Source organism: Intrasporangium oryzae NRRL B-24470, from assembly GCF_000576595.1.
Taxonomy (GTDB): Bacteria; Actinomycetota; Actinomycetes; order Actinomycetales; family Dermatophilaceae; genus Intrasporangium_C; species Intrasporangium_C oryzae.
Window position 1 is genome coordinate 56,192 of the sequence record NZ_AWSA01000015.1, and the last position, 42,443, is coordinate 98,634.

At 72.3% G+C, this 42,443-nt stretch carries 34 protein-coding genes and 1 pseudogene (1 of these 35 cut by a window edge); 22 read left to right on the forward strand and 13 right to left on the reverse strand.

Annotated elements, in window-relative coordinates; genetic code table 11:
• Nucleotides 1–161: the 5' portion of a saccharopine dehydrogenase NADP-binding domain-containing protein gene (locus N865_RS08795; protein ID WP_034804284.1), read on the reverse strand. The gene continues 898 nt to the left of window position 1, outside the view; the window shows 161 of its 1,059 coding nt (coding positions 1–161); its start codon is at nt 159–161; its stop codon lies off the left edge, out of view.
• Between the two features lie 70 nt (nt 162–231).
• Here N865_RS08795 and N865_RS08800 point away from each other — a divergent pair, with 70 nt between their 5' ends.
• The 6 genes from N865_RS08800 to N865_RS23720 all read left to right on the forward strand — a co-directional run bounded on the left by N865_RS08800 (nt 232) and on the right by N865_RS23720 (nt 9,667).
• A complete protein-coding gene (locus N865_RS08800) occupies nt 232–1,209 on the forward strand; it encodes a helix-turn-helix domain-containing protein (RefSeq protein WP_034804286.1) in 978 nt (325 codons plus the stop codon).
• 216 nt (nt 1,210–1,425) lie between these two features.
• Nucleotides 1,426–2,595, forward strand: coding sequence for a TIR domain-containing protein (locus tag N865_RS21705; RefSeq protein ID WP_084328078.1), 1,170 nt, complete (start codon nt 1,426–1,428; stop codon nt 2,593–2,595).
• 21 nt (nt 2,596–2,616) lie between these two features.
• Entirely contained in the window at nt 2,617–5,370 is a 2,754-nt protein-coding gene (locus N865_RS08810) for a RyR domain-containing protein (RefSeq protein WP_034804288.1), read from the forward strand.
• A 31-nt stretch (nt 5,371–5,401) separates the two neighbouring features.
• Entirely contained in the window at nt 5,402–5,932 is a 531-nt protein-coding gene (locus N865_RS08815; protein WP_084328084.1) for a hypothetical protein, read from the forward strand.
• 267 nt (nt 5,933–6,199) lie between these two features.
• Nucleotides 6,200–7,891, forward strand: a complete 1,692-nt coding sequence (locus N865_RS08820; RefSeq protein WP_051510376.1) for a ribonuclease J — start codon at nt 6,200–6,202, stop codon at nt 7,889–7,891.
• 171 nt (nt 7,892–8,062) lie between these two features.
• Complete coding sequence (locus N865_RS23720) at nt 8,063–9,667, forward strand: DUF4389 domain-containing protein (protein WP_157557631.1); 1,605 nt, start codon at nt 8,063–8,065, stop codon at nt 9,665–9,667.
• 164 nt (nt 9,668–9,831) lie between these two features.
• On the opposite strand, the gene N865_RS08830 is transcribed toward N865_RS23720, so the two are convergent.
• Entirely contained in the window at nt 9,832–10,611 is a 780-nt protein-coding gene (locus tag N865_RS08830) for a TIGR01458 family HAD-type hydrolase (protein ID WP_034804300.1), read from the reverse strand.
• Between the two features lie 149 nt (nt 10,612–10,760).
• Nucleotides 10,761–11,636: a helix-turn-helix transcriptional regulator gene (locus tag N865_RS08835; protein ID WP_034804303.1), complete on the reverse strand. Its 876-nt coding sequence runs from the start codon at nt 11,634–11,636 to the stop codon at nt 10,761–10,763.
• A 177-nt stretch (nt 11,637–11,813) separates the two neighbouring features.
• Between N865_RS08835 and N865_RS08840 the strand changes: the two genes are divergently transcribed.
• Genes N865_RS08840 through N865_RS08855 form a run of 4 tightly spaced genes read left to right on the forward strand, consistent with a single transcriptional unit; the run spans nt 11,814 to nt 15,181 of the window.
• Entirely contained in the window at nt 11,814–12,806 is a 993-nt protein-coding gene (locus tag N865_RS08840) for an MFS transporter (protein ID WP_051510378.1), read from the forward strand.
• Nucleotides 12,807–12,857: 51 nt separating this feature from the next.
• The gene (locus N865_RS08845) at nt 12,858–13,709 is read left to right on the forward strand and encodes an aldo/keto reductase (RefSeq protein WP_034804308.1); all 852 of its coding nucleotides are present in this window, start codon (nt 12,858–12,860) and stop codon (nt 13,707–13,709) included.
• A gap of 31 nt (nt 13,710–13,740) precedes the next feature.
• Nucleotides 13,741–14,115: a DUF2255 family protein gene (locus N865_RS08850; protein ID WP_034804311.1), complete on the forward strand. Its 375-nt coding sequence runs from the start codon at nt 13,741–13,743 to the stop codon at nt 14,113–14,115.
• Between the two features lie 49 nt (nt 14,116–14,164).
• On the forward strand, nt 14,165–15,181 hold the full coding sequence (locus N865_RS08855) for a zinc-dependent alcohol dehydrogenase family protein (RefSeq protein WP_034804314.1): 1,017 nt from the start codon (nt 14,165–14,167) through the stop codon (nt 15,179–15,181).
• Nucleotides 15,182–15,363: 182 nt separating this feature from the next.
• On the opposite strand, the gene N865_RS08860 is transcribed toward N865_RS08855, so the two are convergent.
• Nucleotides 15,364–16,251 (reverse strand): restriction endonuclease, encoded by an 888-nt coding sequence (locus N865_RS08860; RefSeq protein WP_034804317.1) that lies wholly within the window; start codon nt 16,249–16,251, stop codon nt 15,364–15,366.
• A 269-nt stretch (nt 16,252–16,520) separates the two neighbouring features.
• Here N865_RS08860 and N865_RS22695 point away from each other — a divergent pair, with 269 nt between their 5' ends.
• The 6 genes and pseudogenes from N865_RS22695 (at nt 16,521) to N865_RS08880 (ending at nt 22,337) form a co-directional block, all read left to right on the forward strand.
• A complete protein-coding gene (locus N865_RS22695; RefSeq protein ID WP_157557632.1) occupies nt 16,521–16,697 on the forward strand; it encodes a hypothetical protein in 177 nt (58 codons plus the stop codon).
• Between the two features lie 102 nt (nt 16,698–16,799).
• Nucleotides 16,800–17,075, forward strand: a pseudogene (locus tag N865_RS23915) (DNA glycosylase AlkZ-like family protein); the annotation flags it as partial.
• 140 nt (nt 17,076–17,215) lie between these two features.
• Nucleotides 17,216–17,884, forward strand: coding sequence for a DNA glycosylase AlkZ-like family protein (locus N865_RS23835; protein ID WP_322786055.1), 669 nt, complete (start codon nt 17,216–17,218; stop codon nt 17,882–17,884).
• On the forward strand, nt 17,877–18,491 hold the full coding sequence (locus N865_RS08870; RefSeq protein ID WP_051510380.1) for a GNAT family N-acetyltransferase: 615 nt from the start codon (nt 17,877–17,879) through the stop codon (nt 18,489–18,491). Before N865_RS23835 ends, N865_RS08870 begins: the two co-directional genes overlap by 8 nt.
• A gap of 125 nt (nt 18,492–18,616) precedes the next feature.
• Nucleotides 18,617–21,292, forward strand: coding sequence for a phosphoenolpyruvate carboxylase (gene ppc / locus N865_RS08875; protein WP_034804320.1), 2,676 nt, complete (start codon nt 18,617–18,619; stop codon nt 21,290–21,292).
• Nucleotides 21,293–21,374: 82 nt separating this feature from the next.
• Nucleotides 21,375–22,337 carry a VHS/ENTH/ANTH domain-containing protein gene (locus tag N865_RS08880; RefSeq protein WP_034804322.1) on the forward strand — a complete coding sequence of 321 codons (963 nt, stop codon included), beginning with the start codon at nt 21,375–21,377 and terminating at the stop codon, nt 22,335–22,337.
• Here the strand turns inward: N865_RS08880 and N865_RS08885 are convergent.
• Nucleotides 22,320–23,372, reverse strand: coding sequence for an SMP-30/gluconolactonase/LRE family protein (locus N865_RS08885; protein WP_051510381.1), 1,053 nt, complete (start codon nt 23,370–23,372; stop codon nt 22,320–22,322). The two genes, N865_RS08880 and N865_RS08885, sit on opposite strands and share 18 nt — an antisense overlap.
• Nucleotides 23,373–23,492: 120 nt before the next feature.
• On the opposite strand from N865_RS08885, the gene N865_RS21710 reads away from it, so the two are divergent.
• The 6 genes from N865_RS21710 (at nt 23,493) to N865_RS08915 (ending at nt 27,239) form a co-directional block, all read left to right on the forward strand.
• Nucleotides 23,493–23,978 carry a MarR family winged helix-turn-helix transcriptional regulator gene (locus N865_RS21710; RefSeq protein WP_051510382.1) on the forward strand — a complete coding sequence of 162 codons (486 nt, stop codon included), beginning with the start codon at nt 23,493–23,495 and terminating at the stop codon, nt 23,976–23,978.
• Between the two features lie 80 nt (nt 23,979–24,058).
• Nucleotides 24,059–24,655 (forward strand): sulfite oxidase-like oxidoreductase, encoded by a 597-nt coding sequence (locus N865_RS08895; RefSeq protein WP_034804325.1) that lies wholly within the window; start codon nt 24,059–24,061, stop codon nt 24,653–24,655.
• Complete coding sequence (locus tag N865_RS08900) at nt 24,625–25,386, forward strand: ferredoxin reductase (protein ID WP_034804328.1); 762 nt, start codon at nt 24,625–24,627, stop codon at nt 25,384–25,386. The genes N865_RS08895 and N865_RS08900 overlap by 31 nt, the downstream gene beginning before the upstream one ends.
• Before the next feature lie 13 nt (nt 25,387–25,399).
• A complete protein-coding gene (locus N865_RS08905; protein ID WP_051510383.1) occupies nt 25,400–25,720 on the forward strand; it encodes a DUF6510 family protein in 321 nt (106 codons plus the stop codon).
• A gap of 174 nt (nt 25,721–25,894) precedes the next feature.
• Entirely contained in the window at nt 25,895–26,467 is a 573-nt protein-coding gene (locus N865_RS08910) for an RNA polymerase sigma factor (protein ID WP_034804331.1), read from the forward strand.
• Between the two features lie 244 nt (nt 26,468–26,711).
• A complete protein-coding gene (locus N865_RS08915; protein ID WP_157557633.1) occupies nt 26,712–27,239 on the forward strand; it encodes a hypothetical protein in 528 nt (175 codons plus the stop codon).
• A 99-nt stretch (nt 27,240–27,338) separates the two neighbouring features.
• On the opposite strand, the gene N865_RS08920 is transcribed toward N865_RS08915, so the two are convergent.
• The 8 genes from N865_RS08920 to N865_RS23020 all read right to left on the reverse strand — a co-directional run.
• On the reverse strand, nt 27,339–32,885 hold the full coding sequence (locus N865_RS08920; protein WP_034804337.1) for an ATP-binding protein: 5,547 nt from the start codon (nt 32,883–32,885) through the stop codon (nt 27,339–27,341).
• A 445-nt stretch (nt 32,886–33,330) separates the two neighbouring features.
• Nucleotides 33,331–33,678 carry an STAS domain-containing protein gene (locus N865_RS08925; protein ID WP_034804340.1) on the reverse strand — a complete coding sequence of 116 codons (348 nt, stop codon included), beginning with the start codon at nt 33,676–33,678 and terminating at the stop codon, nt 33,331–33,333.
• Nucleotides 33,675–35,843 carry a SpoIIE family protein phosphatase gene (locus N865_RS08930; protein WP_084328081.1) on the reverse strand — a complete coding sequence of 723 codons (2,169 nt, stop codon included), beginning with the start codon at nt 35,841–35,843 and terminating at the stop codon, nt 33,675–33,677. The genes N865_RS08925 and N865_RS08930 overlap by 4 nt, the downstream gene beginning before the upstream one ends.
• A gap of 161 nt (nt 35,844–36,004) precedes the next feature.
• On the reverse strand, nt 36,005–36,424 hold the full coding sequence (locus tag N865_RS08935; protein WP_157557634.1) for a VOC family protein: 420 nt from the start codon (nt 36,422–36,424) through the stop codon (nt 36,005–36,007).
• Between the two features lie 54 nt (nt 36,425–36,478).
• A complete protein-coding gene (locus N865_RS08940) occupies nt 36,479–37,699 on the reverse strand; it encodes a VWA domain-containing protein (RefSeq protein WP_034804342.1) in 1,221 nt (406 codons plus the stop codon).
• A complete protein-coding gene (locus N865_RS08945) occupies nt 37,696–40,104 on the reverse strand; it encodes a DUF5682 family protein (RefSeq protein WP_245603714.1) in 2,409 nt (802 codons plus the stop codon). The genes N865_RS08940 and N865_RS08945 overlap by 4 nt, the downstream gene beginning before the upstream one ends.
• Before the next feature lie 3 nt (nt 40,105–40,107).
• On the reverse strand, nt 40,108–41,205 hold the full coding sequence (locus tag N865_RS08950) for an ATP-binding protein (RefSeq protein WP_034804344.1): 1,098 nt from the start codon (nt 41,203–41,205) through the stop codon (nt 40,108–40,110).
• Nucleotides 41,202–42,443: DUF5691 domain-containing protein (locus tag N865_RS23020; protein ID WP_051510384.1), on the reverse strand; the 1,242-nt coding region annotated here is incomplete at its 5' end. The genes N865_RS08950 and N865_RS23020, both read right to left, overlap by 4 nt.

A 42,443-nucleotide genomic window follows, 5' to 3' on the forward strand; every position in this document is an offset into this window, starting at 1 on the left:
GGGCGGACCTCGAGACCGGAGTGGCGAGCCGCCAGCGCACGCAGCCGCTCGGGGTCGCGCCCCGACAGCCGCGGCACGAGTCCGCGGTCGAGCAGCTCGGCCACCACGAAGCGGCCGGTGTGTCCGTATGCGCCGTATACGACGATCGTGTCCTTTGTCATGACTCAATCGTCGACGAGCGAGGCGCGTCGGACGAGTATCCGGAACGACACCATGCGTACAGTTTCGGACATGCGCACGATCGCCATCCCCGTGACCGAGGGAATGCTCCACTTCGAGCTCGGCATCGCCCTCGAGGTGCTCGGCTCGCCGCCCCAGGACGTCCGCCGCGAGGACTGGTACGACGTGACCCTCTGCGGGCCGCGGCCCGTCGTGGTCGGGCCGTTCCGGCTCCAGCCCGACGCCGGCCTGGACCGGCTGGCCACGGCCCGGACGGTCGTCGTCCCGGGGTGGGCCGACGTCGACGTGCCCCCTCCCCCCGAGCTCGTCGAGGCGCTGAGGGCCGCCCACACCAACGGGGCCCGCCTCCTGTCCCTGTGCACGGGTGCCTTCGTGCTCGCCGCAGCCGGCCTCCTCGACGGCCGGCGGGCGACGACGCACTGGGTCCACACCGACGTCCTCGCCCGGCGGTACCCGGACGTCCGGGTCGACCCCGACGTGCTCTACGTCGAGGACGGCGACGTGCTGACCTCGGCCGGCAAGGCGGCCGCGCTCGACCTGTGCCTCCACCTCATTCGGCTCGACCACGGGTCCGCGGTGGCCAACGCGGCCGCCCGGCGGCTCGTCGTCGCTCCCCACCGCGAGGGCGGGCAGGCCCAGTTCATCCGGGCCGCCGTGCCGCCCCGTGACGACCATCCGCTGCAGACGGTCCTCCCGTGGGCCATGCAGCGCCTCGACCAGCCCCTGACCGTGGAGGACCTGGCCCGCCGGGCCAGCGTGACCACACGCACCCTGAGCCGGCACTTCGTGGCCGCCACCGGGACCTCGCCGTCGAAGTGGCTGCACGCCCAGCGCATCCGGAGGGCGCAGGAGCTGCTCGAGACGTCGTCCGACAGCGTCGAGGCGATCGCGGCGGCCACCGGCATGGGAACCGCGACAACCCTCCGTCGCCACTTCAAGCGCACCATCGGGGTCCCGCCCGACGTCTACCGGCGCACCTTCAACCGGGTCGGAGAGGCGGCCGGCGACCCGGTCCCCACCCACGGCTGACGCGATCGCGACGCGGCCCAGCGGCATACGACCGCGGGCGGCCCCACCCGCGCCCGCACGTCCGGGCAAACAGGGTCATAGGACCCTCGTGCGTCACGGAAGGCGAGGGTAGAAGGGGGGTGTGAGGTCCTGCGAGTGCTCGTGCGCCGGCGCCGTCGGCGTCGCTGGAGGGCATGGCGCCTCGACCCCGCCCGACCATCGCCCGGAGGGGTCTGCATGAGTCACGACGTGTTCATCTGCCACTCGTCCCTCGACCGCGCGGTCGCCAACGCGGTCTGTGCCACCTTGGAGGCGAAGCGGATCCGCTGCTGGATCGCTCCCCGCGACGTCGTGCCCGGCCGGGAGTGGGCCGCGTCGATCATCGAGGCGATCCACGGCAGCAAGCTCGTGATCCTGGTCTTCTCCGCCCACTCCAACGAGTCTCAGCACGTCCACAAGGAGATCGAGCGGGCCGTGAACGCGGGCCTGCCGGTCCTGCCGTTCCGGATGGAGGACGTCACTCCGTCTCCGGCGCTGGAGTACTTCATCTCCGACGCCCACTGGCTCGACGCGCTCACGCCGCCGCTCGAGAAGCACCTCGACTACCTCGCGGAGACGGTCCAGCTGCTGCTCGACCGCCAGGCTCCGCTCCCGGACGCGGAGAAGCCCGCCCCGCCCCCGCCCCCGCCCCCCGGCCGCCGCAGGACCGCGCTCTGGGCCGGCCTCGCCGCGCTCGCCGTGGTGCTCGCGGTCGTGGTCGGGGTGTTCGTCATCCGCGGAGGCGGGGGCGCGGGCCAGGCGGGGACACCTCCGGCGACGACCTCGAAGACGGTCACGAGCCAAGCGGCGTCGAAGCCCTTCACCGACGAGTTCACCAAGACGGTCGACCCGAGCTGGACCTGGCTCAACGAGAAGCCGGGGGCGTGGAAGGTGACCGCCCCGGGCCGGCTCGAGATCGTCGGACAGCAGCCACCGCCGTACCGGAACGTGCTCCTCCGGACCGCCCCGACGGGGTCCTACTCGATCCGCCTCGACCTCGCCCTCCCTGCGGCCGGCGCGGGCTTCGCCGGGCTCGTCCTCATGGGCGACGACCCCAGCACCCGGCTGCAGTTCGGGTGGACGGAGAAGGCCCTGCTCACCATGACGTACCACAACGGGAACATCGAGGACGACCAGGAGATGCTGACCGCAGACCTGCCCGTCAAACCGGGGCACGACGCGCAGCTGCTCTTCGAGCTGAAGAACGGCTCCTACGTCACGAAGATCTACTACCCCGCGTACGACACCTACTACGACATGGGACAGGGCCGGCTCGACCCGAGCTTCACCAAGGTCGGGCTGCTCGTCTACTCGAAGGCCGGGGCCACGGTCACCGGGAGCTTCGACCGGTTCGAGATCTACTTCTAGCGGAAACGGGTGAGTGCGGCCATGCGACAGGTGCACGACGAACAGCAGACTCGACCCCAGAGCGTCGTCGTTGCCGGCGACGTCGTCGTCGAGCACCGGATCTACGAGGGCCGGCGGGCCAGGCCGCACACCCACGCCGAGCAGGGCACCCGCATCGAGCAGGAGACCGGCGGCGCCACGCTCCTCGCCGGGATCCTCGCGCGGTTGGGGTCCGCAACGCCCCACCCCTTCACGGTCGAGCTCGCCATGGGCGACACGCCCGAGGGCCGGCTCGTCGGGTCCTACTCGCTCCTGACCCCGTGCCCCGCCGCGGGCGGAGGGACGGGCCCCGTGTGGCGGATGACCCGCGACCTCGGCTACGGGGACAGCCCTGAGCCCAACACGCGGTATGCCGCCCCGCCCGCTCGGAGGTCAGCGCCGGCTTCCGTCGTGGTCCTCGACGACGGCGCCCTCGGCTTCCGGCACTCCACCAACAGTGCGGCCTGGCCCGAGGAGCTGCGCGACGACGCCTCGCCCGGTCCGGACTGGGTCGTCCTCAAGACGTGCACCCCGCTGGCCCAGGGCGACCTCTGGCACCGCGTCAGCCGGGGGCTCGCCGACCGCCTCGTCGTCGTGGTCGCCGCCGCCGACCTGCGCCAGGGAGAGGTCGGCATCACCGAGGGGTTGTCGTGGGAGCACACCGCGCAGGACCTCGTGCAGGAGCTGACCCTCAACCGGAGCATCTCAGACCTGACGAGAGCCCGACACCTCGTCGTCACCCTCGGCACGGACGGGGCGCTGTGGCTGAGCAGGAGCCTCGACGGCTCGGTCGCGTGCCGGCTCGTCTTCGACCCCGGGAGCCTGGAGGGAGCGTGGGCGCGCCGCATCCACGGCCTCGTCTGGGGCGGCATGTCGTGCCTCGTCGCCGGGATCGTCGCGGAGCTGACGGCCGATGATGCCGGCGACCGCGGGCCCGACATCGGTGCCGGCATCGTGCGCGGGCTCTCCGCCGCGCGCCGGCTCATCGCGCTCGGCCACGGACCGGCCACCGGCACCGATGCGGAGTTGGCGACGGAGGCCGGTGCGAGGCCGGTGTTCCCTCCTGAGCCGGTCATCGCGGACCTGCTGGACCCCGCGTTCCACTACCGGGTCGCCGACGTCCCGACGGCCCTGGCCTCGGCCGGCACGTCCCGGTCCTGGACCATCGTCGCCGGCGACCACAGGGCCGTCGGGGACCGCCCGCTGTACGGCCTGGCCCGGCGGGTGGCCCTGTTCGGGCCGAGAGCCCTCGTCGACGAGATGCCGTATGCCGTCTTCGGCAAGCTGACCGCGGTCGACCGGGTCGAGATCGAGAGCCTGCGCGGCCTCGAGCGCCTCATCAGGGGCTACGAGCTGGACCCGCACCCGGCCAAGCCCCTGTCGATCGCCGTCTTCGGTCCGCCCGGATCCGGAAAGTCCTTCGGCGTCAAGCAGATCGCCAAGACCGTGCTCGGTGACAAGGTGCCCGTCCTCGAGTTCAACCTCTCGCAGTTCAGCGACCCCAAGGAGCTCATCGGGGCCTTCCACCAGGTGCGCGACAAGGTCCTCGGCGGGATCACGCCCGTGGTGTTCTGGGACGAGTTCGACTCGCGCGAGTACCTGTGGCTCCAGTACCTGCTCGCGCCCATGCAGGACGGCGCGTTCCAGGAGGGGCAGATCACGCACCCGATCGGCGCGTGCGTCTTCGTGTTCGCCGGCGGCACGAGCCACGACTTCGCCAACTTCTCCCCGCGCGAGGAGTGGTCGAGGACCGCGTCCGGAGCCGGCGGTGTCGGTGGAGGCGGCGGCAGCGCATCGCGGACGGGCCTCACGAGGCACGAGAAGTTCAGGCTCGCGAAGGGGCCCGACTTCGTCAGCCGGCTGAGCGGCTACCTCAACGTCGCCGGCCCCAACCGTCGCCAGAAGTACGACCCCGTGCTCGGCGCCTGGGTCGACGACGACGCCCCCACCGACATCTCCTTCCCGGTTCGTCGCGCCCTGCTCATGCGGGCGACCGGCGGCTTCGTCGGGGCAGCGGAGAACGACGAGATGGACATCGACGGCGGCCTGCTCAGCGCCTTCCTCGAGATCGGCCGGTACGAGCACGGGGCGAGGTCCCTCGAGACGATCATGCGGCTCACCCGGAGCGCCGGGCAGCCGGGCATCCGACGCTCGGCACTGCCGCCCGAGGACCAGCAGTCGCTGCACGTCGATGCCCGCGAGTTCATGGACCTCGTCGATCTCGACCTGCCGTTCACGATGCACAGCGAGGAGCTCGCCCCGGCGGTTCACGGCTTCTACCGCGAGGCGGTCGAGGGCCAGCCGGTCCCGCACGACGTCGAGTTCGAGGCCCTGCCCGAGGGCGTGCAGGCCGACAACGTGGCCGCGGCGGCCCGCATCCCCCGGGTGCTCGCCCTCGTCGGGCTCGTCATCGTCGGCGCCGACCACCCGTCGAACCTCGACGACGACACCGTGGCGCGGCTCATCGACGACAACCTCGAGCTCCTCGCGGAGGCCGAGCACGATGGCTGGATGGAGCAGAAGTACCGAGACGGGTGGTCCCAGGGCGCCCGGGACGACGCGGCGAAGACGCACCCCTGCTTGATCCGCTACGCCATCCTCGACGAGAAGGACAAGGACAAGGACCGCAACGCCGTCCGCCATTACCCGGACATCGTGCGGCTCTCCGGCCACAAGATCGTCGAAGCCGGTGATGCGACGAGGACGCCCGCCCAGCGGGCCCGCGCTGACAAGGGCCGGCTCGAGCGCGTGCAGTGAGGCGGAGCACGCGGCTGTGGGCAGGCCCCTCGTGACCTCCGAGCGCGTGCTCCGGGTCGGCGTGACCGGCCACCGCTCGTTCACGGGGGTCGACGCGGCGGCGGCGTGCCTGAGGAAGGGTCTTCGTCGCCTGCTCGCGCTCACGCGCAGCGTCGGAGGCGAGGGCGACGGCGCCGGGACCCGGATCGAGCTCGTCTCGTCCCTCGCCGAGGGCGCAGACCGCCTCGTCGCCCGTGAGGTGCTGGCCCTGCCGGGCACGACGCTGTCCGTGGTGCTTCCAGTCCCCGTCGAGGACTACGAGGGGGACTTCGAGACGGAGGAGTCGCGCTCCGAGTTCGAGCGGTTGCTGGCCCGGGCCGACGCTGTGGAGGTGATGCCGCCCGCTGCGTCGCGGGACACGGCATACGTGGCTCAGGGACGCTGGGTCGTCGACCACAGCGACGTCCTCGTCGCGGTCTGGGACGGCCGGCCGGCACGCGGGCCGGGCGGCACAGGCAAGATCGTCGCCTACGCCGCGGCCAACGGCGTGCCGTTGCTGTGGGTCGAGGTGGAGCGGACCTGACCCTGCGTGTGACCCCGTCGCGGGGTGCTGCGCTCGAGCACAGGCCGACCCGCTCGGTCGGGCCACGCGCCAGCCGGCATGCCGCTGGGCCAGACTGGGCTGCAGGACCCCCCGAACCACCGAAGGACATGCCATGTCGAGCGTTGCCCAGCCCAGCCCACAGTCCAGCCCACAGTCCAGCCCACAGTCAAGCCCGCAGTCCAACCCACAGTCCAAACCGCAGTCCAAACCCCAGTCGAGCCCCCACGTCGAACGGGAGGGCGGGCGATGAGCCGCCGCGGTCAGCGCCGCAAGCCGGGCCTGCCCGCCCTGCCGCCCGACGGGCTGCGGGTCGTGCCGCTCGGCGGTCTCGGCGAGATCGGGCGCAACATGACCGTCTTCGAGCACGCCGGTCGCCTGCTCGTCGTCGACTGCGGCGTCCTCTTCCCGGAGGAGCACCAGCCCGGCGTCGACGTCATCCTCCCCGACTTCAGCTGGATCCGGGACCGCCTCGACCAGGTCGACGCGATCGTGCTCACGCACGGGCACGAGGACCACATCGGCGGCGTCCCCTACCTGCTCCGGGAGCGGCCCGACATCCCGCTCGTCGGCTCCCGGCTCACCCTTGCGTTCATCGAGGCCAAGCTGAAGGAGCACCGGATCACCCCGAGGCTGGTCGAGGTCCGCGAGGGCGACCGGCGCACGCTCGGCCCGTTCGACTGCGAGTTCGTCGCCGTCAACCACTCCATCCCCGACGGCCTCGCGGTGGCCATCCGCACGCAGGCCGGGCTCGTCCTGCACACCGGCGACTTCAAGATGGACCAGTTCCCCCTCGACGGACGGGTGACCGACCTTCGTGCCTTCGCCCGGCTCGGCGAGGAGGGCGTGGACCTCTTCCTCGTCGACTCCACCAACGCCGAGGTCCCCGGGTTCATGATCTCCGAGGGCGACCTCTCCCCCGCCATCGAGACGGTGTTCCGGACCACGCCGGGACGGGTGATCGTCTCGAGCTTCGCCAGCCACGTCCACCGGATCCAGCAGGTGCTCGACGCGGCCCACCAGCACGGCCGCAAGGTCGCGTTCGTCGGCCGGTCGATGGTCCGCAACATGGGCATCGCCCGCGACCTCGGCTACCTCACCATCCCCGACGGTCTCGTCGTCGAGGACCTCAAGAAGCTCGAGCGCCTCCCCGCGAACCAGATCGCCATCGTCGCCACCGGATCGCAGGGCGAGCCCCTCGCGGCCCTCGCGCGGATGGCCAACCGTGACCATCCGATCCGGGTGACCGAGGGCGACACCGTCCTCATGGCCAGCTCACTCATCCCCGGCAACGAGAACGCGATCTACCGCGTCATCAACGAGCTGACGCGATGGGGCGCGAACGTCGTCCACAAGGGCAACGCCAAGGTCCACGTCTCGGGGCACGCGAGCGCCGGCGAGCTCGCCTACTGCTACAACATCATCCGGCCACGCCACGTCATGCCCGTCCACGGCGAGTGGCGTCACCTGCGCGCCAACGCCGACATCGCCATCCGGACCGGGCTCGACCCCGAGCGGGCCGTCATCGCCGAGGACGGCTCCGTCATCGACCTCGTGAAGGGCCGCGCGACGATCACCGGGAGCGTCCCGGCCGGGCTCGTCTTCGTCGACGGCGCGACCGTCGGCGGCGCCACCGAGGAGCACCTGCACGTGCGCCGCACCCTCGCCGAGGAGGGCGTCCTCACCATCGTGTGCCTCGTCGACCCCGACACCGGCAGGCTGACCGAACCCCCCGACTACCTCGCCCACGGTTTCGAGCACGGCGCCATGGACTTCGAGGCCGCGACCCCCGCGATCCAGAAGGCGCTGACGAAGGCGTCGAAGGAGGGGATCGACGACATCGAGCAGGTCGAGGAGCTCGTCCGCAACGCCGCGTCGACCTGGGCCCACCGCACCCACCGCCGCAGCCCGCTCATCATCCCCGTCATCGTCGACGCCTGACCGCGCGACCCCCTGGGACCCCGCCCAGCGGCATACGGCACGGTCGTATGCCGCTTGGCGTGGACCGGCGCGAAGACGGCCTCCCCGGGCACCGGGCCGAAAGTCCCTGTCGTGGCGTACGGCGGGGCGTACGGTCGAGGGAGAGGTCTGCCAGGACGAAGGGGGTCCGCCATGAGGTCTCGTCACGTGGTCGCACTCGTCATCGGGTGCCTGATCGCCCTCCCGGGGATCGGGATGCTCATCGGGGGCGCCGTCCTCGGGGCGGTCTACACCTTCGGCAGAGATGACGCGGGGTACTTCACCACGACCCAGAACTTCCAGACGAACACGGTGGCGGTCACGGTCGAGGACGTCCTCGTCAACATCGACCCCGTCTCGCAACGCTGGGTGACCGACCGCCTCGGCATCGACGCGAGGATCCGCGTGACGCCCACCGACCCGCAGAAGGCGATCTTCATCGGGATCGCCCCGGGGCAGTCCGTCGACGCCTACCTCGCCGGCACGGCCCACGACCAGGTCACGCGCGTGGTCCAGGGGGTGCCGCGGTACGACCGGACGGTCGGCGGCTCGACCATCGCCCCGCCGACCGACCAGACCTTCTGGGTCGCGAAGGACTCCGGCACGGGGACGCGCGAGGTCACCTGGCAGCTCGCCTCGGGGCGTTGGGCCCTCGTGCTGATGAACGCCGACGGCTCCCCCGGTGTGGCGGCCTCGGCGCAGCTCTCCGCGCACGCCGACTTCCTGCTGCCGCTCGCCTGGACCCTCATCGGGATCGGCCTGCTGCTCACCCTGCTTGCGGCCCTGCTCATCACGTATGCCGTGCGGCACCGTGAGCCGGGCGGCCCCGGTGGCGTCGGGCCCGGCTATCCCGCCCCGGCCGTCGTCGGGACCGACGTGACGGGCGCTGCGGCCCCGGTCGGCGCGGCCCCCTTCGTCATGTCCCCCGGGACCCCGGTGGTCATGACGGCCCGGCTCGACCCCGTCCTGTCCCGCGGGCTGTGGCTCGTCAAGTGGTTCCTCGCGATCCCGCACTTCATCGTGCTGGGCTTCCTGTGGGCCGCCTTCGGGGTGATCACGTTCATCGCGTGGTTCGCGATCCTCTTCACCGGCGAGTACCCACGCGGGCTCTTCGACTTCAACGTGGGCGTGATGCGCTGGTCCTGGCGCGTCTCGTACTACTGCGGCCCCGGCGGCCTCGGGACCGACCGCTACCCGGCCTTCAGCCTCGACCCGCAGCCCGACGACGTCGTCACGTTCGACGTGGTCTACCCGGGTCCGCTGTCGCGAGGGCTGATCTTCGTCAAGTGGCTCCTCGCCTTCCCGCACCTGATCATCACCGGTCTGCTCGTCGGCAACGGCTGGCGCTGGACGAACGAGTCCGTGCAGAACGGCTGGGACACCCAGTGGGGCGGCTTCGGCATCCTCGGCATCCTCGTCGTCATCGCGGGGATCATCCTGCTCTTCTCCGGGGAGTACCCGCGGGGCCTCTTCGACCTCGTCATCGGCCTCAACCGGTGGGTCTACCGGGTCGCCGCCTACGTCATGCTGATGACCGACGAGTACCCGCCCTTCCGGCTCGACGGGGGCGAGACGGAGCGGCCGGCGGTGCCGCCGGGCCCACCCCCGCAGGGACCGGCCACGCAGCTGCCGCCACCGCAGGGTCCGCCGGTTCAGGCCCCGCCGCCACCGCCCGCGATGTCGACACCGGGCTCCGTCTCCCAGCCACCGGCGGCCCCGGCCACGGGAGAGGCACCCGTCCCGCCACCACCCGGATGAGAGGAGCCGCGAACAGCCGGGCAGGGCGACGGTCGCGATCCCTCCGGGCCGGCCCAACGGCATACGACGGTTGGAGCTCCGAAGGGACTGCGCTGCAAGAAGACTCGACGTTCACGGGATGACGTGGTCATCCCGTGGCGGCGTTCCCCCGCTCCCGGGTGGCGTCAGCGACTGGTCCACCACCTGGGCAGGTCGGCGATGGAGTCGAGGACGGCCGCGGACGTGACGTCACCCCGGAGGTCGGCCGGTGCGAACTTCCCGGTGCGAACGAGGACGCCCGTCAGACCGGCCCGCTGGGCGCCCTCGACGTCCGTCCGGATGTCGTCACCGACCATGACGACCTCGTCCGCGGCCAGGTCCAGGGCCTCCACCGCGGTGGCGTAGAAGGCCGGGTCCGGCTTCCCGAGGACCACGGCGGTCGCGCCGGCGGCATACTCCAGCGCCCGCACGTAGGCACCCGCGTCGAGCCGGAGCCCGTCCTCGGCACGCCAGTAGCGGGTCAGCCCGAGCGCGACCAGCGGTGGGCGAGGCTCGGCCATCAGCAGCCGGAACGCCCGGTTGAGCGTGGCGAAGTCCCACCCCGCGCCGAGGTCACCGACGACCACCGCCTCCGCGCCCTCCTCGGCCTCCTCCGGGAGGGAGTCCAGGTGGGCGAACTCCGCTGCCGTGACGCGGGGCACGAACAGGGCCGGACGACCGATGTGGTGCTGTCGCAGCCAGGCCGCCGCGGCGACGGGCGGGGTCAGGATCTGGTGGGGGGTGGCCGGAATGCCGAGGCTGCCCAGCTTGTCGGCGATCGCCTCGCGTGGGCGGGACGTGGTGTTGGTCAGGTAGAGGTGCGGGATGCCCTGGTGGTCCAGCCAGCTCACGGTCGCGGCCGCACCGGCGACCGGCGCGTCGCCGACGTAGACCACGCCGTCGAGATCGAGCAGGACTCCGCGCACGTCTCCATGATGCCGCCGGGCAGTGCAAACCGAGAGAGCAGAGGCTGCCGTTCGGTCCCGAGGCCGCTGTTCGGCACAGAGGCTGCGCTTCGGTACAGGAGCGGCGGGGGCCACGGCCGTCCTTGCACCAAAGCGCAGCGCGTCGGCGGCTACGACGGCGAGCTGAGCTCCTCGGCCAGCGTGGTCGCCCCCCAGCTCGCGAGCAGGGCGAGCGAGTCCTTCGTCGGGGTGTCGGGTTCGGCGGTGTACACGAGCATGGTCAGCCCCGGCGCCGACGTGACGTCGAGCGCCTCATAGGTGAGGTCCAGGTTGCCGACGACGGGATGGTGGAGGCGCTTGCGCCCGGTGCGGTGGAAGAGCACGTCGTGCGCCGCCCATCGGGTCCGGAAGTCCTCGCTCCGCGTCGACAGCTCACCGACGAGGTCCGTCAGCCCCCGGTCGAAGGGGTTGCGCCCGGCCTCGGCCCGCAGCACCGCGACCATGTCGCTGGCCGTCCGGTCCCAGTCGCCGTAGAACTCGCGCGCCCGAGGGTCGAGGAAGGTGAACCGGGCCGTGTTGGGACGCTTCACCGACCCGTCGAAGAGCGGCCAGTAGAGGGCGCGGCCGAGCTGGTTGGCCGCCACCACGTCGGCGCGCCCGTTGCGGATCCACGCCGGCGCTGCGGTCATCGCGTCGAGGACCCGCTGCACGGACGGGCTGACACGGCCGGGCGCGGTGCGACGCCGCCGCGGGTCACGGCTGCCGGCCGCCCGCGCGAGGTCGTACAGATGGGCCCGCTCGGCCTCATCGAGCTGCAGGGCGCGGGCGAGCGCGTCCAGCACCTCGTCCGAGGCGCTGCTCAGCTCGCCCCGCTCGAGCCGGGTGTAGTAGTCGACGCTCACGCCGGCGAGCAGCGCCACCTCCTCACGCCGCAGGCCCGGGACCCGCCGCTTGGTACCGAAGGCGGGCAGCCCCGCCTGCTCGGGGGTGATCCGGGCCCGGCGACTGCTGAGGAACTCTCGGACCTCGCTGCGGTTGGCATTCACCCCTCGAGAGTAAGGACGTTGGGGCGCCCGCAGGGAGGCCCTGCCAGTACCTGTCACGACAGGGCCTGCCCCACCCGGCAGAACGCTGGTGAAGTGGAGGTTGGAACGACCGACCACCTCCCGGAGCCACTGGGACAGCCCCAGCACCGGCCCACCTCGTCACCTCGAGAAGGCACCGTGACCGACACCCGAACGAACCGGGACCTCGCCGCCCCCGCCCACCCCACGGCGATCCTCGCCATCATCCTCGTCAGCTACTTCATGATCCTGCTCGACAACTCGATCATCTTCACGGGCCTGCCGACGATCGGGGCAGCGATGGACCTGTCCCCGGTCGGCCTCTCCTGGGTCCAGGACGCCTACACGCTCGTCTTCGGCGGCCTGCTCCTGCTCGGCGCCCGGCTCGGTGACCTCCTGGGGCGTCGGCGGGTGTTCGTCGCCGGGCTCGCCGTCTTCGCGCTCGCGTCGCTCCTCGTGGCCTGCGCGCCCAACGGGGCGTTCCTCATCGCGGCGCGGGCCCTCCAGGGCGTGCTCGGCTACAGCGCGTTGCAGGCCGGAGTGGCCTTCTTCCCGATGACCGTCGTCAACTTCGTTGTCGCCGTCGCCATCCCCCGCCTGACGCGCCGCCTCGGCAACGCCACCCTCCTCGCGGCCGGTGTCCTCCTGACCCTCCTCGGGATGGCGTGGCTCAGCCGCGTCGGAGCCAGCAGCGACTACCTCACGGCGGTGGCCGCACCGATGATGCTCATCGGCGCCGGTCAGGGCCTGGCCTTCGCGCCGCTGACGTCGGCGGGGATCAGCGGGGTCCGGCCCGACGACGCCGGCGCCGCGTCGGGCCTCGTGAACACGGCCCACCAGCTCGGGAGCGCGCTCGGCCTCGGCATCCTCGTCGCCGTCGCCGCCACGGTCTCCGGCTCGACCGACACGGTCGCCGGCCTCGCCGCCCACGTCTCGACCGCCCTCACCGCCGGTTCGGTGCTCCTCGCCCTGGCGCTCGTCGTCACCGTCGCGCTCGTGCTTCCCTCCGGGGTCACCGAGCACCGCCTGGCCCGGAGCGCCGACAACGGGTACGCCAAGGGCAAGGAACCTGCAGACGAGTGGGCGCCTGGCTCGGCGGACGAGACCACCCGTCAGTCGGCGAGAACCGCCGCCCTGGCAGACACCCACTGACCGCGGGGCGCCAACCGTGCCCGCGCACCCGGAACTCTCGAAGGAGCACCCATGAAGACCACCACCCTCAACAACGACGTGACGATGCCCGTGCTCGGGTTCGGCGTCTTCCAGGTCCCCGACGCCGCCGAGTGCGAGCGCGCCGTCAGCGACGCGCTCGAGGTCGGGTACCGGCTCATCGACACGGCTTCGGCCTACCTCAACGAGGAGGCCGTCGGGCGCGCCATCGCGTCGTCCGGTATCCCCCGCGACGAGCTCTTCGTCACCACCAAGCTGTGGATCCAGGACGCCGGCCAGGAACCCGCGAAGGCCGCGTTCCAGCGCTCCCTCGACCGGCTCGGGCTCGACCACCTCGATCTCTACCTGATCCACCAGCCCTTCGGCGACTACTACGGCGCGTGGCGGGCGATGGAGGAGCTGTATGCCGCCGGGCTGGTGCGGGCGATCGGCGTGAGCAACTTCTACCCCGACCGGCTCGTCGACCTCATCGCGCACAGCGAGGTCACCCCGGCGGTCAACCAGGTCGAGACGCACGTCTTCTTCCAGCGCGTGGCTGACCAGGAGCTCATGCGCGCCCACGGCGTCCAGATCGAGGCTTGGGGACCGTTCGCCGAGGGTCGCAACGGCCTCTTCACCAACCCCGCCCTGACCGCCATCGGGCAGGCGCACGGCAAGACCGTCGCCCAGGTCGTGCTGCGGTGGCTCCTCCAGCGCGACGTCGTCGCCATCCCCAAGTCCGTCCGCAAGGACCGGATGGCCGAGAACGTCGACGTCTTCGACTTCGTCCTCAGCGACGAGCAGATGCAGGAGATCGCAGCCCTGGACACGGGGACCAGCCTGTTCTTCGACCACCGCGACCCCGACGCGGTCGCGCGCCTCACCTCGACCCGCCTCGACATCTGATCCGTCGGGCGACCCCAGAAAGGAGACCGCCATGAACGCCTGGACCACCGACACCGCACGCACCGTGACGGCGCCTGAGGAGGTGCACGTCGCCGTCCGGCGGGCCGACGGCACCCTGCGCCGCCCCCGGATCATCTGGATCGTCCGGGACGGTGACCGGGTCTTCGTCCGCTCCACCAACGGCCGAGGCGCGGACTGGTTCCGCTCAGCCACGGCGAGCGGCGCCGGACAGATCATCGCCCGCGAGACGGCATACGACGTGCTCTTCACCGAGGTCCACGAGGAGTCGGACCTCGCCGCCGCGGACGTCGGCTACCGCACCAAGTACGGCCACTACGCGTCGATCGTCGACCACCTCGAGGAGGACGGCCCGCGCGCGGCAACCCTCGAGGTGCACCCTGCCTGATCCCACGCGCGTAGACCACCAGCCGAACCACAACAGACAGGAACAGCCCATGCTCGGCACGATCATCCACGGCCCCCGAGACATCCGCCTCGAGGAGCGACCCGACCCGACGATCGTCCTGCCCACCGATGCCATCGTGCGCACCGTCGCGGCCTGCGTGTGCGGCTCGGACCTGTGGCGCTACCGCGGCATCGCCGACGTGCCTCGACCGACGCCGATCGGGCACGAGTACGTCGGGATCGTCGAGGCCGTCGGGTCCGACGTGACCTCCGTGGCGCCCGGTCAGTTCGTCGTCGGCGGCTTCCTCACGAGTGACAACACGTGCCCGGTGTGCAAGACGGGGGCCCACGCCAACTGCCAGAACGGCACCGGCTACGACGGCTGCCAGGCCGAGCTGATCCGGGTCCAGAACGCCGACGGCACCCTGCTCGCCACCCCCGAGCAGCCAGACGAGGAGCTGGTGCCCAGCCTGCTCGCCCTCTCCGACGTGATGTGCACCGGGTGGCACGCCGCCGTGAGCGCCGACGTCCGGCCAGGGAGCACGGTCGTCGTGGTGGGCGACGGCGCGGTCGGGCTCTCGGGCGTCCTCGCGGCCTCCCAGCTCGGCGCCGAGCGGATCATCTCCATGAGTCGCCACGCCGACCGGCAGGCCATTGCCCGCGAGTTCGGTGCCACAGACATCGTGGCGGAGCGGGGCGACGCGGGCATCGAGGCGATCCGGGAGCTCACGGGCGGCATCGGCGCCGACTCGGTCCTCGAGTGTGTCGGCACCGCGGAGTCCGTCGACCAGGCGTTGAGGTCGGCCCGCCCAGGCGGCATGGTCGGCTGGGTGGGCGTCCCGCACGTAACCGACCTTCCACAGGAGCACATGTTCTGGAGGAACGTCGGTCTGCGCGGCGGCCCAGCCCCGGTACGGGCCTACCTGCCCGACCTGCTCCAGCGGGTCTGGGACGGGCACATCGAGCCCGGCAAGGTCTTCGACATCACCCTTCCGCTCGCCGAGGTCGCCGAGGCGTATGCCGCGATGGACGAGCGGCGCGCCATCAAGGCCCTCCTGCTGCCCTGACCTCGCGGGCGCCGGCCTCGCCGGCCGTTCGTGGCACCGGCTGCGCTTTGACGCAGGAGCTGCGCGGGCCCCGGCGGTCCGTGCCACGAAGCGCAGCCAGTCGTCACGCCCGCGGCAGGACCTCTTGTCGGACGGGCGAGAACGGTCGCGTTCCTTCGCGACTCGGCTGCTCAACGACTCGCCTAGAGGGCGTCGAAGCAGTCATGATCGACCTTCTTCAGGACCAACGTAGTCGCCGTCTGCACCCCTACATCGTGGTGGACGAGAAGCCCCGCCAACTGGCGGCCGTCAACCAGCGCGATCCTCGCTCCCGATATCGCGGCCCACTCCCTCGCTTCTCGCGTGTAGGCGCTCGTCGTGATGAAGACCCCCCTATCCGCACCAAGTCCCCGGAGCGCCCCCGCAAAGCCTTGGAGCTCGGGACGGCCCACATTGTTCCCGTCCGCGTACCTCTTGGCTTGGACACATACACGGTCAAGCCCTAGCGGATCCAGCGAGATCACACCGTCGATCCCACCATCGCCGCTGCGACCGGAGTGCTCGATGTTGCCGCTCTCCCCGTATCCCATTGCCTGCAACAGTTCGAGAACGAGCCGTTCGAAAGAGGTTGGATCGATGCTCCTCACCAGTTCCAGCAGCTCAACCTCCAGTGCCCGGGTGTGAGCTCGCGCCGCGTCCTCCGCGACCTCTATTGGTGTCGAGTTCGGGACTGCTGCGAGCACCGTCGCGCCGGCTTGTGGAAGATCGGGAGTCTCAGATGTCCCCTTGGGCCCATGCCACGCAGCTAGCGTCTCGCACCCGCCCTCAAGCTCAGCCAGGCCCGCCTCGGTGATGCTGTACCTACCCCGATCTCGCTTGATGAAGAGAGCCTTGACCAACGGATCGGCAGCGTGCCAAACCCGATGCTCGATCAATGGCTGGCCCTTCGAGATCACGATGGTTCGGTCGGCAGCTTCCAGCCCGATGAGATCGCTTACCTTTTCGGCGAGTTCAGCTTTGGACAGGACGACTCCATCCTGAAGGCACGCTAGAACAGCGCGTCTGAGGTCGCCGCTTGCAGGAACTCCCATGTGTCGCAACCTTGCTGCCCGGGCCGCTGTTGATCAGGAGAGTACTAAACGAGCCCGACCCCACACTGGGGACAACGCCTGCGCCTGAACGTGGCTCCCGGCTGGTCGTCGTTGCGCTTTCGGCCGACGAGGCTGGCGCATCGGGCCATGATGTCGTCATGGGTAGAGACACGGAGGACCGGGCCAGCCCCCAAGGGTCGTTTAGGCGGCCTTCCTACCGGCAACGTGCCAACGATCGGTGGCCGCTCGTCCTGGTCCCGATGGCAGCGATGGGCGTGGTGCGAGTCGTCGTCTCGGGCCTCGAGGGCTGGGAGCTCGTCCTGCTGACGCTCAACACCGCCTACGGCGCCACGATCAGCGCGATCCTGATGACCCTGCTCGTGGCGTTGGTGCCGGCACGGCCGCGACGGATCGCACCCGCGGCGACCCCGGACGGGTCGGCGTGATCGGGACGGGGCCACGTCCCCGGGGTGGTGCTGGGCACCCGCGCGCCGCACGGTGAGTCGCGGCGGGACTTCTTGTCGGACGGCGGCGTTAGGGTCGGCGGCATGGCCGTCCCCCGACTGAGCAAGGACGAGGCCCGCCGGATCGCGATCCACGCGCAGCTGCTCGACGCGCCCCGACCGACGGACCTCGTCGCCGTCGTCGAGCGGCTCACGCTCCTGCAGATCGACCCGACCGCTGCCATCGCACCGAACGCCGACCTGGTCCTGTGGAGCCGGCTCGGGTCCACCTACGACCCCGTCGACCTCGTGAAGGCCGTCGAGCACGACCGGTCACTCGTCGAGACCGTCGCCTACATCCGCAGCCCGCGAGACCTGCCCGCGGTGATCGCCGAGACGCGCGACGCCGAGCCATACGAGCTCATGGCCGCGTGGCTGAAGACCAACGAGCCGTTCCGCCGCGACATCCTCGCGCGACTCGCCGAAGAGGGCCCGCTGCTCTCCCGCGACATCCCCGACACGTGCGTCGAGCCGTGGCCGTCCTCGGGGTGGACCAACAACGCAACATCACCAAGATGCTCGAGGCCCTCGCGCTGCGCGGGCACGTCGCGATCTCCGGGCGCAGGGGTCGGCAGCGCTACTGGGACATCCCCGAGCGCGTCTACCCTGCCGACCTGCCCACGGTCGACCTCGAGACCGCCACGAGGCACCGGCACGAGCGCCGGCTCGCTGCGCTCGGCATCAGCCGCTCCCGCGGTCCCCAGATCCCCGGTGAGCCGCCCTACGTCGGCGAGGCTGGCGAGGAGGTCGAGGTCGAGGGCACGGCGGGCACCTGGCGCGTCCACCCGGCATACGTCGGGCTGCCTTTCGAGGGCCGGACCGCGCTGCTCTCGCCGTTCGACCGCCTCATCCACGACCGCGTCCGGGCCGAGCAGCTCTTCGGGTTCGAGTACATCCTCGAGATGTACAAGCCCAAGGCGCAGCGGCGCTGGGGGTACTTCGCCCTCCCCGTCCTCCACGACGACCGGCTCGTCGGCAAGCTCGACGCCACCGCCGACCGCAAGGCCGGCCGACTCGTCGTCAACGCCATCCACGAGGACGTGCCCTTCACGGGGGGCATGACCGCCGCCGTGCGCGCCGAGATCGACGACCTCGCCACGTGGCTCGGCCTCGAGGTGAGCGATGTCTGAGACCCCGGCCACGAGCCGACACAGGGACACCGCCATAGAGGTGCGCCCCGCGACCGCGTCGCGCTTCGACGACGTCGCGACCATGCTCGGGCCGAAGAACCCTGACTCCACGGTGTGCTGGTGCCTCAGCCATCGCCTCGACTCGAGGACCAGCCGTTCGCTCCTCGGAGCCGCCCGGGGCGCCTACGTCCGCGAGCTGTGCGGACGGGACGTAGCCCCGGGCGTCCTGGCCTACGACGGAGACGAGGTCGTCGGATGGGCTGCCGTCGCGCCGAGGTCGGAGCTGCCGTTCGCCCGGTCCACCAAGATCCCGCACGTCGACGACCTTCCCGTGTGGTCGGCGTGGTGCATCCGCGTCCGGCCCGGGCACCGCGGCCGCGGGATCTCGCATGCCCTCCTCGAGGGCGCCGTCGCCTACGCGCGCTCGCAGGGTGCGCCTGCCATCGAGGGGTACCCGGTCGACAACGAAGGACGGAAGGTCGACACCACCATGGCGTATGTCGGCACCCGTGCCCTCTTCGAGCGGGCCGGCTTCACGAAGGCGGCCGACACGACATCGGTCTCCGGCGGATTCCCACGCGTGGTCATGCGGCTGAGCCTCTTGTGACCGGTCATTCCGCCGACCCAGCCGATACCGCTGACCGGCGGCATGAGCTCTCCGGTGTCCATGGTCGGTCCCGGCGGTTGGACAAAGCCTCCAGGTGCACCGTGCCTCGCCCGTAGGGTTGACGCGTGACCTCGAACGACGCCGACGCCGTCCTCAATGCCGACATCCAGCTGCTGACGGGCCTGCTCTACGAGACCGTCGAGCGCCACGACGACGCCTCGCTCGTTGCGCTGATGCGCGACGTCGAGCGCTGGGCCTCGGCGGCCCACACCGTCGCGTCTCCGGACGACGAACGGATCACCCGCCTGCTGGGGGCGGTGGACCCCCGGAGCACGGCCAAGCTCGCGCGGGCGTTCACGGTCTACTTCCACCTCGTCAACGTCGCCGAGCAGGTGCACCGCCTCGACGAGTCCGCGGTCCACGGCGGAGCCTCGCTCGCCGAGACGCTCGCGGCGATCCGGGCTGCAGACCTCGACAAGGACGACCTCGTCCGCACGATCGCGGAGATCGAGGTCCGCCCGGTCTTCACCGCCCACCCGACCGAGGCGACGCGACGCTCCGTCCTGACCAAGATCCGCCAGATCGCCGACCTGCTCGAGAAGCGGGCCGACCCGCGCGCCCAGCCCGGCGACCGCGAACGCGTCGAACGACGGCTGGCCGAGGTGCTCGAGCGGCTGTGGCAGACCGACGAGCTGCGCACCGACCGGCCGCGACCGATCGAGGAGGCGCGTTCGACCCTGTTCTACCTCGAGGAGCTGGCCGATCGGGTGCTGCCCGAGGTCGTCGACGAGCTCGCGGTCGGCCTGCGCGACCTCGGGGTCGACCTCTCCCCGACAGCGGTCCCCGTCCGTCTCGGCACCTGGGTCGGCGGCGACCGCGACGGCAACCCCCTCGTCACCGCATCCGTGACCGAGGAGGCGATCCGCCTCCAGACGGACGCGGCGCTGCGCCTGCTCCGCGAACGGCTCGAGTCCCTGCACGTCGAGCTGTCCGCCTCGACCCGAGTCGTCGCGGCCAGCGACGAGCTCCTCGAGCTGATCGGGACGGGTCCGACCGAGCCCTATCGTGCCGCCGTCCAGCGCATCCTCGACCGCCTCGAGGCCACGCGGGCTCGGCTCGTCGACGACCGACGGGTCCCCCAGTCGTATGCCGGCGTCGACGAGCTGCTCGCCGACCTCCACGTCATCCACCGCTCCCTCGAGGCCAACCACGGCGAGCTGACGGCCCGAGGGACGTTCGCGCGGTTCATGCGGATGGTCGCACTCGTCGGCTTCCACCTCGCGGTGCTCGACATCCGCGAGCACTCCGGACACCACCACGCGGCGCTCGGCCAGCTCTACGACCGCATCGGCCAGGAGCCGGCATACGGCACCCTCTCCTCCCCGGAGCGTGCGGAGCTGCTCGCCGACGAGCTCGCCGGGCCGCGGCCCCTGCTCGGGCCCACGACCCAGCTGACCGGCGACCCCGCGAGGACCCTCGAGACCTTCCACACGGTTCGCCGGGCGCTCGACCGCGACCCCGGCGTCATCGAGTCGTACATCGTGTCGATGAGCGAGGACGTCGACGACGTCCTCGCCGCGGCCGTGCTGGCGCGCCAGGCAGGGCTCGTCGACCTTCAGGCGGGCGTGGCTCGGATCGGGTTCGTGCCGCTGCTCGAGACGCCGTCGTCGCTCGCCATCGCCGGTGACTTCCTCGACCGCCTGCTGAGCTGCGAGCCCTACCGCGAGCTGGTCCGCCTACGCGGCGACCGCCAGGAGGTCATGCTCGGCTACTCCGACTCGGCCAAGCTCGGCGGCATCACCGTCTCCCGCTGGGGGCTGCACCGGGCGCAGCGCGACCTCGTGGAGGTGGCCCGGCGCCACGACGTCAACCTCGTGATGTTCCACGGCCGCGGCGGCAGCGTCGGGCGTGGCGGCGGGCCGAGCCACGAGGCGATCGTCGCGCAGCCCGCGGGGACCGTGAGCGGCTGCATCAAGATCACGGAGCAGGGCGAGGTCATCTCCGACAAGTACCTCGTCCCCGCGCTGGCCCACCGCAACATGGAGCTCTCGCTGGCCGCGACGCTCCGGGCGGCGACCCTGCGCCGCGAGGCGAAGGGCACGAGTGACGTGCGCCGCCGGTGGGACGACCTCATGAACGTCATCGCGGAGACCTCCCACGAGGCCTACCTGGGCCTCGTCAGCGACGAGGCGTTCCCTGCCTACTTCCGCCAGTCCACGCCGGTGGACGAGCTCGCCGACCTCAACATCGGCTCCCGACCGGCGCGCCGGGGCGGAGGCGCCCGTCTCGAGGACCTGCGGGCCATCCCCTGGGTCTTCGGCTGGACGCAGTCGCGCCAGCTCATCCCCGGCTGGTTCGGCGTCGGGTCCGGGCTCGCCGCGGCCGTCGCCGCCGGCTATGGCGACCAGCTCGACGAGGCGATGCGGCGGTGGCGCTTCCTCCGCTCGTTCCTGTCGAACGTCGAGATGACCCTGAGCAAGACCGACCTCGGCATCGGCCGACGCTACGTCGATCAGCTCGTCGACCCGGAGCTGCGACGGTTCTTCGACGTCATCACCGCCGAGCACGACCTGACCGTCCGGCAGCTGCTCGCGGTCACCGGCAAGGACGCGCTGCTCTCCAACGAGCCGGTCCTCCAGCGCACCTTCGCGGTGCGCCACGGCCGGCTCCATGCCCTGCACGAGCTGCAGATCTCGCTGCTGCACCGGACCCGCTCGGGGCAGTCGGGAGACCCTGAGCTGCAGCGCGCCCTGCTCCTCACGATGAACGGCATCGCCGCCGGCCTGCGCAACACCGGATGACGCCGGAGGCGGGGGCGCCCGGATGAAGGATCACCTACCCGGGGTGAGGACCGCAGTGCCCTGCAGCCGATAGACCGGGCCCATGAGACGCGCCGCCCTGTCCCTCACCGCCGTCGTCGGCCTCGTCGTGCTCGCTGCCTGCGGTGGAGGAGGCTCGGTCACCCTGCCGACGGCACGACCGACCATCACCTCGCCGACGGTCACGCTCCCCTCGGTCACCCTGCCGACGGTCACGGCTCCCACCGCGACCGCCCCGACGGCGACGGCACTCCCGCCGGCCACGACCCCCGCTGAGACCACGACTAGCGCCGTCACGACCCCGCCGCCCGAGACCAAGACCCAGACCCAGACGCAGACCCGGACGCAGACCCAGACGCAGACCCAGACGGTGACCGCGACGGCCACGGCGACCCTCACCCAGACCGTGACCGAGACACCGAGCGCGACGACGACCACCCCAGAGTCCTCGACCACCTCGACCACCGCGACCGCCGTCCCGACGGAGCCCGAGGCCAGCGGGGAGGGCGGCACGACGTGGTGGCCGTGGGTGCTTGCCGCCCTCGTGGCCATCGGCCTGGCCGTCTGGCTGATCCTCCGGCGACGCGCCGCACAGCAGGTCGTCGAGGCCTGGGAACGGCGCTTCGCCCGCGCCCGGAGCGAAGCCTCCTGGGTCGAGGACTCGCTCGTCACGCAGGTCCTGGCCCCACCCACGACCGCGGAGGCGGCCGGCGTCTGGGAGGCGGCCCAGCCGCGGCTGCTCGCCATCGACGAGTCTCTCCACACCCTCGCCGCCGAGGCGCCCGACGAGGCCCGGCGAGCTTCGGTGACCCAGGTCGGCGACAGCCTCGCGCGCCTCGTCGCCGCGGTCAGCGGCGACCTGGCCGCCGGCCCCGAGGCGACACGAGAGGACTTCCAGGCCAGCCGGGCGGCCGTCGATGCCGCGCGCCGGGAGCTCCGCACGGTTCTCGGTCCCGTCGACGCGACCGCGGGCGACCTGGGCGCCAACGGCTCCCCCGAGTCGCCGGACCTACCCGGTGGCCCCTGATACTGCCTGCCCCGGCTCGTCCCCTCCGGATCCGCAGGTCGGGTCCTCGACCGTCGACACCGTGAAGGGTGGCACCCCGACCGGGTCGTCGAGCTGGCTGTTGACGACGTACACCCGGCACTGGAAGACCGCGAGCGTCGTCGGCAGCGCGAACGCCTTTCCGTGGCCGTCCGCGAGCACCACGTGCTCGACCGCGCCCGACCTCCAGCCCCGGTCGAGCCGGGCGATGTAGACCCCGCTCGGGGCGCCGTAGTTGAGGACGGCATACAGGGTGTCGCCCCGCACCTGCATTCCGTCCGCGCCGAACGACTGACCACCGAGATCGACCATCTCCACGTGGCGCGTCAGCGTGTCGACGCGCCAGACGGCCTCGGTGCCGTTCGAGGCGACGAGGAGCACCCGGCCTGCGGGGTCGGCGACGATGCCGTTGAGCAGCCAGTACTGCGCGGGGAACCACGACAGGGCAGGACGGATGTCGAGCCACGGCTCGAGCTCGCCGATCGCGTCGCCCTCGACCGAGGCTCGGTAGACGACAGGGTTGGCCCAGTCGGTGACGTAGACCGCGGTCGGGGTGAGCACCAGGTCGTTGAGCCGGGACGGCGCGAGCGGCCCCCCGGCCGCCGTCCGCGCCGCCACGAGTCCACCGTCGCGGTCGTGCACGAGCAGCTGCGACCCGCCGACCGACCAGACGCGCCCGACGTCGTCGGTGTGCACCCCGAGGCTCGTCCCGCGCTCCGTCGTCCCCGCCGCGGCGAAGGGTGCCAGGGTCGACGTCCTGACGTCGCCGCGGTAGAGCCGGCCCGTCGAGTCGGACGAGACGTACATCGTCCCGTCGTGGTGGATGGCGATCCCCTCCGGGTGCACGCCCGGCTCGGTCGAGACGACGTACTCGGCGGGCAACGCATGGCCGTTCGCCGTGGCGGTCACCTCCGCGGCACCGGCGGCGGGTGCGGCCGGGAGGGCGCCGACGGCGACGGACAGCGCGAGGGACGCAGCGGCATACGAGAGGACATGACGGAACGGACGACGGCTCATGGGGCACCTCCAGTGGTCGGGACACCCAAGATAGTACGAGTCCGAACCAGATGATTCGGACTCGTAGCATCGTGACCGGATCGTCACCCCACCGCCCCGCCGAGGCGACACAATGGGCGCGTGAGCGACGAGACCGGCGCCCGGCAGGTGGGTGCCCCCGACGGCAACCTCGTCCTCGACCTCTTCGTCCTCGACCAGCGCATGGGCGCCCTCCTCGACGCCGCGCTCGGCCCCACGGGAGTCCGGCCGGCCGAGTATGCCGTCTACAGCCAGCTCGGGGCGGGCCCACTCACCCCGACCCAGCTCTGTGACCGGCTCGGCGTGAGCCGCTCGACGATGACGGGCCACCTCGCGGCCCTCCAGCGCCGCGGCGACACCGAGCGGGTGCCCGACCCACGCGACGGCCGGTCCTACCGCGTCGAGCTCACCGCGTCGGGCCGCGAGCGCCTCGAGGCGTGCCGGCCTCACTTCCGCGCCGCCCTCGCCCGGCTCGTCCACCACCTCGGCGGCGACACCACGGCCCACCGCGAGATGGTCCGTGCCGTCGACGCGGCGGCCGCGCGTGCCATCGCCGATCTCCTCCACGAGTCTGCGGAGCCGCGCTGACCCGGGCAGCGGCGCATCCCCTCGTCAGCGGGACCGGGATCCGGCATGCTGGGGGCCGGGACTCTCCACGGGAGGTGCACATGACCGTCACGCGTGGCTTCCACGGCAGGAGGCGCGACTCGGACGCCCGGCTGCCCCCCGGCCAGCACCTCACGCCCGACTTCCCGGTCCTCTCGGCCGGCCCGACCCCGCTCGTCCCGCGGGACGACTGGGAGCTCATCGTCGCCACCGAGGACGGCACGCGGCACGGCTGGACGTGGGCCGAGCTCATGGCCCTGCCGAGCGAGGACGTCACCGTCGACATCCACTGCGTGACGAGCTGGTCCAAGCTCGACACCGACTGGCGGGGTGTCTCGCTCGACACCGTCCTCGCAGACGTCGACACGGCCGCCGACTTCGCGATGGTCCACAGCCATGGCGGCTACACGACGAACCTCCCGCTCGAGGACCTGCTCGACGGGCGGGCCTGGATCGCCTACGAGTACGACGGGGACGAGCTCGCTCCCGAGCACGGCGGCCCGGCCCGGCTCCTCGTGCCGCACCTCTACCTCTGGAAGTCGGCCAAGTGGGTGCGCGAGATCGAGCTCATGCTCGACGACGCCCCCGGCTTCTGGGAGCAGCTCGGCTACCACGACTACGGCGACCCATGGCGCGAACAGCGATACCAGGGGGACTGAGTGCCCGGCGAGCGTGGCGCAGCGCGACGCTCGCCGACCGCCGACCGGAGACCGCACAGGCGGTCACCCTCGTCCTCGACGTCCCCGACTGGCCGGGCCACGTGCCGGGCCAGCACGTCGACGTCCGGCTGACCTCCGAGGACGGCTACCGCGCCACTCGCAGCTACTCGGTCGCTGCCCCGACCGACGGGGACGCGCTCGAGCTGACCGTCCAGCGGGTCCCCGACGGCGAGGTGTCGACGTTCCTCTGCGACGACCTGCGGCGCGGCGACACCGTCGAGGTGCGCGGGCCCCTCGGCGGCTGGTTCGTCTGGCGCCCCGGGCAGCCGGGGCCGGTCCTGCTCGTGGCCGGCGGCAGCGGCGTCGTCCCGCTCATGTCCATGCTCCGCGCGCGGCCGGCCGGCAGCGCATCCCCCTTCCGCCTCGTCTACTCCGCACGCTCGCCCGAGGACCTGCTCTACCGCGAGGAGCTGGCGCGCCGGGCGGCCGAGAACGACGGTGTCGAGGTCGGCCTGGTCTTCACCCGCAGCGCCCCCGAGGGCGACCGGCGAGGCGTCGGACGCCTCCGACCCGAGGACCTCACCGGACACGGCTGGAGCGTCGACGACGCGCCGACCTGCTACGTCTGCGGTCCGACCGGTTTCGTCGAGAGCGCCGCCGCGCACCTCGTCGCGCTCGGGCACCCGCCCGAGCGCATCAGGACAGAGCGATTCGGGCCGAGCGGTCCCTGAGGAGGTCCTTCGGATGAACAACGAGAGCGCAGCAGACGCGGCGTTCGACGGCAACGTGATGGCCGGTCCGCTGTCAGAGGTCTTCGCGGTCGACATCACCACCGCGCAGGGTCGGTGCCGAGGCTGTGGGACGACGAGCGTCATCGCGACCCTGCGCGTCTACGGGCCCGACCCCGGCCTCGTCGGCCGGTGCCCCGGCTGCGACGACGTGCTGGTGCGCATCGTTCGCACCCCCGACGCCGTCTGGCTCGACCTCGCCGGCCTCACCTCCCTCCGCGTCGCAGTCCCTGCCGGCGTGGCCGGGGTCCCTGCAAGCTCGGGCGGCGACGCCTGAAACCTCCTGCACGCGGTGGCCCTCGAGGAGGCGACTCGGTACCGGAGACGGCGCACCTGACCGGGCCCAGCGGCATACGTCACCTCGACGTATGCCGCTGGACCCCGTGGAGGGTGTCGCGATTGTCCGGCTCGAAACCTCCCGCTGAGTGCTCTCAACCCCCACAATGGCTCGGTGATCGGCGAGGACTTCGAGGCGGTGCTCGCCGACGCGCAACGCGGTGACGAAGCCGCCTTCGCCCGGCTCTGGCGCGACCTCAACCCCTCGCTCCTGCGCTATCTCTCCCTCGGCGGCGACAACGCGGAGGAGATCGCCGCCGAGACCTGGGCAACCGTCGTGGCGGGCCTGGGCCGGTTCCGCGGCGACGAAGCCGGGTGGCGCGGATGGGTGTTCACGACCGCACGACGTCGGGCCATCGACGCAGCGCGGAAGCGCACCCGTGAGCACCGACTCGGTTGGAAGGCCAGCACGTGGATGTCCGACGAGGTGCCCGACTGTGCCGAGATCGCCGCCGACGCGATGTCGACCCAGGACGCGGTCGCCCTGGTGCGCCGGCTGCCCGCGATGCAGGCTGAGGTCGTCCTCCTGCGGGTCGTCGCGGACCTGCCTGTGGCCGAGGTCGCGAAGCTCCTCGGACGCACCCCCGGGGCGGTCCGGGTCGCCGCCCACCGTGGGCTCCAGACCCTCGCGACGATGCTGTCCGACGCCGGTGTAACGCCCGGCGACTCCGAGCCGCTTCGAAGGTGACATGAGCAACCTGTGGCCCGACCCAGCCGACAGCGTGCGTCCCGGCCGTGACGCACGCAGCATCGGCGCACCCGGGGACGACACGGCGGGTGACATCGCGAACGATCCCGCCCTCGCCCCCTTGCTTCGCGGGCTGACCGCGGAACCGACGGAGCGCGAGCTCCTCGGTCTCGGGGCGGCTCTCACGGCCTTCCGGGCGGCTCATGTCACCTCCCCCGCCCCACCCTCTCGACGGAGACCATCCATGCTCTCAGCTCTCACCGGCGCCAAGCTCGGTGCCGCCATCGCCGCAGCGACGGTCAGCGTCGGCGGTGTCGCCGCTGCCGCCTACGTCTCGGCCAACGCGACGACGACCCCCGACGCCCACGCGACCGCAGCCCCCTCGGCGACACACCCCGTCACGGACCCCACGGGCACGCCGGCCCCGGGCACTGAGCACGCCACCGCGACGCCGGTCGGACCCAACGCCACCGGCCACCCCGCCTACGGACTGTGCACCGCCTGGAAGGGCGTTGCCGACAGCGGCAAGGCCATGGAGTCGGTCGCCATGAAGAACCTCACCGCCGCAGCCGGCGGAGCCGACAAGATCGCGGCCTTCTGCGCCAACGTCCCCGCCCCGGGCAAGTCGGCCGACCACCCCACCGGCAAGCCGACGTCCACCCCGACCGGCAAGCCCGAGACCGTCCCGACGGGCAAGCCGACCAGCACGCCGACCGGCAAGCCGGCGTCCGTCCCGACGCCGTCCGCCACGCACCCGACGGGTCGCTCCTGACCCTCCGGTCCAGAGCGGTCGCTCGCGACCGCTCGTAAGGAACCACCGCACGACCACGCCGTATGCCGCCGAGCCAGCTCGGCGGCATACGGCGTCGTGTCAGTCCTGCTCGCCCGACTCGAGCCCGGCGAGGACCGCCTCGATGATCCGCGGGCGCAGCTCGTGAGCCCCGATGACCGCGTCGACGGAGCCCACGGAGACGGCCCGGTGGATGCTGTGCACGGTGTCGAACTCCGACGCGACCTGGCTCAGCTTCTCCGCCCGGACGCTCCCCCGCAGCTCGGCGAGCTCGGTCGCGAGGCGCGCCCGCTCGACCCCCGACGCCGCGGCGACCCGCGCCTCGAGCTCGGCGACGCGGCTGTCGGCCGCCGTGCGGGCGTCGACGTCACGCGAGAAGACCACCGCGGCCGCCGGCGCGCCACCGAGCACGGAGGCGAAGGACCCCTCGACCGCGAGCACGGTCATCCTCGGGTTGAGGACCTTGGAGAAGACCACGAACGCGCCGCCGTGGTAGCGCGAGACGACCGTGAAGACGATCGGACCGTCGAAGTTGACGATGGCCCGGCCGATCTCCGCGCCGTACTCGAGCTGCAGGTTGCGCATCGACTCCGGCGAGCCGTCGAAGCCCGACAGGTTGGCGAGCACGACGACCGGGCGGTTGCCGCTCGCCGCGTTGATGGCCCGCGCGACCTTCTTGCTCGACCGGGGGAAGAGCGTTCCCGCGGTGTACGTGTCGGGTCCGTCGGTGGGCGGGAAGCCGCGCCGCGGCACGGACTTGGACTCGATGCCGATGAGGCACACCGGCACGCCACCGAGGTGAGCGTCCTGGACGACCGCCGTCTCCGCGTCGGCCATCCCTGCCCAACGCTCGAGCGGCTCGTGGTCCTGGTCGGAGACGGCCCGCATCAGGGTGCGGATGTCGAACGGCTTCTTGCGGTCCGGGTTGGTCTCGGACGAGAAGATGTCACCGACCGTCGTGAAGCCCGAGTCAGGCAGCGTGTGCGGGTAGGAGGTGACGTCACGGTCGGACGGGTCGGTCGTCGTGACCCGGCGCGGACCGGTCTCGCCCGGCGCGACGTAGGCGTGGTCGTAGTGGGCCATGAGGATCTTGCGGGCACCCGCGAGGTCCTTGGCCCAGTACTGCGCCTGGCCGTTCGGGCCCATGACGCGGTCGTAGCCACCGATGCCGAAGTTGTCCTCCGCGGAGACCCCACCGGAGAAGTCGAGCGACTGCTTGCCGGTGAGGACCATGGCGCTGTCGGGCGTCATGACGAGGATGCCCTTGGTGTGCATGAGCATCGTCGCCTCGGCGTTCCAGTAGGGCTGGGCCCCGACGTTGATCCCCGCGACGACGATGTTGATCTCGCCGCCCGCCTGGGTGAACTCGATGATCCGCTTGAGGGCGCGTGCGACCCAGTCCATGTTCTCGGTGCCGGAGTCCATCGAGATGCGTGCGCCGGCCGAGAGGGAGTACCACTCGAGCGGGACCTGCATGCGCTCGGCGAGGTCGATGGCCGCGATGACCCGTGCGCACTCGGCCTCGGCGACCGACCCCAGCGAGCGCAACGGGTCGCCGCTGAGCACGACGCGGGTGACGCCCTCCGGGTGGCGGACCGTCGGTGAGGTGACCACGGCGACGATGATGCCGGCCTTGTTGAGGCCCTGCGGACGGTCGACCGGGACGAGCCCGCCCGTGTCGTCGAGGTCGTGCTCGACCACCGTGCCGCCCTGGCCGGCGATCATCGACTGCAGCTCGTAGGGGTAGACGAGCCCGCGGCGGCGAGCGCGCACGACCTTCGACGCGTAGTCGTCGAGCGGCTTGAGCGGCTCGGTGGGCGGCTCGCCGACCGAGACGACGACGCCCGAGCCCGGCTGGTAGTAGAACCGACCCGCGATGGGATCCGGGGCCTCGCCCGGGGCCCCGGCGACACGGCCCTGGACGAGGACCTCCTCGATGCCCGCGCCGGCGGTGAGCGGGGCGATCTTGCGCCGCAGCGCGGTCAGCTGCCCGAGGTCGGCCTCGATGGGCGGCCAGATCTGGACCCAGACGTGGTTCATGTCGAGCTTGGAGCCCTGTGAGCCACGGCTCGCCCGGACTCGGCGCACCGCCTCGAGGCAGTTGGCGATGGCCTGCTCGACGTGGGGCAGCCCCGATACCTTGCCCGACTCGTCGCGCACGACGACGACCTGACGGACCTGGGCGAGGGCGACGAGTCGGCGGTCGTCGGGGTTGTCCTTGGCCACGCACTCATAGAGCAGGACATCCTCGGGGGCCTCGAGGCGCGTCACGTCGAAGGCCGTGAGGCGCCAGAGGTTGAGCCGCCGGCCCACCATCGGGTGGACGCCGCGGACGAGCCGGTCCTCGACGAGCTCACCGTCGACCGGACGGAACGTGAAGTAGCCCACCGGTCGTCCTCCGCTCGCGCTGACGGCGACCGCCACGCGGCGGACGTCGTGCGCGAACGGCAGCTGCTGGAGCCGCGAGGCCAGCTCGACGCTTGCCTCGTCTGCCGAGGCCGGCTCCTCCGGCCAGCGCAGGTAGAGGTCGACGACGGACTGGTGCCCCGCCGCGCGCGCCCAGACATCGGTCGACACGGCCCCGTCGAGGGCGCTGCCCGGGGCGAGCTCGTCCACCGAGCCGATCGTCGAGGTGAGGTGGGTCTGGCGGTCGTCGAGGGTGTAGTCGGCGACCGCAAAGGGGCGCTCCGCGGCCGTGAACGTGTGCAGGCCGTGGAGCTCGTGCTCGCGGTAGTGGCGCTTGATGAGGACCTCGAGCATCGGCTCGTGCTCAGGCAGCCCTTCGGCGGGCTCGTGAAGGCGCTCGGCGAGGAACCGGACGATCTGCTCCGGGATCGCGGCGAGCTCGTCGACGCGGGCCGCCCGGTCGGGTGCGTCGGGCGTGGCCGCCAGCGCGGCGAGCTTGTCACGGACCCCGGCGAGCACGCTCTCGCGGTCGCGGTCGACGAGCGGCTGGTCGAACCAGCGGAAGCGGGCGCTCCGGGCGAGGTCGCCGACGACCGGGAACCGCAGCTGCGTGGCAACGACGAGCCGGTCGAGGGTCTCGCGGGCTGCCGCGTCGAGCGGCGCCTCCGGGATGGGCTCGGCCAGCCAGCGCTGGAGGATCGAGGCCGCGATCTGGGCCTCGGGCGCCGAGCGCTGCTGGGCGAGGAAGATCCGGAACACGGCCTCCTCAAGGTCGGGCGTCCGCTCGAAGTCGGTCACGCCGTAGTGGCGCAGCACGCGGGCCAGCTTGTCGCGGAAGTCGTCGGGCAGCGCGGCCCGGTCGGGGTCGAGGCTCTGGAGGTAGCTGTGGAAGTGCTCCCTCGGGCTGTGGACGAGCAGCTCGGTGTGCCGCTCCTCGGCCGCCGGCCGGTTGCGGCTCAGCTCGGCGACGTCGGTGACCAGCTCGAGGATGGCGATCTCCTGGGCGAGCGGGATCGTCCCCTCGGCAGCGAGGTCGTCGCGCGCCGCGAGGTAGTCGGCCAGCATGCGCCGGTGCCCGTCGCCGTCGCCGTCGAAGCCGAGGACGCTCGCGGACAGGTCCTCGATGCTGCGCTCGACGCGCTGGCGGGCCGTGGTGAGGGTGGTGCCCGCGTCGGGCAGGTCGAGGTCGACGGTCTCGCCCGACGGCGTCTCCGCGGCCTCGGCCGCGTCGTCGGTCGGCTCGAGACGCACGAGCGGCGCGCCGGTCTCGACCTGGCTGCCGACCGTGACCATGAGCTCGCGGACCCGGGCCGCGAACGGCGCCGGGAGCACGGTCTCCATCTTCATCGACTCGAGGACGAGGACTGGTGCCCCTGCTGCGACCTCGGCGCCGACCTCGAGCGGGGTGGCCACGACGAGCGCGGGTGCGGGCGAGCGGACGACCCCGCCCTCGTCTCGGGTGACGCGGTGCATCACGCCGTCGACCTCGACGAGCTGGACCGGCCCGTGCGTCGCCGTGACGAGCCGGTGGGTCCGGCCCTCGATCGTGATCCGCCCGGCGTAGTCGTCGATGCGGTCGAGCGAGGCGTCGACGACGTGGTCGCCCCCGCCGTTGGCGATGGCCACGCGGTACCGGTGGGAGGCGGTGCGCAGGACCGTGACCTTGTAGGCCGTCCCCCGTAGCTTGAGGTCGATCGCCCGGCCGACCGCGTGCTGGACCTGCGGGCGTCCGCCGCGGGCCGACTCGAGCAGGCGCGCCCGCTCGATCGCCTCGGCGTCCTCGTAGGCCTCGATGCCGGCCGCGACGAGCGCGACACCCGAGTGGCGGTGCGACACGAGGCGACCCTCGGCGCGCACCCGGTCGATCCAGCCGGTGTCCGCCGATCCGTCGATGACCTCGGGCTGGTCGAGCAGGTCGAGGATGAAGCTCTTGTTGGTCGAGCCACCGTCGATGACGACGGTCGTCTCGGCCAGGGCGCGCCGGAGCCGGGCCAGCGCCTCGTCGCGGTCGCGCCCGTGGGCGATGATCTTGGCGATCATCGAGTCGAAGTCGGCCGGGATCGAGTCGCCCTCGCCCACACCGGTGTCGACGCGGACGCCGGGTCCGGCCGGGAAGGTGAGCAGCGAGATGCGGCCCGGCGAGGGAGCGAAGTCACGGTCGGGGTCCTCGGCGTTGAGGCGGGCCTCGACGGCGTGGCCGCGCTCGGTGGGCCGGCCCTCGGGAAGGTCCGAGAGGCGCCCTCCGTTGGCGACGTGGATCTGGAGCTTGACGAGGTCGGTGTCGGTGACGACCTCGGTGATCGGGTGCTCGACCTGAAGGCGGGTGTTGACCTCGAGGAAGGCGAAGAACTTCTCACCCGGGTGGTAGAGGAACTCGACGGTGCCGGCGCCGGCATACCCCACGGCGACGGCGAGGCGCTCGGCGCTCGCGCGGACCTCGGCGGCCTGCTCGGGACTCAGGACGGGCGACGCGGACTCCTCGATGACCTTCTGGTTGCGGCGCTGCACGGAGCAGTCGCGCACGCCGATGGCCCACGCGGACCCCTGGCCGTCGGCGATCACCTGGACCTCGATGTGGCGAGCGCCGGTGACGAGCCGCTCGAGGAAGACGACGCCCGAGCCGAACGCGCGCTCGGCCTCGTCGCGGGTCCGCACATAGGCGTCGGTGAGGTCGGCGTCGGAGTCGACGCGCCGGATGCCGCGCCCGCCGCCACCCGCGGTGGCCTTGAGCATGAGCGGGTAGCCGATCGAGGCGGCGGCCGCCTTGGCGTCCTCGAGCGTGTCGACGCCGCCACGCGACCACGGCGCGACGGGCACGCCGACCTCCTCGGCGATGAGCTTGGAGCCGATCTTGTCGCCCAGCTTGCGCATGGCCTCGGGGCTCGGGCCGATGAACGTCACACCGATGCGGGCGCAGAGCTCGGCGAAGGTCGGGTCCTCGGCGACGAAGCCCCAGCCCACCCAGGCGGCGTCGGCGCCGGACTCGAGCAGGGCCCGCTCGAGGACCGCATGGTCGAGGTAGGGGCGTGCCGACGCGGGACCCAGGTCGTAGGCGTGGTCGCTCTCGCGCACGAACATCGCCCGCCGCTCGCCCTCGGTGTGCAGGGCGATCGTCTCGATCTTGTGGCCCCCGGGCCCCGTCGAGGCATTGAGGTCACGCACGGCGTGGATGAGGCGCATGGCAGCCTCACCACGGTTGACGATCGCGATCCGCGAGATCATCAAGCAGCTCTCCTTCCATCGCGCCCGGTGGGGCGCATGACGCACGTCACGCCACGAGGGCAGCCTTCCACTCCTGCCATGCGACCCGCGAGTAGGCATCCCGGGAGATTTCGGTCCGTATGCCGCCGGGCCGGGTGCGTGACCCACCCGCGCTGTCTCCGCCCGGGCGGAGAAGATCAGCGGTTCCGCACCCAGAACACTCCACCACGTCCGCCCCGGCGGAGAAGATCAGCGGTTCCCCACCCGCAACACCGCACCACGTCCGCCCCGGCGGAGAAGATCAGCGGTTCCCCACCCGCAACACCGCACCACGTCCGCCCCGGCGGAGAAGCTGAGGGTGGCTGGATGCTTAGCGAGGTGAGCGGCATACCGATGGCGTATGCCGCTGGGCGGGGTGCGTGACTCCAGCCGGCGAGCCGCGGGCCGGGGCGGCGAAGACAGCGGGTCAGGCTTGGTCAGGAGTGTCCGGGACCGTCTCCTCGATGGGCGCGACGAGCTGGACGTTCGTCAGGTCGAGGACGGCCCGGACGGGTCCGTCTGTGGGGACCACAAGGCGCAGGTCCTGGCGCCGGTGCCCCAGTCGTTCGGCCAGCCGGAAGATCATCGCGATGCCGGTGCTGTCGAGGTAGGTCGTGTCGCTGAGGTCGAGGAAGACCACCGCCACCTCGTCGGGCACGGCGCCGGCGATGGCCTCCATCACCTCTCGGGCGTTGGAGAGGTCGATCTCCCCGCTGACCCGCACGAGCCGGGCCGCGCCGTGATCGCTCGCCTCGATGCGGGCCAGGTCGCTCATGCGCGGTCTCCGACGGCAACTCGCCGACGCATGCGGACGTCGGTCCCGCCCTCTCGGTGCTCGACGTCCACCGAGTCCATCAGGGCGCTCATCAGTTGCAGGCCCCAGCCCCCGCCGCGGTCGGCGGCCGGGCGCCAGGCGCCGTCGTCGCGAACGAGGACTTCGACCGATCCGTCGACCAGGCGGGCCTCGACCCCCATGTCACCGGGGTGGGCGCCGTAGGCGTGCCGGACGACGTTGGCGCACGCCTCGCCGCATGCGATCAGGATCTCGTCGGCGTCCTTCGAGGGGACCCCGGACTCGCGCAGCCAGCGACGCATCGTCTCGCGCACCTGGACGAGCATCCGCGCCTCCGCGGGCAGGCTCAGGCTGAACGGGCCGCCCACGACGGAGGACGGTCGCATGGCGAGGAGGGCGACGTCGTCGGCGACGTGGCTCTCCTCGAGGAACGCGGACAGGAGACCGTCGCACAGGCCCTCGAGGTCGTCACCCGCCCTGGCGACCGCGGCCGCACTGAGTCGCTCGAGCCCGTCCGCGATGGACACGCCTCGACGTTCGACGAGGCCGTCCGTGTAGAGCAGGAGCGTCGAGCCCGGACGCAGGGCGTGGCTGGCCTCGGCGAACGTGGCGTCGGCCGTGACGCCGATCGGCGGGGCCAGACCGTCCCGGAGGTAGGCGCCCCCGCCGTGGCCGAACACGAGGGCGGGAGGGTGCCCCGCGTTCGCGAACCGGAGCTGCCGCGTCACCGGGTCGAAAAGGAGGTACATCAGGGTGACCATCTCGGTCCCCGGCAGCTGCGCGACGAGCCGGTGGACCCCACGCATGACGGACGAGGGTGCCGGGTCCTGCATCGCGTACGCACGGAGCGCCATGCGCACCTGGGCCATCGTGGCGGCCGCCTGGAGGCCATGGCCCGCAACGTCGCCGATCGCGAGGCCGATGAGCCCACCAGGCAGCTGCACGACGTCGTACCAGTCGCCGCCGACCTGGACGTCAGCCGTGGCCGGGACGTAGCGCGCGGCCAGGTCGACGCCGGGGATGAGCGGCATCCGCTCGGGGAGGAGGCTGCGTTGCAGGGTCTCGGCGATCTGGTGCTCGCGCTGGGCCCGCGCCTCCTCGTGGCTCAGCTGCTCCTGGGCCTCGGACCGTTCACGGATCTCTCGGAGGAGCCGCGCGTTGGCCTCGGACAGCTCGGCCGTACGCAGGCGCACCCGCTCCTCGAGCTCGGCGGCCGACGCGGCCAGGGCGTCGGCGGCCTGCATCCGCTCGCTCACGAGGGCTGCGAGGAAGAAGGACGTGAGGGCGACACAGGCGTTGAAGGACCAGAGGGTGAACATCTGCTCCAGGAGGCTTCGGCCTGCGAACGGCCCGAGCTCCTGGGCGGCCCCCCACGTCGCCACGAGCGAGGCGATGAGCGCGGCGGGCGCGGCCCCACGCAGCTGGAGGCGCCAGGAGGCCCAGCCCACGATGGGGAGCGTGAGGAACAGCAGGTGCAGGTCCGTCCGGATCGCCCACGTGATCGCAACCGCGGTGAGGACGAGCAGCGCACCGGCCTCGACCCAGTGCCGGGCCGACCAGCGCGGCTGCTCCCAGAAGAGCGGGATGCTGAGCAGGAAGGGCGCCACGACGAGGACCCCCATGGCGTCGCCGGTCCACCAGACGGCGAACGCGGCCGGCAGCTGCCCGGCGGGGATCCTCCCGGTGAGCGCGAGGGTCGCGGACCCGATCGTGGCGCTGACGAGCATGCTGGCCAGTGCGCCGAGGAAGACGATGGACAACGCGTCCCGCTGGCGGTCGAGCTGGCGCCGGAACCCCACCCGGTTGAGCAGCGTGACCGCGACGAGTGGCGCCGCGGTGTTGCCCACCGCCGTCACGGCGGCCGCGAGGGGGCTGGCGCTGATGGGGAGGTTCACGGCGAAAGCGGCCACCGCGACCGCAGGCCACATCGAGCGACCGAGGACGAGGAAGGCGGCCACCGCGATGCCGGTCGGTGGCCAGAGCGGCGTGACGTTGTCGCGGACGAGCGACAGGCCGAGGCCGAGGCGCGCACCCAGGTAGTAGCCGACGCCGACCACGACGAGGGAGCCGACGTGGCCGAGGAGGTGCGGCTGGGCGCGCAGGGAGTCACGAATGGTCGTCTTCGGGGTCCCTGCGTGACCGGTCATCGCTCCTTCTGAGCTCGGGGTGCACACCGCAAGATGCCGGAGAACGCTGGGACATGCAAGACGCGCCCACGCCGGACGTCGAGGGCGCGTCTTCCTCAGTGGACCTGGTTCATGCCGTTCGCCCGGCTGCCGGGGGCGCGCCAGACCCGTCGACGCCTGCGCTATCCCGCGGCGACGAGGAGGCAGAACGGGTGACCGGCCGGGTCGGCGAGGACGTAGAGCGGCTCCCCCTCCTCCGCGGTGCGGTCCAGCAACATCGTGGCTCCGAGCTCCTCCGCGCGCTCGCGGTGGCGTCGCAGCTCGTCGGTCGACGGCACACGGAAGTCCATGTGCATCTGCTTGGGCACGTCGTGCGCGGGCCACGTCGGTCGAGCCAGCGTGGGGACCTGCTGGAAGGCGAGCACGCGGTGCCCGTCGTCGTCGACGAGGACGAGCCAGTCCTCGTCGTCCACGGTTCCGTCCGCCGGGGGCTCGTCACCGGGGCGGTACCGGAGCCCGAGGAGCTCGCGGTAGAACTCGGCGAGGCCTCGGACGTCGGTGGCGTCGACGGCCGTGTGCATGAGGATCGGGTAGGCGTTCACGTTCTCCTCCTGGGGTGTCGAGCGTGGCGGGGGGGTCGAGGTGTCGGACGTCCCTCAGCCGTCCGGCTCGGTCTCGTGGGTCGTCACGATGTCGTTGGCGGCGGCCCAGGCGGTGACGTCGCGCCGTTCGATGGCCGTGGCCATGAGGCCGGGGAACTGGTCAGGGGTGCACGCGAACGCGGGCACGCCGACGCCCGCGAGCGCCGCAGCGTGGCCGGCGTCGAAGCTGGGCCGGCCCGAGTCGCTCAGGGCGAGGAGCGCGATCATCGTCGCCCCCGAGGCCACGATCGACGAGGCCCGGCGCACCATCTCGTCGGCGATGCCGCCCTCGTAGAGGTCGCTGATGAGCACGAGGATCGTGTCGTTCGGCTGCTCGATGAGGCCTTGGCAGTAGGCGAGGGCCTGGTTGATGTCGGTGCCGCCTCCGAGCTGGACCCCGAAGAGGACGTCGACGGGGTCGTCGAGGTCGTCGGTGAGGTCGACGACCGAGGTGTCGAAGGCGACGAGCCGCGTGCTCACCGAACGGAGCGAGGCGAGCACGGCCCCGAAGACGCTCGAGTAGACGATCGACTCGGCCATCGACCCGGACTGGTCGATGCAGAGGATGATGCGCCGCTCGACCCGCTGGGTGCGCCGGGCGTAGCCGACGAGCCGTTCGGGGATGACGGTCGCGTGGTCGGGCTGGTAGTGCTTGAGGTTGGCGGCGATGGTGCGGTTCCAGTCGATGTCGGACTGTCGCGGCCGCCGCGACCTCGCCGACCGGTCGAGCGCTCCCGTCACGGCCTGGACGGTCTCCGAGCGGAGCCGCTCCTCGAGCTGGTCGGTGACGACGCGGACGACCTCGCGGGCGGTGGCCCGGGATCGTTCGGGAATGACCCGGCCGAGCCCGACGAGGGTCGACACGAGGTTGATGTCCGGCTGGACGGCCCGCATGAGCTCGGGCTCGAGGAGCAGCTGGGTCAGGCCGAGCCGGTCCATCGCGTCGGCCTGCATGACCTGCACGACCGAGGACGGGAAGTATCCGCGGATGTCGCCCAGCCAGCGGGCGACCCTCGGGGCCGAGGCACCGAGGCCGCCGCGCCGCTCGGCGTCATAGAGCTGCTGGAGGGCCGCATCGCGCTTCGCGTCGTCGGCATCCAAGGACGCGAGCGCGCCGATCCCGTCGGCCTGCTCGCCGCCCAGGACGAGGCGCCATCGGGTCAGCCGGTCCCGATTCCCGTCCCCCCGTGGGCTCCTCGCCTCCGCGAACCCTTCCGCCGGGGTCGTGTCGCTCATGCGGTCGCCCCCAGTCCGAGCAGCCGGGCGACCGTCGCGACGGCCGGAGCGGCGCGCTCCACATCGATGCGAGACAGCGCCCCGGGCGCCCGGTTCAGTATGCCGCCCTCCCGCAGTCGCTGACCGATGAGCCGTCTCTCGGCCGGCGCGTAGCGGGCGAAGGTCCGGCGCACGAGGGGCAGGACGTCCTCGAAGCTCGTCTCGGTGATGCCGACGAGCCAGTCGTCGATGATGGCGAGGAGCTCGTCGGTGTGGAGCAGCAGCAGTGCCTCCCCGGCAAGGAAGCCGTCGAGCCAGGCCGCGGCGGCCGGACCACCGGCGGCGGACGAGAGCTGTCGGGAGAGCCGCCGGGCGGCTTCGTCCGCGTCGAGCTCACCGGCGTCGAGCAGGAGCCGGTTGGCCAGGCCCGGCACGGCCCCGTGCAGCGCCTCGTCGGCCGCGACCGCGGCGAGCGCCGCGTTCCAGGGAGTCCGGAGGCTGTCGTCGTCGAGGAGCGCGACGCCGCGGTGGGCCGCCTCGATCGCGGTCCGAAGGCGGGCGGAGCCGTCGTCGTCGAGACCGCTCGCGGCCGCGCGCAGCCCCACGGCGGCCCGGACGACAACCGTCTGCAGGACGTGGGCGACGCCGCTGACGTCGACGCCGCGGACGTCGCCGTAGCGGCAGGTCCGGGCGAGCGGCTCGATGGCGCCGAGCAGGGCCAGGGTGTCGTGCTGGCGCGCCGATCGGTGCGCCAGGGTGGCGACCACCGCCCGCAGGCCGCCCGCGAGGTCGGCGAGGAGACACTGTTCGATGAGGGATCCGAGCGAGGCGAGGTCGGTCGCCTCATCGGCTGCCTCCGCGACGCGCGCGACGGCCGCGCTCTCGACCGTCGTGCCGTGCAGACTCGCCTCGATGACCGAGACGGCGAGCTCTGGTGTCCATTCGAGCGCCCACGCCTCCTTGAAGGTGCCCATGGTCCGGCCCGCGTCCACAGGGGTCCCCCAGGGGATCTCGAGGAGGTCAAGCCGGTGCAGCAGGACCGACCGCGCGAGCTGCGACTCGCGACGGAGGTCGAGCGAGACCACCGTCGAGGTCGGGCTCGGCCTCAGGCGGAGGCCCTTCTGCTGGCGGGCAAGGTCGGACGCGAGCGGGACCATCGGCACGGACTCGGGGACCTGGCCGAGCTCCTCACCGATGACGAGCGAGCGGTCGATGAGCTGGAGGGGCAGGTCGGAGCCGTCGGCGAGAACGGCCCGCGCGGCATCCGTCAGCTCGGCGAGCCCGACCGAGGGGCGGCCGCGCACCCCGGCGAGCACCTCGGCCAGCCGGGTCGCCTCGACGACGGAGGCCGTCGACGCGTCGAGGCCCTCCTCGCGCAGCGTCCGCGCGACCCGGACGAACCACGCCGGCACGACCTCGTCGTCGGGGGTGACGAACAGGTGCTGGTACCACCCGGGCGAGCGCACCCCGGCGCCGTAGCCGCTCCGCTGCGCGAGCCGCCCGGCGGTCCAGGGCGCCCACGTCGCGGCGACCTTCGCCTTCGGCAGACCGCGGAGCAGCGCCGCGTCGTGGCCGGCCGACGGGAACGACGCCGGCTCGAGCGCGGGCGCATGGTAGGCGCCGCAGACGAACGCGATGCGCTCGCGCCCCTGCCGCACCGCGGCACGGATCGCGGCGCGCATCGAGGCCTCCCGCCGGGCGTTCTCGAGGTCGCCGTCCTCCCCTGCTCCAGCCGCGTCAGCCGACTCACCCACCCGTTCGTCCACGGCGTCCCTCCGGGCATCGCGAGCGGCGGCCCGCACGTCGGCCATCGCGGCCCTGAGCTGGGCGAAGTCCTCGAGCGTCGAGGACCGCCGGTGCTCGACCGCGTCCTCCCACCACCGCTCGGGGTCGTCGTAGCCCGCCGCCCGCGCGAGCACCTCGATCGGGTCGGGGCGCCGCTCCAGGGTGATCCCCGCCGGCCTCGGTCCGCTCTCGGCGTCCGGCTCCCCATCGCGCGACGCCCCATCGCGCGACTCCCCACCGGCGGAGGCCGTCACACGTTCGGTGTCAGCCTCCGCGAGCAGGTGCGTCGCCGGGAGGTCGGCGAACCGGACCTCGACGCCGTGCTCGATCGCCCACCGCAGCGCCACCCACTCGGGCGAGAAGAGGGCGAACGGGTAGAAGAGCGCCCGGTGCGGCGCGTCGACGGCGTAGACGAGCGCGGCGACGGGCGGCACGAGGCCCGGGTCGGCGGCATACGACACGAGGGCGTCGAGCTCGGGCGGACCCTCGATGAGGAGGAGGTCGGGCTGGAGCTCCTCGAGCGCGGCGAGCGTCGAGCGGGCCGAGCCCGGTCCGTGATGACGGATCCCCAGCACCTCGACCCGGGCACGGGCGAGCATCGACCCGGCGCCGCGACCGTCAGGAGCACGTGTGGCAGCCACGGCTCAGCCGAGCTCGCGACAGGCGCGGTAGAGGTCGGTCCACTCTGCGCGGTCCTTGACGACCGTCTCGAGGTACTCCTGCCACACGATGCGGTCCTGGACCGGGTCCTTGACGACAGCGCCGACGAGACCGGCGGCGACGTCGTCGGCCCGGACGACACCGTCGCCGAAGTGAGCCGCGAGGGCGACCCCGTTGGTCATGACGGAGATCGCCTCCGCCGTCGACAGGGTGGCCGACGGCGACTTGATCGTCGTGCGCTGGTCGGCCGTGACGCCCGAGCGCAGCTCGCGGAACACGGTGACGACCCGCTCGATCTGCGCCAGCGAGGCGAGGTCGGCGGGCAGCTCGAGGCTGCGCCCGAGGGCGGCGACGCGTGTCCGGACGATCTCGACCTCCTGCGCGAGCGTGTCGGGCAGCGGCAGCACGAGGGTGTTGAAGCGTCGCTTGAGCGCCGACGAGAGGTCGTTGACCCCCTTGTCGCGGTTGTTGGCCGTCGCGATGACGTTGAAGCCCTGCAGGGCCTGGACCTCGTCGTCGAGCTCGGGGATCGGCAGGTGCTTCTCTGAGAGGATCGTGATGAGCGAGTCCTGGACGTCGGCCGGGATGCGGGTCAGCTCCTCGATGCGCACGAGCGAGCCGAGCTCCATCGCGCGCATGACGGGGCTCGGCACGAGGGCCGCCCGGCTCGGGCCCTCGGAGAGCAGCCGGGCGTAGTTCCAGCCGTAGCGCATGGCCTCCTCCGGTGTCCCGGCCGTGCCCTGGACGACGAGGGTCGAGGAGCCGCTGATCGCTGCCGCGAGGTGCTCGCTCACCCACGTCTTCGCCGTGCCGGGGATGCCGAGGAGCAGCAGGGCACGGTCGGTCGCGAGCGAGGCGACGGCGACCTCCATGAGCCGCCGCGACCCGAGGTACTTGGGCGTGATCTCCGTGCCGTCGTCGAGCGTGCCGCCGAGGAGGTAGGTCGTCACCGCCCAGGGCGAGAGCCTCCACCGGGGCGGGCGGGGGCGCTCGTCCGCGGCCGCGAGCGCGGCGAGCTCAGCGGCATACGCCTCCTCGGCGTGCGCGCGGAGGACGGCCGTGGGTGCGGTGGTGTCGGTCATGTGAAGGCCTCGGTGATCGCTCGGTGGACGGAGTGGAACTGGATCAGGTGGCGCAGGTGGGTGCTCAGGGCGGGGTCGTCGCGAGCGTCGTCGAGCCACTGCTCGACCGCACCCACGGAATCGGGGTGGAGTCCGTCGACGAGGTCGGGCAGGGCTCCCCCGACGACGGGCGCGGCGGGCTTCACCGATCGGAGGCGCGCGAGCACCCCGACGCTGAAGGCGAGGCTCCACGGGGTCGCGACGAGACCCAACGCCCGGATTCCGCTCGTCGGCGTCGCGGTCAGGTGGGCGAGCACGGCGTCCTCCCGCTGCACCCGCGGCAGCGCCTCGACGAGGTCGGGGTCCCAGCCCCTCTGGAGGAACGCCGCCGCCCAAGTGCTGTCGCGACGGATCCGCGCGGCACGACGTATGCCGTTGAGCGCGTCGTCGTCGGACAGCCGCGCCAGCGTCGTGGCCGGGTCGGCGCCGGAGACGGTCGTCCAGACGTCGAGCGGCGCGCCTGCGGCGAGTCGCTCGAGCCACCAGCCACGGCGCGAACGGCCCTTCGGCGGGTCGCCGAGGCCGTCGCGGACGGCGGCATGGTCCGGCTCGTCGGGCTCGTCGGGGAGGGCGACCTCGAGGCCGCGCTTGAGCAGGCCCGTCGCCCTGACGAGCGGTCGCAGGCGCGCGGCGAGGCGCTGGGCCCGTGCCGACCCCGGCAGGCCGTCGAGCAGGTCGAGGGCGACCTCTCGGACCGATGCCGCTCGGTCGTCGAGGGCGCGCTCGAGAAGGGGCTCGTCGGCAGGCCCGAGCCCGATGCGGAGCGTCTCGAGGTGGGCGCGGCGGTCCTTCGCCGAGTCGGCGCCCCACGTGCTCTCGAGCAGGGCGCGCCCGGCGTCGGTGTCGTGCAGGCGGGCCCGGGTGAGAGCGCCGACCCGCTCGGCCGAAGGCAGACGGGCCCAGTCGTCGGCGGCCGGGGTCGAAGCATCGGTGGCTCCGCCGACGCCTCTCCGGACCTCCGCCACCCAGCTCCAGTCGGCCCGCTGGGCCGCCAGCCACGTGCCGCGCGCGTCGAGGACGGCCACGGTCGGCGCGCGCAGGGCGCGGTCCGAGGTGGCGAGGTCGAGCACGGAGGGCAGGAGTGCGTGCGGCAGCCGTCGGCCGGCCCCGGCCGCACTCGCGAGCCAGTGCGCGAGGAGACGGTCGCGCTGCCTGGCGCCGGCCGGGGGCTGGGTGAGGACGAGCTCGAGGAGCTGGAC

What these genes read in the sequence shown, in the direction of transcription:
- N865_RS08820 (WP_051510376.1), top strand. Translation starts at nt 6,200, where the DNA reads ATGAGCCGCCGCGGTCAGCGCCGCAAGCCGGGCCTGCCCGCCCTGCCG.
- N865_RS08880 (WP_034804322.1), top strand. Translation starts at nt 21,375, where the DNA reads ATGAGACGCGCCGCCCTGTCCCTCACCGCCGTCGTCGGCCTCGTCGTG.
- N865_RS08870 (WP_051510380.1), top strand. Translation starts at nt 17,877, where the DNA reads ATGTCTGAGACCCCGGCCACGAGCCGACACAGGGACACCGCCATAGAG.
- N865_RS08920 (WP_034804337.1), bottom strand. Translation starts at nt 32,885, where the DNA reads ATGATCTCGCGGATCGCGATCGTCAACCGTGGTGAGGCTGCCATGCGC.
- N865_RS08925 (WP_034804340.1), bottom strand. Translation starts at nt 33,678, where the DNA reads ATGAGCGACCTGGCCCGCATCGAGGCGAGCGATCACGGCGCGGCCCGG.
- N865_RS08940 (WP_034804342.1), bottom strand. Translation starts at nt 37,699, where the DNA reads ATGAGCGACACGACCCCGGCGGAAGGGTTCGCGGAGGCGAGGAGCCCA.
- N865_RS23720 (WP_157557631.1), top strand. Translation starts at nt 8,063, where the DNA reads ATGAGGTCTCGTCACGTGGTCGCACTCGTCATCGGGTGCCTGATCGCC.
- N865_RS08930 (WP_084328081.1), bottom strand. Translation starts at nt 35,843, where the DNA reads ATGACCGGTCACGCAGGGACCCCGAAGACGACCATTCGTGACTCCCTG.
- N865_RS08845 (WP_034804308.1), top strand. Translation starts at nt 12,858, where the DNA reads ATGAAGACCACCACCCTCAACAACGACGTGACGATGCCCGTGCTCGGG.
- N865_RS08800 (WP_034804286.1), top strand. Translation starts at nt 232, where the DNA reads ATGCGCACGATCGCCATCCCCGTGACCGAGGGAATGCTCCACTTCGAG.
- N865_RS08860 (WP_034804317.1), bottom strand. Translation starts at nt 16,251, where the DNA reads ATGGGAGTTCCTGCAAGCGGCGACCTCAGACGCGCTGTTCTAGCGTGC.
- N865_RS08895 (WP_034804325.1), top strand. Translation starts at nt 24,059, where the DNA reads ATGACCGTCACGCGTGGCTTCCACGGCAGGAGGCGCGACTCGGACGCC.
- N865_RS08850 (WP_034804311.1), top strand. Translation starts at nt 13,741, where the DNA reads ATGAACGCCTGGACCACCGACACCGCACGCACCGTGACGGCGCCTGAG.
- N865_RS08905 (WP_051510383.1), top strand. Translation starts at nt 25,400, where the DNA reads ATGAACAACGAGAGCGCAGCAGACGCGGCGTTCGACGGCAACGTGATG.
- N865_RS21705 (WP_084328078.1), top strand. Translation starts at nt 1,426, where the DNA reads ATGAGTCACGACGTGTTCATCTGCCACTCGTCCCTCGACCGCGCGGTC.
- N865_RS08855 (WP_034804314.1), top strand. Translation starts at nt 14,165, where the DNA reads ATGCTCGGCACGATCATCCACGGCCCCCGAGACATCCGCCTCGAGGAG.
- N865_RS08915 (WP_157557633.1), top strand. Translation starts at nt 26,712, where the DNA reads ATGCTCTCAGCTCTCACCGGCGCCAAGCTCGGTGCCGCCATCGCCGCA.
- N865_RS08810 (WP_034804288.1), top strand. Translation starts at nt 2,617, where the DNA reads ATGCGACAGGTGCACGACGAACAGCAGACTCGACCCCAGAGCGTCGTC.
- N865_RS08885 (WP_051510381.1), bottom strand. Translation starts at nt 23,372, where the DNA reads ATGAGCCGTCGTCCGTTCCGTCATGTCCTCTCGTATGCCGCTGCGTCC.
- N865_RS22695 (WP_157557632.1), top strand. Translation starts at nt 16,521, where the DNA reads ATGGGCGTGGTGCGAGTCGTCGTCTCGGGCCTCGAGGGCTGGGAGCTC.
- N865_RS08900 (WP_034804328.1), top strand. Translation starts at nt 24,625, where the DNA reads ATGGCGCGAACAGCGATACCAGGGGGACTGAGTGCCCGGCGAGCGTGG.
- N865_RS08950 (WP_034804344.1), bottom strand. Translation starts at nt 41,205, where the DNA reads ATGACCGACACCACCGCACCCACGGCCGTCCTCCGCGCGCACGCCGAG.